The sequence below is a fragment of the Arthrobacter sp. YD4 genome (assembly GCF_030410515.1).
Lineage (GTDB): Bacteria > Actinomycetota > Actinomycetes > Actinomycetales > Micrococcaceae > Arthrobacter.
Genome location: NZ_JAUHHD010000002.1, coordinates 768132 through 824964, shown reverse-complemented (window position 1 = coordinate 824964; position 56833 = coordinate 768132). Strand labels below are relative to the sequence as shown.

Sequence of the window (56833 nt, the reverse complement as noted above, 5' to 3'; positions counted from 1 at the left end):
TGGCGCCCGAGTGGCAACACCAGGGGCGTCCCGGATACCGGATCCGGCATGACGCGGCATTCCAGGCCGAACACCTCCCGAATCAACTTCTCTGTGACCACCGCCGCGGGCACGCCCTCGGCCACGATCCGCCCCGCCTTGAGGGCGATGAGGTGGTCCGCGTACCGTGCGGCCAGGTTCAGGTCGTGCAGCACGACCACCACCGTGGTGCCGTGGCGTCGGTTCAGGTCGGTCAGCAGGTCCAGCACCTCCACCTGATGCGCGAGGTCCAGGTAGGTGGTGGGTTCGTCCAGCAGCAGCAGCCCGGTCTCCTGTGCCAGGGCCATGGCAATCCAGACCCGCTGCCGCTGGCCGCCGGAGAGTTCGTCGACGTCGCGTCCGGCAAGGTGCGCGGTGTCCGTGGCCGCCAGCGCCCGGTCTACGGCCTCTTCGTCGTCCCGGCTCCACCCGCCGAAGGCGCCGCGGTGGGGATAGCGGCCACGGCCGACGAGGTCCCGGACGAGGAGTCCGGCGGGGGCGGAGGGATGCTGCGGGAGCAGACCCATCTGCCGGGCGAGGTCCCGGGCCGGACGGGACCGGATGTTCTGGCCGTCGAGGGTGACCGCGCCGCCCGCGGGCTTAAGCAACCGGGACAGGCCGCGGAGCAGGGTGGACTTGCCGCAGGCGTTGGCGCCCACAATCATGGTCACCTTCCCGGGCGGAATCGTGCAGCTGAGGCCGGCCACCACCGGCGTGGTTCCGTAGTCGAGGGTGAGATCCTGTGCGGCGAGTTCTGCCATCTCAGGTGTCCTTTCGGTTGGCGGTGGCCAGCAGCCACAGCAGGAAGGGCGCGCCCAGCGCCCCGGTCACGACCCCCACGGGGAGGACGGTTCCGGCCAGGAGCAGCGGGGCGACGTTCGCGGCGAGGAAGTCGGCGGAGAGGACGATCAGCATCCCGGTCGGGGCCGCGGCGGGCAGGCTGGTCCGGCGGGTCAGGCGGCGGGAAATTGGGCCGGCGAGGAAGGCGACGAAGGCCACCGGGCCGGCCGCCGCCGTCGCGCAGGCCGCGAGGCCGACGCCAGCCGCCACGACGCCCAACCGGGTGGCGCCGACCCGCACGCCGAGCCCCGCGGCGGCGTCGTCGCCGAGTTCGACCATCCGCAGGGGCCGCGCCAGGGCGGCGGCCGCCGGGATCAGCACCAGCAGGGCCGCGGCCAGAACCCCCGCCCGTTCCCATCCCGCGGAGTTCAGCGAGCCGCTGAGCCAGACCAGGGCATCCGCGGCGGTCCGGATGTCGGAGCGGGTCATGAGGAAACTGACCACCGCCTGCAGCGCCGCGGCGATTCCGACGCCGGCCAGGATCAGCCGCCCGCCGGCCGCCCCGCTCCCGCCGGTACCGCGGCGGGAGATCGCGTAGATCAGGAGGGCGACGGCGAGGGCGCCCGCGAGCGCGGCCCCGGACACGGCGGCGCCGGAGGCCCCGAAGACCACGATGGCCGTGACCGCCGCGGCGCTCGCCCCGTAGCTGATGCCGATGATGTCCGGGCTGGCTAGCGGGTTCCGCAGCAAAGTCTGGAACAGCGCCCCCGAGAGGCCGAAGGCGGCGCCGACCATGGCGCCCGTGACCGCCCGCGGCAGCTTCAGCTCCATCACCATGAAACTCACCGTCGGGATCCTGGGGGCACCGCTGAAGTGCGCGGCCAAAACCCTCCACAGGTCCGGAACGGTGACGGTGTAGCTGCCCAGCAGGACCGCCGCCGTGAACATCCCGCCGGCGGCGAATGCCAGCAGCACCGCCGGGCGGGACGGCCGCAGGGGCAGCAGCCGGGCGCTCACAGCGCGGCCCCCTTGCTCCTGCGGACCAGCCAGACGAAGACGGGGGCGCCCACCAGGGCGGTCATGATCCCGGCGGGCACCTCACCCGGAAGCAGGACCACGCGGCCGGCCAGGTCCGCGAGCAGCAGCAGGCACGGACCCAGCACCAGGGACAGCGGCAGGATCCAACGGTAATCCGGGCCGGAGAGGAGCCGGACCGCGTGCGGCACCACCAGGCCCACGAAGCCGATCGGGCCGGCCAGCGCCGTCGCCGTCCCACAGAGCAGCACCACCCCGAACGCGGTGACCCCGCGGGAGAGCCCGACCCGCTGGCCAAGTCCGCGGGCCACGTCGTCCCCCAGGGCCAGGCCATTCAGGGCGCGCCCGGCACCCACCACCATCACGGCGCCCGCGGCCAGGAACGGCAGCCCGGCAAGCACCACGGACCAGTCCCGTCCGGCGAGTCCCCCCACCTGCCAGAACCGGAACCGGTCCAGGGTGTCCTGGCTGGAGATCAGGACCACGTTCATCAGCGAGAACAAGGCTGCGCTCAGGGCGGCACCGGCGAGGGCGAGCTTCACCGGGGTGGCGCCGCCCCGGCCCGCCGCGGCGATCAGGTAGACCACGACGGCGGCCGCCGCGGCCCCGGCGAACGCGAGCCAGAGGTACCCGGTCAGCGAGGTCACTCCCGCGAGGTGGATGCCGGCGACCACGGCCAGCGCCGCCCCCGCGTTGATGCCCAGGATGCCCGGGTCCGCCAGCGGGTTGCGGGCCACCCCCTGCATGGCGGCCCCGGCCAGGCCCAGCGCGCCGCCCGCCAGGAGTCCCAGCACCGTGCGCGGCACCCGGGCCTGCACCACGGCATGGTCCCCGTTGCCCGGGTCGAACCCGGTCAGGGCCGCGACGACGGTGCCCGGGCTGAGCTGCCGGGCCCCCACCGCCAGCGAGGCCGCGGACACCAGGACCAACGCGGCGACGGCGGCGAGCAGCCAGCCGGCGCGGACGCTCCGCCCCCGGGCCGAAGGCATGGGGCGCCCTACTTTGCCGCGGCGGCGTCCGCCGCGGCCGCGAGCTGGGGAAGGAAGCGGTCCAGCGCCCACGGCAGGCTCAGCGGGGAGGCCGCGGAGATGGAGAGCGTCAGGGTGTTGTCCGGGTCCGCGACCAGGGCACCTTTCCTGATCGCGGGGATCTGGCCGAGCAGGGGGTGCTGCTTGATCGAGTCCGCGGTCTTGGCGTCGGGGATCCAGGTGACGAAGAGGTCCGAGGCGAGCTCGTTGGCTTTTTCGGCGGACCAGGGGATGAAGAACTCCTTGGAATCCTTGGTGTTCGAGGCCACCACGGGGGCCAGGGTCATTCCCAGGCTGGAGAGGAACCGGGGACGGTTGTCGTTGGCGGTGTAGATGTTCACGCCGTCGCTCTTGGCCGGCTCCAGGTTGCCGTAGATGAAGGTCTTGCCGGCCAGCTGGGGGTAGGCGGCGGCCTTGTCCCTGACCGTGGCCTCGGTCTTCGCGACCAGGCTGGCGGCCTCGGCCTCCTTGCCCAAAGCCTTGCCGATCATGGCGGTGGAGTCCTGCCAGGCGGTTCCGTAGGCGACGCCGGGCTGCGCCACCACGGGGGCGATGTCGCTGAGCTTGCGGTAGTCCTCCTCGCTGAGGCCGGAGTAGGCGCCGAGGATCACGTCCGGGTTGAGCTTGGCGATTTCGGCGAAGTTGATGCCGTCAGCCTCCGAGTACTGCGTGGGGGCGGTGGCGGAGCCGGCTCCGGCGCCCAGCCGGTCCAGCGCGGCGTCCTTCCACGGCGTCGACGCCCGGCTGTTGCCGCCCCAGTCATTCTTCGGCAGGCCCACCGGCACGACGCCCAGGGCGAGGGCGACGTCGTCGTTGACCCAGGACACGGTGACCACGCGCCGCGGCTGGTGCTCCAGCGTCGTCTCACCGAAGGCGTGCTTGATGGTCACGGGGTACCCGGCGGTGGCGGTCGGGGCGGTCCCAGCCTCCTGCGCGCCGGCGGGGCCGGTGGAGCAGCCGGCCAGGCCTAGGCCGGCGACGACGGCGAGGGCGGCGGCGGCGAGTCCGCGCCGGGAGAAGGAGCGCGGGCTCAGGAGGGGGCCGGCGGAGCGGGTGGGAGGCGTAGCGAGCGGGGACGTCACGATGATCCTTAGGTAGGTGATGCAAACCTAAGTAAGGCTAACCTATCCTCATGCTGATTACGCAAGCTTTGAGTGACGTAATTGCCTCGGGCACCTCGCCTGCCCGCGAAGGGCGGACTGGACACCGGGTTCCGCGTTTGCGAGGATGGCGGGGCCGGGCATCGGAAACCGGCGCCGGAAGGTCAGAAACCACCTCCGGATGCGACGAGGGAAAGTGGGCGGACATCATGGCGATGACTCCAGCGGCAGTCAGCGGGGTGGCCGTTGCGGCCTGCATCGCGCCCGCGCCGTCGCCGGCCTTCTCCACCATGTACGGATCCGCAGCGGCCTAACGCCGCCGCGCCTCCCCACCGGAATCGCAGGCCGGCAGCTGCCTGCCCCCTCCCCCCGCGCGTCCAACGCGCCGGACGGAGCTCTCCGATCCCGAAAGACCTTCCCATGTACGAAATCACCGCTGCCCGCATCCGCTCCTCCTTCATCAACGCCAGCCGCTCCGAAGCCGCCAAGCTGACCCTGCCCAGGAACTTCGACAGCCTGGACTGGGATAGCCTCGACTTCCTCGGCTGGCGCGACGGGAAGATGCCGCTGCGCGGCTACCTAATGCTTCCCGGCGCCAACGGGCCCGTCGGCATCATGCTCCGCGCCCCCGAGGGCGGTGCCAAGAAAAACCGCGCGGTGCTGTGCGAACTGTGCCGCGACATCCATTCCAAGGACGACGTGCTGCTCTGGGTGGCCAAGCGGGCCGGCCAGTCGGGGCGCAACGGCAACACCGTGGGCACCTTGATCTGTGCGGACTTCGGCTGCTGTCGCAACGTGCGAGTGGCGCCGCCGGTCAACGACATCAACCCGGACCCGGAGGCGGCCGTCGCCCGCCAGGTCGAGGGCCTGATTGCCCGCACCGCGCAGTTCATGGACCGCGTCCGCGGAGCCTGACGGCCCCGTCGCGTCCTGCGCGCCCGGGCTCCTTGAGCTGCCCGGGCGCGCCGGCGTCAGCGCAGGATGATGTCCACCGGGTTCGCCTCGGACCGCCAGGCCCCGCCGTCGGCGGCGTCGGGGGCGATCACCGGGGCCGTCAGCACGCCGGAACGGTTGGTGCGCTTGTCCCGGAGGATCTCGGTCACCGAACCTAGGTGCCGGGACAGGTCGATCACATTCTCCGGGGCGGCCAGCAGCAGCTGGAACCCGAATTCGTGCAGCGCCTTGATGCCGGCGCCGGCGAATTCCTCGGAGGCCAGGACGAACGCCTCGTCCATCATGACCGTGCCGTAGGTGGTGAAGCCCTGCTCGGCGATGCCCAGCTGGTAGCTCAGCGCGGCCGCCATGATGAACGCGGTGAAGCGCTGCCGCTCGCCGCCGGACATGGAGCCGGTGTCCGCGTGCATGAAGACCTCGGTCTTCTTAGCGCCCTTCGCCGCGCCTGACTTCACCGCGCCGGACTTGTCAGCGCGGGCGGCCACCTCGCGGTGTTCCTTGCACTGGATGAACAGGTGCCCGCGGACGTCCAGCACCTCGGCGCGCCAGCGGCGGTCTTCCGGACTCTGCGAGCCGAGCCGCTTCACGAGGGTTTCCAGCGACTTGTACCGGGTGGTGAGTTCGACGTCGTCGTCCGCCGACGTGGGCGCACCAGCGGTCTTTCCGGGCCTGGCGTGCCGGACCTTGAGGGCGTTCTGGATGGCGTCCTTGAACTGCTTGGCCGTGGCCGGCAGGGTCTGCTTGATGTCCAGCTCCAGGTAACTGCCCTCGTGGAAGTTCACCTGGGACAGGATGCCGTTCAGTGGCAGGATCCGGCTGGTGATGGAGCGCCGTTCCTCGTCCAGCAGGTGCAGCAGCGTGGAGAAGGATTCGTGCGTGCGCTGGTTGAAGAACTGCCGGAATTCGGCCTCCTGGGCGGGCAGGCCGTCGCTGACGATCGCGTGGTAGCGGGCCTCGAACTCGCCCGCGGCGCCGATGGACGTGCCGTGGTCGGCGGAGATGGCCGTGCCCCACTCCCGGACGAAGCCCTCAAAGATGCGGGTGAGCCGCTCGGCGGTGGCCTGGCCGCGGGACTCTGCGGCGTGCAGTTCGGCCAGCAACCGGGTCCGCACCTGGTTGGCCAGCAGGTCCAGTTCGTGCATTTCCAGCACGTCGCCGAAGCCGCTGAAGTACTCCGCCAGGGCCGCGGCGGCCTCCGGGGAGGGCGGCTGTTCGGCGAGCCGGCGCCGGGCCGCGTCCAGCAGTGAGTCGGCGGTGGTCAGCTGCGCGTCCAGGGCCTTGTATTCGCTCTGCAGCACGGCGGCGGATTCGGTGCTGGATTGGTGCCGCTGGCGGGCCGTCTCCACCGTGGCCCGCAGCGGTTCCAGGTCCGCCTGGGCGGCGAGGGCGTCCTTGAGCCGCTGTTCGATCCGGGCCAGTTCCTCGGCGGCGACCGCCGCGGACACCTGTTCCCAGGGCCGGTGGTCCTCGGCGACGCGCCGCAGCGCCTCGAGCTGCCGGGTCATGCCCTGGTGCGATTCCTCGCGGTCCTGGGCAAGCTCCGCGGCCCGCGCCAGTTCCCGTTCCAGCTCCTCCACCTGGGCCGCCACCAGGTCCAGCTTGGCGGCGTTGTCGAACCCCAGGACGTAGTCCTGCCGTCCGGTGAACCGGTCATCCTTTTCGACGGTGTGGCGGTTGCGCTTGACCACGCCGCCCAGGCTGAGGCCCTTGTCCAGGCCGGCGAGCTCGTCCGGGTTCTCCACGCAGGGGTAGGCGAAGTCCAGGGCAATCCGCTCCCGGATCCACTGCCCGGCCTCGGCAATCGCGCTGCCCTCGGGCCCGGCGGAGAGGATGTCCAGCTTGCCCAGCAGGTCGCCGTCGGACGCCTCCGCCACGGCCAGCGCGCCGCCCGCGAGCGGCTTGGAGATGTCGACTGCCCGGAGCGCACCGCGGACCGTGTGGTCGTTGAGGTAGCGGGTGACGGCGGCGAAGTGCTCGCCCGGCACCAGGAGCGTCGTGGCGAGGCTCCGCAGGGCGCGTTCGGCGGCCGGGCGCCAGCGTTCCTGGCCCTCCGCGAGGTCGATCAGCTCCCCACCGAACGGCATTTGCTCCTCCGGGACCCCGGTGGCGGCGGCGATGGCGGTGCGGTTCTCGATGCTCGACGGCGGCAGGAGGGACTTGCGGGTCTTGAGTGAGACGAGTTCCTGCTGGGCCGCGGCGAGTTCACGCTTGCGCGCCGCGTGGCTGTCGAACGCCTCGAAGCGCAGTTCCTTCAGCGCCTCGGAGTCGTCCTTGAGTTCGGCCGAGCGCGCGGCGGCGTGCTCGTGGGCCTGCTCCCAGCCGGCGGCGGTCCAGTCGAGCTCCAGGCCGGCGTCGCTGAGGGCCTTCCGGGCGGAGGCCTCCACTTCCTCGCGGAGTTTCAGGCCCACCCGGGCGTTTTCCAGCGACTGTTCGATCGCGGAGATCGCGTTGCCGCCCTGGTTGTTGTACTCGGCCTCGAGCTGGCGCAGTTCCTTGGCCAGCCCGTCCCGGACGGTCCGCTCGGCGGCCAGGTCCTTGGCCTTCGCCTGGGCCAGGTCCTTGAACCGGGCCAGGGTCTTCTCGTGCACGGCGACGGCGAGCTGTTGCCGGTAGGCCTCGAATTCCTCGCCGGCCAGCTCCCGCAGCCGGTTCGCGTCCAGCAGCGACTGGGCGTACTCCTTGTTCAGGCCGGGGACCGGGGCCAGCTGGTCGCGCTGCTGCCGGACGTCCTCGAGCCGCTGCCGGATGGACATCAGGTTGCTGAACTCCTCGACGACGTCGTCCGCGGCGGCCAGGGTGGCCGGGGCGTCCAGCACCTGGTCGCGGAAGAACGTGTTCACGCTGCCGCCCAGGCCCTTGCCAGCCTGGATGACGCGCAGCAGCGGCAGCGCCTGGTCCGAGTTGATCCCCAGCAGGCGGCGGAACCGCTCCGCGAAGGCCTTGTGCACGTCGAAGATCTGGGCGTCCGGGAAGATGGCATCCAGCGTGGACTTGGTGAACCGCTTCTCCGCGATCCCCTCAACCTTGGCCAGGTCCAGCGGCTTGTTGTCGATCAGGTAGAACCGGCCCACACTGGATTCGGTGCCGTTCTTGGGCAGGTCGAAGAGCGCCGAGATGGTGACCCGGGTCCCGGCGGCGTTGTCGAACGTCAGCGCGACGGCGGACCAGGTGGCGCCGGGGCGTTGGTAGGCGCTGGCCGAGCCCTCGCCGACGGCCTTGTCCCCCACCTTGCCGCGCATGTACGTGAACGTGGTCCGCTTGTCCTCCACGGCCCCGCCGGCCCGCTGCGCCGCAGCCTCATTGGACCGCGGCCGGGCATCGAAGACGCGCAGCATCGCGTCGAACAGCGTGGACTTGCCGACGCCGGAGTTGCCCGTCAGCAGCGTGCCGTTGCGGTCCACGTGCATCGTATGCGCGCCATGGAATGTACCCCAATTGACCACCTGCACCAGGGCCAGGCGCATCTGCCCCGGGTTCGTCAGCTCGCCCATCGGCAGCATGGTTGCAATGCTCATTCGGCGGCCTCCGCTTCCATGGTGGAGCTGAGTGACGCCGACGGCGATGCCGCCCCCGCCCCTTCGCCGGACGGCTCTGCTGCAAGCAGCAGGCCGTCCGGCTCCGACAGGCCCGATGCCACTCCCGGGGCGGCATCGCCGTCGTCTATGGCGTCGTCACCATCCGGAGCAGCGTCCCCATCGAGTTCGAGGAGGGGTTCGGTGCCGGTGGGGTCGGTGCCGGCGGCGATCAGGGCTTCGATGTGCGCCGGGATGTCGCCGATGTTCTCGAAGGGCAGGGCCAGCGGGAGGGCGTTGGAGATGGTGTACACGTCGTCGAGGCCGGTGCCCAACAGCAACTGGCGGGCCAGGAGCTTGGCGATGGCGCGGTTGACGACGTCGGCGTCGCGCAGGGCGTCCTGCTGGCCGGCGGGCTGGTAGTGGGCCACGAGGTCGGCGATTTCCTCCCGCGTGATGGTCGGGTCCGTCTGGGCGGTGACGTGCCGGTCCAGCAGCAGCCGCAGCCGGAGCAGCACGATCGTCTCGACCCGGCTGAGGGCCCGCTGCTGGCGCAGGATGCTGGAGCGGGCGCTGCCGCCGATGGCCTCCGGGTCCACCGGACGCAGGACGGCGACCTTGCGCTCGTGGTCCAGCTGCAGGGTCAGGAACAGCTCGGAGAGCCGGCTGCGCAGGATCAGCTGGTTGTCCAGCAGCGTGGTCCAGAGTTTCTCGTCCCGGCCGCCGTCGATGTAGGGGCCCTTAAGCAGCTTCACCAGCGCCTGCCGCACCTTCATCGGCAGCACCCCGGTGTCGCCGGGGAAGAGGGCCGCGCCGTCGACGAAGGTGTCGCGGGGAGTCACCGTGAACGGGTCCGCGTGCGCCCGGGTTGCGGCCGTTTCGGCCCCGGCGTCGGGCATGTCCTGCGGCGATTCGGTCATCTTCAGTCCTCTTTAAGCGTGACGACGGGGAGGTAGGCGGTGCGGGTGGACCCGTCGATTTGTTCGAAGTCCAGCGGCTGCCAACCGCCGCGGTCGAATCCGGCGCCCTGGTGCAGCGCGTGGGAGAGCAGCGCCCGGATGGAGTTGATGTGGCGTTCGTCGGCGGGGAGCTGCTCCCAGGCTTCGGCGAGGGTGGCCGCCCCGGCGACGGCGCCGCGGATGGCGGCCGGGTTGGCCTTGCCGGTGCGCGGCGAGCGCGCCCGGTCCGAGTCGCTGAAGGCGATCGGGTCCGCCAGCTTGGGCGGGGCCGCGAACTCGTCCGGGTCGAAGAGCTTGATCATGGCCAGCGACTCGAAGCCCGCGTTGTAGAGCACCGGCCCGCGGACCAGGCCGGGCCGCTCGCGCTCGTACGGCAGCGAGCGGATCGCCTGCTCGGCCTCCCGCAGCACCTTCCGCAGCCGCACCGACTGGCGGTAGTCGTCGCTCTGCACGTAGGTGTTCAGGCTCTCGCTGAGCTTGCCGTAGATCCGCTGGATCTGGCTGTGCTGGCTGCGGAGCTCGGCGACGAGGTTCTTCAGCGTCTCCCGTTCCTCCTGGCTGAGGTCGTCGGCGAACTGGCGGCTGAGCACCTCGCCGATCGCGGAACGGAACCGCAGCTGCTGCTGGGGGTCCTCCAGGAAGGCGGTAAAGGACCGGAACGTCCTGCCCTCCGGACTCTGCCGGAGCCGCTTGTCCGCCTCCAGGACCTGGGCCATCGTGGCGCCCTTGCTGAGCGACTCCTCGATGATCTGGTTGCGGAGTTCGCCCACCAGTTCCTCGATCCGGTCACGCATCTTCTTGTAGTCGGCGGGCAGGCTCGCCGCGAGGTCCAGGATGTTGCCCGCGGCCTCGACGGCTTCCTCGTCGTCGAGCAGGCCGTCGAATTCCCCGGAGCTGATGACCTCGATCAGCTGACGCCGCTCGCCGATCTCTTCCTGAAGCGCCTCCAGCCGGGCGCTCTGGTCCGGGTTGGTTTCGTTGGCCAGCTTCTCGACGTCGCCCAGCAACGTGCCCAGGCGGGATCCGTTGAGGGTGGAGCGTTCGCTGGAGAGGCTGTCCAGGAACGCCAGCACGCGGGCCGCCGGTTCGGTGACCTCGTAGACAATCTGGCCCGACTGGTTGCGGCGGGTGAGGAAGTTCTTCCGAGTCCATTCGTCGCCGAAGGCCTTGCCGTTCGCCGACCCGCCGAGGCCCGGCTCCTGGCGGCGGAGCTGCTCGAGGAAGGCGTCGACGTCGGCGTGGAACTGTTCCAGCGGCAGCTGCGGCCGGGTGCGGGTGAAGGAGGCCTGCAGGACCGCGATCACCCAGGGGGCGGAGCGGGTCAGCGCCCACGCGGGTCCCTTGGTCAGCAGTTCCAGCTCGCGCAGCCGGGCGCTGATGGCGTCCGCGGAGGACAGGGCGGATCCGGGCACGCAACTCTCCTCTCGCTGCCGGGGGACGGCAGCGACGCAAAACTGCCAGCTACAAGGTTAACGCAGGCAACGCCGGCGCCGACCTCGCTGCTCCGCACCGAATACGCGACCCCCGTTGCTCATGTTTCTGGTGGGGCTCCTGCGATCTGTTCGTGACCTACCACCGGGTAGCGTCTCGATCCCGTATCAAGAGAGGCCGACGCACCCCGGGACTCTGGAACGGGCCCCCTCCCCCGCCCTACGCTCGGGCTACTGATTCAGCCGAAGCGCCGTTGCAGGAGGAAGAATGCAGTTCGATGCGAGCCTGTTTGATCTGACCACGGTGGAAACCGGGACCCTGGTGTTCGGCGGGACGCTGCTCTTCGCCGCACTCCTGGCCCTGTTCATCATGACGGCGGCGACGGTGGCCCTGGCACTGCTGGGGGTCGGCAAGCTGGCCTGGTTCCTCGTCATCCGGACCCTGGTGGGCATGGTCTCCGGCATCAATACGGCGTGGGAGCACCTGGTCCACCAGGCGGGCCAGGTGGAACTGCCCGGCGACTTCCCGGGCGAACTGATCGGGCACTCGTCCCCTAGCACCGGCACCTACCCGCGAGTAGTCTTGCGGGACAGCTGAAGGGTCCTCCACCCGCGGCGGATCCAGGGCTTGAGCCGGCCAGTCCGGTGAGGGGAGATGCCCAGTGAGCTCCGCCGTCGACAACCCAGCCGCCCCTGATCCGGGGCCGGACACCGGACACCCCGCCGTCGAGGCCCCGCCGGCCGACGAACTGGGGGCCGGCGCCACCGCGGACACCGCCCGCGCCGTCGCCGAGGCCGCCCGGGACACCAGCTGGGACCGGCCCAGCTTCGCGAAGGGCCTCTACCTTGGCAGCTTCGACCCGGGCCTGATCCATCCCTGGCCGCTGGCACCGGCTGACGACGTCGAACGCGGCGAGGCGTTCATGGAGCGGCTCACGGTCTACTGCCGCACCATGTCCGGCCGGGTGATCGAGCGGGAGGCGAAAATCCCGGACGAATACATCAAAGGCTTGGCGGACCTGGGCGCGTTCGGCATGAAGATCCCCCGCGAGTACGGCGGCCTGGGCCTCACGCTGGTCTACTACGGCCGCGCGCTGGCCCTGCTGGGCTCGGTGCATCCGAGCCTGGGGGCGCTGCTCTCCGCCCACCAGTCGATCGGCGTACCCGAACCGGTCAAGGTCTTCGGCACAGCGGAGCAGAAGCGCGAGTACCTGCCCCGGTGCGCGGCCGGCGCGATCACCGCGTTCCTGCTCACCGAGCCCGACGTCGGCAGCGACCCCGCGCGGATGGGCAGCACCGCCGTGCCCTCGGACGACGGCTCCTCCTACCTGCTGGACGGGGTGAAGCTGTGGACCACCAATGGGGTGATTGCCGAGCTGGTGGTGGTCATGGCCGTGGTGCCGCCGCGCACGGACCCGGACGGCACCGCGCACCGGGGCGGCATCAGCGCGTTCGTGGTGGAGATGGACTCTCCCGGCATCACGGTGGAGAACCGCAACGCGTTCATGGGCCTGCGGGGCATCGAGAACGGCGTCACCCGCTTCCACCGGGTTCGGGTGCCCGCCGCCAACCGGCTGGGACGGGAGGGCCAGGGCCTCAAGATCGCCCTGACCACGCTGAATACCGGCCGTTTGAGCATCCCGGCCCTCTGTGTGGCGTCGGGTCGCTGGAGCCTCAAGATCGCGCGGGAATGGTCCAACGCCCGCACCCAGTGGGGCCGCCCGGTGGGCCGGCACGAGGCGGTGGGAAAGAAGATCGCCTTCATCGCGGCGAGCGCCTTCGCCCTGGATGCGGTCTTCGAACTGTGCGCCGAGCTGGCCGACGCCGGGCAGAAAGACGTCCGGATCGAGGCGGCGCTGGCGAAGCTCTGGTCTACGGAGATCAGCTGCCGGATCGCGGACGAGCTGGTGCAGATCCGAGGCGGCCGCGGCTTCGAGACGGCGGACTCCCTGCAGGCACGCGGTGAGCGGGCGGTGCCGGCCGAGCAACAGCTGCGGGATATGCGGATCAACCGGATCTTCGAGGGATCCTCGGAAATCATGCGGCTGCTGATCGCGCGGGAGGCCGTGGACGCGCACCTGGCCGCCGCGGGCGCGCTGGCCACCGCGGACGCCAGCCTGCCGGACAAGGCCCGGGCCGCCGTCGGCGCCTCCGGGTTCTACGCCCGCTGGCTGCCGAAACTGCTCGCCGGCAACGGCATGGACCCGCGGTCCTACGGCGAATTCGGCCGGCTGGCACGGCACCTTCGGTACGTCGAGCGCGCCTCACGGAAGCTGGCGCGGCAGACCTTCTACGGGATGGGCCGCTGGCAGGCGGGGCTGGAGCACAAGCAGGCGTTCCTAGGCCGGATCGTGGACATCGGCGCCGAGCTGTTCGCCATCTCCGCCTGCTGCTCCCGGGCCGAGATGCTGCTGCGCACCGCGCCGGAGCGCGGGGCCTCCGCCTACGAACTGGCCGACGCCTACTGCGCGCAGGCCCGGGTGCGGGTCGAGGAATACTTCGACCAGCTCTGGCGGAACACCGACGACGGCGACCGCGGCCTGACGGCGAGGGTGCTGGCCGGCGACTACGAGTGGCTGGAGGCCGGGGTGCTGGATCAGTCGGAGGGCACCGGCCCCTGGATCGCCGACGCCTCCCCACGCGAGTCGAGGGCGGAAAACCTGCATCGGAGCTACCACTGACCTGCGGCGACGTCCGCGTTCCCTAATAATAAGCAACCTTGCTATTAGGTGTGTTTGCGTGGTTAGGTATGGCAAGACCTGATGACGGTCGAAGCATTGCCGTGCCCGGCCGGAACAGCCGGCACGGGTTCCCCAATGAAAGCGAGCAGCCATCATGAGCAGCACAGCAGGCCCCGAAGACCGCACCCCCCGCCGCGAGAGCACGGCGGACATCGAACCGGGCCACGACGCCCGGATCCACGACGCCCGGCAGGACACCGCCGAGCCCGTCCGCCCCGCCGGGACCGAGACCGTCCGGCCCGCCGAAGAGCACGCCGGCCACCACGCCGAGCACCGCGCGGAGACTCCCGCCGCGGCCGCAGCCGAGACGCGCGCCGAGAACCGTGAACTCCGGGCGGAAGACAGGGCTGGCCACTCCACCGAGACCCGCGCCATGCCCGCCGCCGCCGGCGCCGCAACGGGTGCCGCCGCCGCAACGGCCGCCCGGGACCACCACGACAACCGGCCCATCCACGGCTCGCGCGACCCCCGCCAGGACGGCCTGGACCGCCCCGACCGACTGGACCGGGAGACCGTCGTCGAGGAGGTCCCCACCCGCGAAACGGTCGTGGCCCGTGAAAAGGAACAGTTCGGCGGCATCAAGGTCGGCTCCGCCTTCTTCGGCTGGCTCGCCGCCACCGGCATGGCCGTGATCCTGACCGCACTGGTGGCCGCCGCCGGCACCGCCGTCGGCCTCGCCACCAACACCAACGTGAACGATGCCGTGAACCAGGCCTCCGGCAACCAGACCGTGGGCCTCGCCGGGATCATCACCCTTCTGGTGATCCTGTTCCTGTCGTACTACTGCGGCGGCTACGTGGCCGGCCGGATGGCGCGTTTCAACGGCGCGCGGCAGGGGCTCATGGTGTGGATCTGGGCGCTGATCGCCGCCGTCGTCGTCGCCATCCTGGCCATGACCGCCGGCCAGAAGTTCGACGTCCTGGCCAACCTGAACAGCTTCCCGCGCATCCCGGTCAACGAGGGCGACCTCACCACCACCAGCGTGATCGCCGCCGTCGTGGTGGCCGTCGTGGCCCTGGTCGGCGCCATGCTGGGCGGCCTCGCGGGCATGCGCTTCCACCGCAAGGTGGACCGCGCGGGCTTCACCCCGGTGGAAACGGTCGTGGAGCGCTAGCTCCAGCCCCCTTCGGGGAACGGCACCGCTAGCGGCCTTCGACGCCGTCGAGGTAGTACCAGCGCCGGTCCAGCCGGCGGAACCGGCTGGTCTCGCGCTGGACGCCGCGCTCCCCGCCCACCCGGTAATGGGCCGCGAACTCGACCGTTCCCTCGCTGTCCAGGGGACCGCCGCGGTGGGTTGCGAGGATGTCCAGCCGCCGCCACTGGATCTCCGGATCCAGGTCCAGCTCCGCCGGCCGGGTCTCCGGGTGCCAGGTGCGGAGCAGGTAGTCCGGATCCAGGACCACGAACGCGCTGTACCGGGACCGCATCAGCTGCTCGGCGGTCGGTGCCTCCGCTTCCCCGCGGTGGTACCGGCCGCAGCACTGCCCGTACTGCTCACCGGAGAGGCACGGGCACCGGCCCTCGAACCCTGACTGCTGCACGTGATTCCCTTTCCTCGCCCGATCCCTCGTGGTCCGGAGCTGACACCGACTATATGCCGCTGCCGCGCCACCGAGGGACCGAAAGTATCGGCTTGGACACATCCTGGGTCCGCCGACGTTTCCCGGCGCGTCGGCGGCCGATTCTCCGTAAGGTTAACGGTGGCCGGGAACGGCCCGCAGCAGGCTTGGAAGGGAGAGGCGACGTGGAAGACCCGACGACCACCGCCATGAATCTGACCTACGCCGGCACCCTCGTGATCGGCGTCGTCATGTTCGTCGGCGTCGCGGGGGCCTTCGTCATCACCCTCCTGCTCGCCGGCCTCGGCAGGCTCATCGCCACGCTGGGCATGGCCCTCTTCGGGCGCCGCGCAGGCGCGCCCGCTTTTCAGAAACCTGCAACGAAAATCAGCCCGAAACTGAAGCCGGCCCGCAAGGAACCACAGATTTCCCCGGAATGGGCGGCCGCCGTCGAACGCGCCGATGCCCGGGCCCGAGCACGGGCCGAGGCGGCCGCGGCACCCGAGGTCACCGTCTCCGTCCGCGAGCTCCCCGCCGCCGGCCACCCGGAGCGCAAGGCCAGCTGAGCCCTTACCGGGCCCGGGTATCTGGGCTACGTTGGGACCCATGGAATTCAGATACCTCGGCCACAGCGGCTTCAAGATCTCGGAAATCACCTTCGGCAACTGGCTCACCCACGGCTCGCAGGTGGAAAACGACGTCGCCACCCAGTGCGTGCGGGCGGCGCTCGACGCCGGAATCAGCACCTTCGACACGGCCGACGTCTACGCCAACACGGCCGCCGAGACCGTCCTCGGCGAGGCGCTCAAGGGCGAGCGGCGCGAATCCCTGGAGATCTTCACCAAGGTCTTCGGCCCCACAGGTCCCAAGGGCCACAACGACCTGGGGCTGTCCCGCAAGCACATCATGGAGTCCATCAACGGCTCCCTGTCCCGGCTGCAGACCGACTACGTCGACCTCTACCAGGCCCACCGGTACGACTTCGAGACCCCGCTGGAAGAGACCATGCAGGCCTTCGCCGACATCGTCCGGCAGGGCAAGGCGCTCTACATCGGCGTGAGCGAATGGACCGCGCAGCAGATCCGCGACGGTCACGCCCTCGCCAAGGAACTGGGCTTCCAGCTGATCTCCAACCAGCCGCAGTACTCCATGCTGTGGCGGGTCATCGAGGCCGAGGTCGTCCCCACGTCCGAGGAGCTCGGCCTGTCCCAGATCGTCTGGTCCCCCATGGCCCAGGGCGTGCTCAGCGGCAAGTACCACCCGGGCAAGCCCGCGCCGGAGGGCAGCCGCGCCACCGATTCCAAGGGTGGCGCGCGGATGATCGAGCGCTGGATGTCCGACGAGGTCCTCACCGGCGTGCAGCAACTCAAGCCCATCGCCGACGAGGCCGGGCTGACCATGGCGCAGCTGAGCATCGCCTGGGTGCTGCAGAACAAGAACGTCGCCTCCGCCATCATGGGCGCTTCCCGCCCCGAACAGATCGAGAAGAACGTCGCTGCGGCCGGCGTGAAGCTGGACCAGGGCATCATGGACAAGATCGATGCGGCCATCGGTTCGCTGGCCGAGCGCGATCCGGCGCAGACCAAGTCCCCGGCGTCGCGCGAGGCCTGACGCAGGACTGCACGAGCCCTTTCGGGGGTGGCGCGGCGGGGACGGCACGACCCGGGGCTGGCGCGCCGGGCCGCCTTGCGGTGGCGGGAGCGTGTTTCGGTTAGGCTCTGCACAACCGACACGATCCCGCCACGCAGGCGGCGGGCCACTCCTTGGGGGAGCCAATGAAAAACCTCTTCGATTTTTCCTTCACCCGGTTCGTCGCGCCGTCGATCGCCAGGATCGTCTACATCCTGATCATGATCGCCCTCGGCGTGATGTACCTCTTCTTCGTCATCTCGGCCTTCGCCAGCCGGAACCCCGTCCTCGGGGTGCTGGTGCTGTTGGTGATCGGCCCGCTGATCGTGATCATCTACCTGGCCCTGGCCCGGATCGGGCTCGAGTCCCTGGTGGCCGGCATCCGGACCGCGGAGAACACCGCGGAACTGATCCGGATGCAGGGCGGCACCCCTCCGGGCGCCCACCTGGGCCCGCAGCAGCACGGCCCGGTGGGTCCGCAGTCCTGGGAGACCCACGGCGGCCAGTACCCGGCACCGCAGCAACCCCAGCAGTACCCGGCACCGCAGCAGCCCCAGCAGTACCCGGGCTCCGGGCAGCCTCCCGCCCCGCCGGCACAGTAACCCGGCGGACGCGGCCCGGCGCGGCAGCCGCGCGGCAGTACAGGCCTAGCGGCCCCGGCGCAGGTGTTCGGCGTTGAGGGCTTCCAGTTCGCTGTCCGTCAGGTCGTCGAAGCTCCGCGCCTCGCGCTTGTCCGTGCGGGAGAACCGCATGAACATCAGGATGATCAGTGGCAGGTCCACGGCCTCGCAGATGAACCAGAGCGCGTCCCCGGCCAGTTGCTGGTCCCGGAGCGCGTCGGGGAACCAGCCGGGGCCGGCCTGCCGCGCCGTCATCAGGTCCAGAACCTGGCCGTTCAGCCGGAGCAGGATGCCGGGGACGGCGTCCACCAGCAACTCGATGAAGACGAAGACGAACTCCAGCGTGATGAAGGCACTGGAGCGGTGGAAGTCGGCCTCCTCGATGATGGGCAGCGCCATCAGCAGGCCCAACAGCGGGATGACCACGGTCAGCAGGGCCTCCGCCAGCGGGTTGGCCCGCAGCACATAGAACGCCGGGGTCAGGAACGTCGAGAAGAGCGCCAGGCCCAGCAGCGGGGCCACCAGGGAATTGCTGACGAAGCGGACCAGGCGGTGGCCCAGCACGAAGTCCAGGCGTCCGGCGCCGCGCTCAGACAAGGCGGCGCGAGCCAGTCCGATGGGTTTTCCGAGGCCGATCAGGAGTGGGACGACGAAGAGCAGCAGCGTGATCTTGACCGTAAACGCCCACCGCAGCCCGGCGCTGTAGACGCCCGTGAATCCGCAGGTCAGCAGCAGGAATGAGCCGAGGCCCAGGAGATAGAAGGCGATCGTGCGCCAGAGCGGCCAGCTGCCTCCCTTTGCCGCCGCGGCCCGAAGTCCCAGGCCGTAGAGGGTGCCGGCGATCAGCGCGAGGACCAGCGCGGTCCAGTCGACCTGCCAAGCGGAAATAACGACGTCGAGAGGTGGCACGCGCCCACCTTACGGGCGTTTCCTAGGAATTCCCCGGGATCGGCGGCGGCGCTATTCGGCCGGGCGGCCCGGCTGCGGGTTCTGTTCCGGCGCGGCGTGCTCGATCACGGCGGCGATGTGCTGGAGCAGGTATTCCTGTCCGGCCACGGTGGGGTGGTCGCCGTCGGGCCCGATCAGGTCCTCGACGTCGTCGCTGATCCAGCCCTCGGCGATGGGGTCCACAAACTCGGCGCCGGCACCCTGCGCGGCGCTCCTGAGCTGGGCCCGGATATCGAGAAGGCCGGGGTCGGGGTCCGTGGTGTACGACGGCGGGCCCACCACGATCAGCTTGGCCGAAGGGGCCACGACCTCCGCGTGGGCCAGCGCCGTCGAGGCCGCCTCGCCGACGTCATCGGGGGCGTAGCCAAGATCGTTCTCTGAACCAAAGAACACCACGACGCCGGTGTCCGGTGTGACGAACTGGTCCACCTGGCTCCCGAAGGTGCCGTCGGCATCGCCTGGGCGGACGTAGCCGCTGCCGTTTTCCGCGGCATTGATCACCTGGAACCCGGACAGGGCGGGATCCGTTCGGATCAGGGCCGGCCAAGCGTGATCGGGGGACGTGCCGTGGCCGGTGCTGAGCGAATCGCCGACTACCACCACACGCACCGCGGGTGCCGCTGTGACCGCCGGCTGCGAGGAACTGGCGAGGGCCGCCGCTACCAGGCAGGCCGCAATACCAACGGCGACGTGCCGTCCGTGACCGCCGCGCGAAAAGAAGGTGACTGCCATGATCGCCTCCTGCCTGGAACCTGCCGTGTCCGCCCCCGCAGGGACGCTGGATACAGCAACGTTGCCGACTGTTGCCAGTGTAGCCGCGCCCGCTGTGGACGCCACCCCCTGGGCAAACGGGTTCAGGAAGCCGGCGGCGGGACCGGACCGGGCGACGGCGGGACCGGGGCGGGTGGGACTGGTCCGGGCGGGATCGGCGTCGGCCAGGTCGGGCCGGGTGCCGGCGCCGGCTGCGCGTCGCCGGGGTCGGCGGGGCCGAGGTCCAGGTGGAACGGCGGATACTCGTCCCTGAGCAGGGCCACGTAGGCGATGACCCGGTAGACCCACCGGTTGAGCCCCATCAGCAGGTCGAAGAGGCCCGGCCAGTATCGGCCGGTGAACAGGAGCACCACCCCCGCGATGAGCACCAGCAGCCCGATCAGGGAGATCCCGGCGTTCTCCTGCACCCATTCGGTGCCGTCCCAGTAGCGCTCCCGGCCGCCCCAGCCGCGCACGGTGCCGGTCAGGATCCCCACGATCAGCAGATGCGGAATCGCCAGCAGCCAGGACTTCACCAGCACCAGGCCGCGGGAGAGCCGCTCCGGGTAGTCGACGTCGAAGTCGGCGGGATAGTCGGTCCGGGCCAGGGTGAAGGGCGGGTACCGGTCGGTGCCCAGCGCCGAGTAGGAATAGAACGCTACCCGCCAGTTCCACCGGATCACGCCCACGTTGAAGGCAAACAGCGAGCGCGGATACCGGCCGGTGAACAGGATGGCGAACCCCGCGATGATCGTGGTGACCACCAGCGCGAACCACAGGAAGAACAGCACGACGTAGTGCGGGATGGCCAGGAACCACTTCACCAGCCACAGCCACCGGGACAGCTGCGGGTCCAGGTGGCCGCTGAGCCGGGCGGGGTATATGCGCGACGGCGGCGGGTAACCATAGGGTGGCGGCGGCACGGGATACCCGGGCGGCGGCGGACCCCCGCCCGTACCGGCCCAGCCGGAACCGGGGCCGCCCGGCCCTGCGGCCCCCAGCCCCGCCGCGCCCAAAACAATCAGCAGCACCCCGACCCCCAGCAGCACCACTCCTGCGATCAGCAGGCCGATGAAGATCGGCAGCAGGAGCTCCGAACGGACCCCGCCGCTCAGGTCCACGGCCACCGGGCTCGCCGCGTCGGCGTTCATGATGACGACGGCCCAGTTGCCCGGCCGGATGTCCCAGCGCAGCTCCTGGCTGCCCGTCCCGGAGACGGAGGCGGCCCAGAAGGTCTGCTCCGCCGGCCGCCCGGGGGCCTTCGTTCCGGCGACGGTGCGGTAGTCGGCCTGGAAGGGCGAGAACCTGACGTCGGCGAGCTCGGCGTGCGGGACGCCGGCGAGGTAGCCCGCGACGTCGGCCTGGCGGGCGATTCCGATGAACACCGGCCGGGACGGATCCGCGGCCGAACCGCGCAGCAGGATGCTGCCCGGCGTCGCCTCCGTCCCGGGAAGTGTCCCGTTGGGGCGCATGCCGCCGTCGTCCAGGATGTTGATCCGGGGAAGCGTCAGCGCGTAGCCGTCCGCCGCGAACCGTTCCGTGGGGGTGGTGAAGTAGCCGCCGTCGCGCTGCTGGTAGTTGGCCCAGCCGGTCGCGGCGGAACCGGCGAGCAGGCCCAGGCCCAGCAGCGCGGCAAGCGAGCCGAGGACCAGCAGGACTACCCGCCCGGGCTTCATGGCCTTTCCGCCGCCTCCAGTAGCGACTGGCCCCAACGGGTCGCCTTTTCGATCTCTCCGGGCCGCAGCGGGCCCTCACTGCCGCGGACGTAGAAGGGCATGGGTTCGGAGATGATGTCCGCCCCATGGTCCTTCAATGACTGGGCCATTTTCTTGGCCGCATCGCCGTGGATGAACATCCTCACGCGGGTGTCGAACGCGGCGGCCTTTACGCCGGCCAGGTCGCCGTCGCCCAAGCCGGAGAGCAGCTCGGTGACCTTGGGCGTGGGGCGCCAGCCGTTGATCGGACTGCCCAGGACCAGCAGGTCTCCGGCCAGGAGGTCGGAGGGCCGGAAGTCGGTGACCGGGATGGGGTCCGCGTGGAAGACCTCGGCCACGGCTTCGGCCACCGACTTGGTGTTGCCGTAGGCGGAGTCGTAGACGACATGGGCCCTCATCCGCTGATCACCACCTTCAGCGCCTTGGTGTCGGCCGCCCGGGCGAAGGTGTCGTAGGCGTCCAGGAACTGGTCGAAGCGGAACCGGTGGGTGGCGAACTTGGCGGCGGGGATCTTGTGCCGGGCCACCAGCTTCAGCAGCATGGGCGTCGTGTTGGCGTTCACCAGGCCCATGCTGATGTTGATGTTCTGGATCCAGAGGTTCTCAACGTGCAGTTCCACGGGTTTGCCGTGCACGCCCACGTTGGCCACCGTGCCGCCGGGACGGACGATGTCCGTGCACATGCCGAAGGTCGCCGGGACACCCACCGCCTCGATCGCCACGTCCACGCCCAGCCCGTCGGTGCGGGCCAGGACCTGGTCCTTCCAGTCGGCGTCGCTGGAGAGGACGGCGTCAGTGGCCCCGAATTCCCGGGCCTTCTCCAGCCGGTTCGCATCCAGGTCGACGGCGATGATGGTGGCCGCCCCGTAGAGCCCGGCCGTGGCGATCGCCGCGAGGCCCACCGGCCCGGCCCCGATCACCGCAACGGTGTCCCCCGGCTTGACCCGGCCGTACTGCACGCCGATCTCGAAGCCCGTGGGCAGGATGTCGGAGAGCATCACGGCTTCCTCGTCGCTGACGCCCTCCGGCAGCAGGTGCAGCGAGTTCTCCGCGTACGGAACCCGGACGAACTCGGCCTGCGTACCGTCGATCAGGTGCCCGAAGACCCAGCCCGTCCCGGACTTCCCCTCCTCTCCGAGGCAGTGCGAGTACAGGCCGGTCTTGCAATTGGCGCAATGCCCGCAGGACTTGATGCAGGAGATGATCACCCGGTCCCCCACCTTGAGGCTGGTTACCGAGGATCCCACCTCGGTGATGGTGCCGACGCCCTCGTGGCCCAGGATCCGCCCCTCGGTCACGGCGGGCACGTCGCCCTTGAGGATGTGCAGGTCCGTGCCGCAGATGGTGGTGGTATCCACCCGGACGATCGCGTCGCTCGGGTTGGTGATCACCGGATCCGGGACGTCGGTCCAGGATTTCTTGCCGGGGCCGCCATAGACGAGGGCCTTCATGCAGACTCCTTGACTCGAAGGACCACCGGCGGATCGACAATCCGCAGGCGGCAGGGCGTGACGGAGGCATCGATCCCCGAGGAGACGATCGACTGGCGGGCGTGTTCGCGGAGTTCGTCGAAGGCGGCCGCGGTTACCCGGGCATGGCCGAGGTCCACGACGATTTCGAAGCCCACGAACTTGGCGACCACCCGCCGGCAGACGACATAGAGCGCGCGGATGTTCGTCGTCGTCACGACGCCGCGCACGTCCACCCGGACTGTCTCGGACGCCGGGTCAGCGTGCAGCACCACCTTGATGCGCGGGTCCCCGTGGGACGGATGCGCCAAAAAGGACCTCGCGCGGCTGCTGTGATGAGCGTGTCCCAAGGGGCTCATGGCGCCTCAGCGCTCCCCGCGAAGCCCGGCGTCGCCGGTCCCCGCTGCCGTGCCTCCTGCTGCCGGTCATTCACCATGGCGGATCTCCTGCCTTTCCTGCCCAAGCTGGAAAGTGCAACTGCCATTTCCTTACCCCAGGGTCATAGCGAGACCGAAATTTCCTCGCAGGCGCTTCCCCAATTCCCCAAAATTGCCGTGCTGGATTCGCCTCATACCCAGAGTGAGGGTGCCGTTCTGCCCGGGCAAGGGGACAAAGGTCCCTTGGACTGCCGCCGCCGGCGGGTGCTGATACGGGTGTGCGCTGTGTGGCTGTTGCTACGTGGATTGCCGCCGTCCGGGGACCCCTTTAGCCTTGCTGCTATGCGTAAAACAGCCCCCGACGGCGGTGCGCCGGACCTTCTTCTCACCGGCGTCCACCAGCCGGACGATATGACGCCGTGTGACATCCTCCTGAGCGGCGGGCGGGTCGCGGCCATCGCCCCCGCGGGGTCCCACGCAACGGTTCCGCCCGGGACACGGCGGGTGGAGTTCGACGGCCGCTTCGTGATTCCCGGGCTTTGGGACGAGCACGTGCACATGAACCAGTGGGCGCTGACGCTGGGGCGGGTGGACCTCTCTGGGGCCGCGTCGGCGCGGGAGGCCGCCGCCGTCGTCGGGGCTCACGTTGGCGGCGTGCGCGGTGGCGGCGTGCGCGACGGCGGCGCATCCTCCGGCGGCCGGACGCTGGTCGGCGTCGGCTTCCGGGACGCCGTCTGGGCCGACGCCCCCAGCTTGGAGCTGCTGGACGGGACGACCGGCTGTGTCCCCGTGGCGCTGATCAGCCACGACCTGCACTGCGTCTGGCTGAATTCCGCCGCGGCTGTGCGCTACGGGGTGAACCCGGGCCCAGACGGACTGCTGCGGGAGGAGCCGGCGTTCGCGCTGACCCGCGAGCTGGGCCGCCTACCGGATTCCGACGTCGACGCATTGGTCCGCTCCGCGGGTGCGGCGGCCGCGGCACGGGGCATCGTGGGGATCGTGGACCTCGAGATGGTGTGGAATCGGGATCCCTGGCTGCGCCGGATCGCCGACGGGTTCGACTCGTTCCGGGTGGAGGCGGGCGTGTACCCGCAGGACCTGGACCGGGCCGTGGCGGAGCGGATGCGCACCGGCCAGCAGGTTCCGGGCGGCGCCGGCCTGCTCAGCGTCGGGCCGCTAAAGGTGCTGATCGACGGATCGCTTAACACCCGCACGGCGTACTGCGTGGACCCCTATCCGCACGGCGGCCGCGGGTTGCTGACGGTGAGCGAGTCCGAGCTGCTGGGGTTGCTGGGGCGGGCCCGCGACACCGGGTTTGTGCCAGCGGTCCATGCGATCGGCGATGGCGCCAACGAGGTCGCGCTGAACGCCTTCGCCGCCGCGGGCGTGAAGGGACGCATCGAACACGCCCAGTTCGTCCGGCGGCAGGACTTTGCGCGCTTCGGCGAGCTGGGGCTGACCGCCAGTGTCCAGCCGGCGCACGCGCTGGATGACCGCGACGCCGCCGATGCCAACTGGGCGGGGCGGACGGACCGGGCCTTCCCGCTGCGGTCCCTGCTCGACGCCGGGGCCACCCTGGCGCTCGGCTCGGACGCGCCGGTGGCCCCGCTGGAGCCGTGGACGGCGATGTCCGCCGCGACCACCCGGGCGCGTGGCGACGGGCGGGAGCCGTGGCATCCGGAGCAGGCGTTGACGCGGCGGGAGGCACTGGCGGCCTCCGCCCGCGGGCGTTGCCGCATCCGCGCCGGCGACCCGGCCGACGTCGTCGTCCTGGAGGGCGATCCGCTCACCGTGGACGACGCCGCATTCGCCGCGATGCCGGTGGCCGCGACGCTGGTGGCGGGCCGGTTCAGCTTCGGCGGCTAGGTGCCTGGACCAGGTTTGCGAACGGCAGCCGGCCAAACTCTTCGACGAAGGCCGCCTGGTAGGACGCCAGGGCCGGGGATAACTCGTCGACCGGGAGTTCGCGCCAGGCGATGATGAGCCGGTCCGCGGCGGCCAACTGCCAGATGAGGCGGCCGTCCCAGTGCCCCGGCGGCCTGCCCCGGCCGAAGTCGACGAATTCCTGGATCTGCCGCCGGAGCCCGCGGTTACCCTTGCTGCCGGGGCCGGCCTTGCCCAGATAGAGGATGTCGGCGCCTTCCACCCACTCGGCCTTCAGTGTTTCCTGCGGGAGGCCGGGGTTCTTTTTCTTGAAGACTCCAGCGGTGCTCTTGGCGAGGAACTGCGGCTCGGCTAGCTCCTGGCCGCCCGCGGGTAGCAGGACGGCGAAGATACCGGGCTTCTGCGGGATGCGGTTGATCTCAAGCTCGCCCGGGGGCCGAAATCCGGTGAAGCCGTCACGCTTCAATGACGCTCTGTTCAGGGGCATGGATTCCTCGGGGATGGCTTGGATACGGCAAGTTCCAGTATGGACGGTGGGGGTTGACTGGGGTGCAGTCGGGGTTGAGACTGACGGCGGGCACGGGCCGTGCATGCTCTCCCGGAGCACCGGCCGGGACCCCCATTCCGTGCAGATGACGAGAGGCGCTGGGGCGGTTGGTCTTCGGGCCCCGCGGCCAGCGGGCGCCTGAACGGACGACGGCGATACGCGCGCCCGTCCTGCGCCTCGGACCGGAAGTGCTCCACCGACGCCATTCGCGTAGTTCCCTTCGCCGCTAGGGATCTCTCCGCGTTCTGCCTTAAATGTCAGACCCCTCCGATTGAATTAGTTCATGGAAGGCAGTCGGAAGCTTTTCGAGGATTCAGTCGCAGCGGCGATCCCGGTTGGAGACGCGGCGGCGATCATCGATGAGCTCCGTGCGCTGGAGGACCGGAAATCGGCGATCGCGGCCCGGCAGGCCAGGTTGGCCGTGGCACTGGACCTGGTCCGGCGACGGGAACAAGCCGCCCTGGGCTTGCCCGCGGACCAGCTCGGCGCCGGCGTCGGGTCGGAGATCGCGTTGGCGCGGCGGGAATCCCCGGTCAAAGGCTCACGGTTACTGGGCCTGGCCCGGGCGCTGGTGACCGAGATGCCGCGCACCCTGGCCGCCCTCGAATCCGGGCGCCTGAACGAGTGGCGTGCCACGCTGCTGGTCCGTGAAACCGCCGGCCTGGACGCCACCGACCGGGCCGCGGTGGATGAGGAACTCGCCGCCGACACCGGCACCTACGACGGCGCCGGAGACCGGACCATCATCTCCGCCGCCAAAGCCGCCGCCTACCGGCACGACCCACGCTCCGTCACCCAACGCGCAGCCCACGCCGAAACCGAACGGACGGTCAGTCTCCGCCCGGCGCCCGACACCATGTGCTACCTCACCGCCCTGCTCCCCGTCGCCGCCGGAGTCGCCACCTACGCGGCCTTGACCCGCCACGCTGACACCGCCCGCGCCACCGGAGACACCCGCTCCCGAGGCCAGCTGATGGCGGATGCTTTGGTCGAACGGGTCACCGGGACCTCTGGCGGGATCACCGGCATCGAAGTCCAACTCGTTATGACCGACCGGACCCTCCTGGCCGGAGACAACGAACCGGCCCGGCTCGCCGGCTAGGGGATCGTCCCGGCCGGGTGGGCTAGGAAGCTCCTGGCGTCGGGAGGGAAGATCGCCGGAGTAGGCGGAAAGTCTCGACCAGAAAATCTCTCCGGGAAATCGTCTGGCGGCGCAACTGGGGCCGAGGACTTGTCCGTCTGGATCCGGCGGCTCTACACCGCTCCCACCACCGGGGAACTGCTCGGCATGGACTCCCGGGCCCGGCTCTTCCCCGCCGGACTGCGCCGGTTCATCGAAACCCGCGACAACACCTGCCGCACCCCGTACTGCGACGCACCCATCCGGCACTTGGACCACATCGTCCCCTGGCACCGCGGCGGAGAAACCACAGCGGCCAACGGCGCCGGACTCTGCGAAGCCTGCAACCACACCAAAGAAACCCCCGGCTGGACCGCCCGGCCCAGCGATAGGACAGAATCGGTCACCCGAGCTGGACCAAGGAACCGGACCGCGACATTAACCAGAGCTCTACCAGCCGCCGGACGCGGAGCGAACCAGAGAGGCAAGCTCGACGACACTCCCCCTCCGGTTACGCGCCACACCCTCGAACTCACCACCCCCACAGGTCACACCTACACCGCAGTTGCGCCTCGTCTTCCCGGCAGCGCAACGAGGAGTGGAACGTGGGACCAATCGGAACAAGCAACGGAGATAGAACCGGACTATGCCTACGGATTGCGGTCTCCGGCAGCACCGGAGGTGAGGGCGGAGCGTCACCGAATGAGGACACGACGGCTCGGGCGGAAGAAAAAGGTGCCGGCTTGAGCTGCAACGAGCCTGGCGCAGGCTGCCTCGCGGGCTCGGCCAAAGTCGGGTGGGCGGCGGAACCTGGTGCGGGTGCCCGGCGGAGTCGAGCGCGCGGTGCCTGACCGGACACCGGCAACCGGCAGCCGCGTGAGGTACCCCGGCCCGGGGAAAGCACCCCTTAAACGCAGAACCTGCAGGTACCTTCGCGATCTCGCTATGAGCTGGCCCGGGAATCGAAATGCCCTGAACGGCCCGTGAAAATCAGATGGTTACCTGCAGGCACTTAAAGCGTACGCCGCCGTCGAACCCGGGGCCAAGGGGTCCGTGGACTCTTGCCCGGCCCCGTGAAATGACTCCCAGCCTAGCGGCGTAGAGTGGACAGAGACGCCTGATTCTGGACGCCAAGTGCTGAGGGAGAAATCGTGACGATTGACTGGGACGAGAAGAAGACCCTGCTGCAGGAACCAAACATCGCCGCCGTCACCCAGCTCTGTGACGAGCTCAGGGAGAAGAAGCCGGGCTCGGTGGTCCCCTATATCGATCCCGTCCATGACGAGGACGAATGCCGGATCGTCAGCCTCCATATCTCGCCCGGCAAGGGCTGCGAATCGGGCTTCCTCTCCCACTTCAACGACGATGAGGCCGCCCAGCGCGCCACGTCCATCTACGAGGCCGTGGAACTCGACCCCCGCTACGTCATGCCCTGGAACGCCTACCCCTGGGTCCGCGACCCCGGCCTTCCCACGGCGCTCAACGTCCAGGAAAAGACCGACGGCCTCCGCCCGTTCCGCCAGTTCATGAAGATCAACAAGCGCGCCTCCGCCGTCATTGCCCACGGCGCCGACGCCCACTCCTTCCTCACCCTCTTCGAGAAGACGTACCACTCCTCGCTGAAGAACCGCGGCATCAAGATCTACAAGGCCACCGCCCTCGGCGGCCGCGCCTTCGCCGTCTCACCGGCCAAGCAAGAGGAACTGCTCGCCAAGAACGTCGCGGTCTACAAGGACGCGATGCAGCGGGCGGGCATCCAGCACCTCTAATCCCCCGGGCACAACGGCCCTCCCCCGTCCCGCCCCCGGCGGGCATGCTGGGAGGGCCGGCCGCGCGGCCGGTCCACAGTGGCGGCCGGACGGCGCCGGAAGGGCGGGTGCGCGATGGGACGGTTGGACGGCAAGGTGGCCCTGATCAGCGGTGGCGCCCGCGGCATCGGCGCGGCCATGGCCCGGCGCTTCCTCGAGGAGGGCGCCAGCGCCGTCGTCGGGGATGTCCTTGACGACGACGGCGCCGCGCTGGCAGCCGAACTCGGCGAGCGCCTTCGGTACATCCACCTCGACGTGACCCGCCCCGAAGACTGGGACGCCGCCGTAAATCAGGCCGTCACCGCTTTCGGCGGCCTCAGCATCCTGGTCAACAATGCCGGCATCGTGAACTTCGGCCGCATCGACGAATACCCGCACGAGCAGTGGGCCCGCATCATCGACGTCAACCTCACCGGCGTCTTCAACGGCGTCAAGGCCGCCGCCCCCGCCCTCGCCCGCTCCGGCCGCTCCTCGATCATCAACGTCTCCTCGATAGCGGGCATCCGCGGCTACGAGAACCTTCCCGGCTACACCGCCGCCAAGTTCGGCGTCCGCGGCCTGACCAAGGCCGCGGCCCTGGACCTCGGCCGCGACGGCACCCGGGTCAACTCGATCCATCCGGGCGTCGTCCGGACCCCCATGACCGACGGCATGACCTTCGACACCGGGCACGTCGCCCTGCACCGGATCGGCGAGCCCGTGGAGGTGGCGGACCTGGCCGTCTATTTGGCCGGCGACGAGTCCTCCTACGTCACCGGCGCCGAGTTCGTCATCGACGGCGGCGAGACCGCCGGCACCGTCGTCACCCCGGCAGGCTGACCGCCCATGGCAACGCCCCCGGCAGCAATCTCCGGCACAGCGCGCTCCGGCACCAAACTCGCCGTCGTCGGCGCCGGCAGCGTCGGCACCTCGCTGGCCTATGCCGCCCTGATCCGGGGCTCGGCCAGCCACGTCGCGCTTTACGACGTCAACGCCGCGAAGGCCGAGGCGGAGGTCCTGGACCTGGCCCACGGCACCCAGTTTTCGGCCGCGGCCGTCACGGTCGACGGCGGCGGGGACATCGCCGCGGTGGCCGGCGCCGACGTCGTGGTCATCACCGCCGGGGCGAAGCAGTCGCCGGGCCAGACCCGGCTGGACCTCGCCGAAACCAACGTCCGGATCCTCGAGCGGCTCATGCCCCGGCTCATTGACCACGCCCCGGACGCCGTCTACGTCCTGGTGACCAATCCCTGCGACGTGCTCACGGTCGCGGCCCGGAAGATCACGGGCCTGCCGTCGTCGCGCATTTTCTCCTCCGGCACCGTGCTGGACACCTCCCGGCTGCGGTGGCTGCTGGCGCACCGGGCGGGCGTCTCCGTCAGCAGCGTCCACGCCAGCATGGTGGGCGAACACGGGGACACCGAGTTCCCGGTCTGGTCCGGCGCCACAATCGGGCCGGTTCCCATCCGGGAGTGGACGGTCGACGGCGCCCGCGTCTTCACCGACGCTTCCCTCGCCGACACCGCACGCGAGGTGACCCAAGCGGCCTACAAGGTGATCGCCGGGAAGGGCGCCACGAACTACGCGATCGGGCTTTCCGGCGCCCGGATCGTCGAGGCCCTGCTCCGCTCCGAGAACGCGGTCCTGCCCGTCTCCACGGTGCTGGACGGCCAGCACGGCATCACCGGCGTCGCCCTCTCCCTGCCCAGCGTCGTGGGCCGCGGCGGCGTGCGGACGGTGTTGGAAACGCCCATGGACGACGGCGAGATCGCCTCGCTGCACCACAGCGCCGAAACCCTCCGGCAAAGCCTGGCCTCCCTGGGGATCTAGGGAATCCCGCCGCAGATCACCGTCATACGGCCCCGCATATTGACAGCCCGATGTGACCCCTGCCATATTTGAAGCGTGAACCTGTCAGACAGCCGGACAGCTGGACAGCCTCTCGCCCGCCTCAGTGCCGCCGAAGCCGTCTTCAACGTCCTCCGCTCGGATATCGAATCCAGGAAACTCCCCGTCGGCGCGAAACTCAGCTCCGAGGCCACCCTCGCCCAGCAGTACGGCGTCAGCCGTTCCGTGGTCCGGGAGGCCCTGCGCTCCTGCACCGCCCTGGGCCTGACCGTGACCCGCACCGGGCGCGGCACCTTCGTGGTCGCGGACCGCGTGGCCACGGACCTGGTCCTCGGCCAGTACTCGGCCCTGGACCTGACCGAGGCCCGGCCCCACATCGAGGTCCCCGCCGCCGGCCTGGCCGCGGAACGGCGCTCCGCCGAAGAGCTGGAAACCATGCGGGACATCGTCGCCGAGATGGCCGGCGAGGACGATCCCGAGGTATGGGTGGGGCTGGACTCGAACTTCCACGCCCTGATCGCCAAGGCCAGCCGGAACAAGGTCTTCGAGAACGTCGTCGCGGAGATCCGCGAGGCCCTTGCCTCCCAGTCGGAAACCCTGAACATGGTGGCCGACCGCCAGCACGCCTCCAACGATGAACACCGGAAAATCCTCGCCGCCATCGAGGCCGGCGACGCCGCGACCGCCCGGTTGGCCATGAGCCAGCACCTGCACGCCGTCGGCGAGGCCCTCGCCTCCATCCTGCACCCCACCAGCGCCGCCTAAGCGGCCACCACCGGGCACCACCCACGCCCACCCGATCCAAAGGACACCATGACTTTGCCTTCCCCCGCCCTCGCCCCGGACCGCCTGGACCCGGCCGGCCTGCCGCAGCACGCCGCCCTGGCGGCCCAGACCCGCGACGGGCTGGTGGAAAGCATCCACTACGGCTCGGCGGCGGCCACCGCGGCCGACGGTTCCCTGGTGCTCTCCGCCGGCGACCCGCAGGCCCCGTTCTACCCCCGCTCGGCCCTGAAGCCGCTCCAGGCGGTGGCCATGGTCCGCGCCGGCCTCGAACTCCCGGCCGACCTCCTGGCCCTCGCCGCGGCCAGCCACTCCGGCGGCCCCGAGCACCGCGACGGCGCCCTGCGCATCCTGGAACTGCACGGACTCGGCCCGGACGCGCTGGAAAACAGCACCGACCTGCCCTACGGCGTCCGCGAGCGCGAGGAATGGCTCCGCGCCGGCGGCACCACCACCCAGCTGGCCCAGAACTGCTCCGGCAAGCACGCCGCGATGGCCGCCACCTGCGTCATCAACGGCTGGCCGGTGGCCGGCTACCTGGACCCGGGCCACCCGCTACAGCAGCAGGTAGCCCGGACCGTGGTGGAACTGACCGGCGAGGAACCGGAACGCACCTCCACCGACGGCTGTGGCACCCCGCTGTTCGCCCTGACTCTCGGCGGCATGGCCCGCGCTTTCGGCCGGATCGCTGCCGGGACCGGAACCGCTGAAAGCGACACAGCCGAGGCCGCCGTGGCCGACGCGATGCGCCTCCACCCGGAGATGGTGGCGGGCCGGGACCGGGACGTCACCGCCCTGATGCGCCTGGTTCCCGGGCTGGTGGCCAAGGACGGCTTCGAGGGCGTCCAGCTCGTTGGCCTGCCGGACGGCCGCGGCGTCGCCGTGAAGATCTCCGACGGCGGCGACCGCGCCCGGATGCCCGTCACCGTCGGGATCCTGACGGCCCTGGGCCTCGACGCGGAGACCCTGTCCGGCCTCGCCACGGCACCCGTCCTCGGCGGCGGCCACCCCGTGGGGCTGCTCCAGGCCACCGACTTCCTCTCCTCCATCACCCCCAGCACCGACGCACGCTAAGGAACGCCATGACCACCCCTGCCACCGCAGACTTCCGCTCGGAACACGACCTCCTGGGCGACCGGGACGTCCCCGCCGACGCCTACTGGGGCGTCCACACCCTGCGCGCCGTCGAGAACTTTCCCATCACGGGCCAGCCGCTGTCCTCGAACATGTACCTGGTCCGGGGACTCGCCGCCGTGAAACTGGCCGCCGCCCGCGCCAACCACGAGCTGGGCCTGCTGGACGCCCGCCGCGCGGACGCCATCGAGGAGGCCTGCACCGACGTCATGAGCGGCAAGCTCAGCGAGCAGTTCGTCGTCGACGTCATCCAGGGCGGCGCCGGAACGTCGTCGAACATGAACGCCAACGAGGTGATCGCCAACCGGGCGCTGGAAATCCTGGGCTACCCTAAGGGCGACTACGGGCAGCTTCACCCCAACGACCACGTCAACCTCAGCCAGTCCACCAATGACGTGTACCCCACCGCGGTGAAGCTCGGCACCATCTTCGCCGCCCGGGAACTGCTTGAGGCCCTCACCGAACTCGAGGACGCGTTCGCCGCGAAGGCCATGGAGTTCCGCACGGTCGTCAAGATGGGCCGCACCCAGCTTCAGGACGCCGTCCCGATGACCCTGGGCCAGGAGTTCGGCACCTACGCCGTCACCATCGGCGAGGACCGGCTCCGGCTGGCCGAGGCGGACCTGCTGATCCACGAGATCAACCTCGGCGCCACCGCCATCGGCACCGGGCTGAACGCCCCGGCCGGCTACGCCGAGGCCGCCTGCCGGCACCTCGCCCGGATCACCGGCCTGCCGCTGGTCACCGCCGTCGACCTGATCGAGGCCACCCAGGACGTGGGCGCGTTCGTGCACCTCTCCGGCGTGCTCAAGCGGGTGGCCGTGAAGCTGTCCAAGATCTGCAACGACCTCCGCCTGCTCTCCTCCGGCCCCCGCGCAGGCCTGGGCGAGATCAATCTCCCCGCCGTGCAGTCCGGCTCCTCGATCATGCCCGGCAAGATCAACCCGGTCATCCCCGAGGTGGTCAGCCAGGTCGCCTACGAGGTGATCGGCAACGACGTCACCATCACCATGGCCGCCGAGGCCGGCCAGCTGCAGCTGAACGCCTTCGAACCGATCATCGTCCACAGCCTCCACAAGAGCATCTCCCACCTGGAAGCCGCCTGCCGCACCCTCACGGCACGCTGCGTCCGGGGCATCACCGCCAACACCGAACGGCTCCGCCTCACCGTGGAGCAGTCAATCGGCCTGGTCACCGCACTGAACCCGCACCTGGGGTATGCGACCGCCACGGCCATCGCCCAGGAAGCCCTCGCCACCGGCAAGGGAGTCGCGGAACTGGTCCTCGAACACGGACTGCTCACCGCCGAGCAGCTCGCCGACCTCCTCAGCCCGCAGCGCCTGGCCAACCTGAGCAAATAGCGTCCCCCGAATCCCCATAAGGACCCCCATGTCATCTCCCGGAACAGCACGCTCCCCCCAGCCCACGGTCACGGACCACACCATCCCGCTGCACGCCCACGCCACCGAGGCGGCCCTGCATGCCGAGGACCAGGGCTACCACAAGAGCCTCAAACCCCGTCAGGTCCAGATGATCGCGATCGGCGGCGCGATCGGCACCGGCCTGTTCATGGGCGCCGGCGGCCGACTCGCCGCGGCCGGACCCGCCCTGATCATCAGCTACGCCGTCTGCGGCTTCTTCGCCTTCATGATCCTGCGCGCCCTCGGCGAACTGGTCATGCACCGGCCCTCCTCGGGATCCTTCGTCTCCTACGCCCGCGAATTCTTCGGCGAGAAGGCCGCCTTCGTCACCGGCTGGCTGTACTGGCTGAACTGGGCGATGACCGCCATCGTGGACATCACCGCCGTCGCGCTCTACATGAACTTCTTCAAGAAGTACTGGGCGCCGATCGCCGACGTGCCGCAGTGGACCTGGGCCCTGGCGGCTCTGATCCTGGTCCTGGGCCTGAACCTGATCAGCGTCAAGGTCTTCGGTGAGATGGAGTTCTGGTTCGCACTGATCAAGGTGGTGGCCCTGGTCTCCTTCCTGCTGGTCGGGATCTACTTCGTCATCTTCGGCACCCCGGTCCCCGGCCACGAGGTGGGCTTCACCCTGATCGCGGACAACGGCGGATTCTTCCCGAATGGGCTGCTGCCCGCCGTCGTGGTGATGCAGGGCGTCGTGTTCGCCTATGCCTCCATCGAGCTGATCGGCACCGCCGCCGGCGAGACCGAGAACCCGGAGAAGATCATGCCCCGGGCCATCAACACGGTGATCGTGCGGATCGCGGTGTTCTACGTCGGCTCGCTGATCCTGCTCTCCCTGCTGCTGCCCTTCAACGCCTACAAGGCCGGCGAGAGCCCCTTCGTGACCTTCTTCGGCTCCATCGGCGTCGACGGCGTGGACGCCATCATGAACCTGGTCGTCCTCACCGCCGCGCTCTCCTCCCTCAATGCCGGCCTCTACTCGACCGGCCGGATCATGCGGTCCATGTCCGTGTCCGGCTCCGCGCCGAAGTTCGCCGCCCGGATGAACAAGGCGGGCGTGCCGTACGGCGGCATCGCCCTGACCGCCGGCGTGGCCGTCCTGGGCGTCATCCTGAACGCCGTGGTCCCGGCCGAGGCCTTCGAAATCGTCCTGAACGTCGCGTCGCTGGGCATCATCAGCACGTGGGCCATGATCGTGCTGTGCCAGATGCAGCTTGCCCGGCTCGCCGCCCGCGGAGAACTGCTCCGGCCCTCCTTCCGGATGCCGGGCGCACCGGTCACCGGCTGGATCACGCTGGCTTTCCTGCTGGCGGTGCTGGTCCTGATGGCCTTCGACTCACCCGTCGGAACGTGGACCATCGCGTCGCTGGCGGTCATCATCCCGCTCCTGATGCTCGGCTGGCGCCTCTGCAAGCACCGCATCCTGGAGATCGCCGCGGTGCGTGACGGCTTCACCGGCCCCGCCCCGGTGGTGGCGAACCGGCCGGGTCCGGGCGCCGGCGGCGGGAGCGTCTAGGCCGGATCGCCTAAGCTCGGACCAGGCATTCCTTCGGGCTCAACGACGATCCACCGGGAGAGACACATGACCAGCTGGCGCATCCGGGACTTCCACTCCGCGGACCTGGACGGGATCCTGCACCTGTGGGAGACCCTGAAGGCCTCGAACGTCGAGCCGGTCTACGCCCTCTCCGAGGTCCTCGCCTCCTGCGAGAAGGATCACGCGGTGGTGGCGGTGCAGGGCGAGCAGGTGGTGGGCGCCGCCGTCGGCCGCGCCGCCCACGACCAGGGCTGGATCGTCTTCCTGGCCACCCTGCCCGAGTACCGCGGCCGCGGCATCGGCACCTCGCTGCTGGCCGCGGTGGAAAACCGGATGGCCCCGCACGGGCTGAACAAGCTCTCCGCGCTCATGCCGGAGTCCGAGACCCGGGTGGAGGCGTTCCTGGGCCGCGGGTTCGTGCTGAAGAAGAACCTCCGGTACTTCGAGCGCCGGATCCCGGTCCAGCGCCAGGAGCTGGAGCCGCTGAGCCAGCTGGGCGGCCGGATCCTGGCGCGGGACCTCTGGGAGAACGTCGCCGGGATGCGCAACGAGAAGGAACTCCTGGAGCGGCGGCTGGTGCTGCCGCTGGCGGAGGCCGAGCTGGCCGACGAGTTCGGGGTGGTCCCGCCGCGGGCCGTCGTCCTCTTCGGCCCGCCCGGCACCGGCAAGACCACCTTCGCCAAGGCGATCGCGTCCCGGCTGGAGTGGCCCTTCGTGGAGGTCTTCCCGTCCCGGCTGGCCGCGGACCCGCTGGGCCTGGCCGGGGCGCTGCGGGAGACGTTCCTGGAGATCGCGGAGCTGGAACACGCCGTGGTCTTCATCGACGAGGTGGAGGAAATCGCCTCCCAGCGCGCGGGGGATCCGCCGTCGCCGCTGCAGGGCGTGACCAACGAGCTGCTGAAGATCATCCCGGCCTTCCGCGAGCAGCCGGGCCGCCTGCTGGTCTGTGCCACCAACTTCATCCGCGCCCTGGATTCGGCGTTCCTGCGCCACGGCCGGTTCGACTACGTCATCCCCATCGGCCTCCCGGACCGGCAGGCCCGCGAGGCGATGTGGCAGCGCTTCATTCCCGCAGCGGTGGTGGACGACGTCGACATCGAGCTGCTGGTGGAGCGCACGGAGGGCTTCTCCCCCGCGGACATCGAATACGCCGCCCGGAGCGCCTCGCAGCGTGCCCTGGAGAACGCGGTGTACGGGGAGGGCGACGGCGGAGCGCCCGGTTCCGGCGCCCCGGCGGGAAGCGCGGTGCGGCGGGGGCCGGCCACCCAGGACTATCTCGACGCGATCGCGGACACCCGGACCACCGTCAGCGCCGAGGTGCAGCAGGAGTTCCTGGAGGATATCGACCTGCTGGGCCGGGTCTAGGCGTCCCCTTCGAGTTCCGCCAGCAGCCAGGGATTGATCCGCGCCAGGATCTTGCGGGTCTCCTCAACGGGAACGGCGGCGTAGAGGACGGGACGCGCCTCGGCGTACCGGGTCACCGGCGGCTTGTCCGGCCACTTCTCGGCCAGGGCCTGCACCCGTTCCGGCAGCGAGTTGTGGGCGTTGTCCGCGATCTTGACCAGCGTGGCGTCGTGGTGTTCCGCGATCGCGCGGATGCCTGACTGGTAGTCGTCCGGGTTGTCCTGCAGCCGCTTCGTGACCCGCTCGATGATGTCCACGGCCCGCTCGGAGACGCCCATCTCCAGCAGCGCCTGCCGGGTGATCGGGGTGTCCTCCGCGATGTCATGCAGGTAGCCGGCGATCTGGATGTCCTCGTCGAAGTCGGCCAGCGCGTCGCCGACCGCCAGCACATGCTCGCGGTAGGGCCGTTTCAGTTTGTCCTTTTGCCGGTTGTGGGCCACTTCGGCGAGGACCCTGGCCGTCTCGACGGTGAAGCGCGGGGCGGAAGGCTCTGTTTCGGGCATGGGTTCAGCCTACGCGTCCGTCATCCCGGTCCATACCCAGGGCTCCCGCGGCAGCGAGGCCGGGTCGAAGGCCGCCAGGGCATTCCCGAGCGGGCCGGGCGGCAGCCCGAGCGAGGCCAGGAGCAGGTCCCGGACCCGGTCCGCGGTCACGCCGGCGGCGGCGAGGTCCGACAAGGTGACGGCGCCGTCGCGCTTGGCCAGCCGGGCGCCGTCGGCGTTCAGCACCAGCGCCACATGCGCATATTCCGGCACGGGAATATTCAGCAGACCTGCAAGGTAAGCCTGGCGCGGGGTAGAGGGCAGCAGGTCATCTCCCCGGACCACCTGGTCGATGCCCTGTTCGCCGTCGTCCACCACGACGGCGAGGTTGTAGGCGGTGACCCCGTCGGCGCGGCGGAGCACGAAGTCGTCCACGACGCCGGTGAAACTCCCCAGCAACCGGTCCCGGATGGTGCCCTCGGTGACGGCGGCCCTCAGCCGGATCGCGGCGGGCCGGAGTGCGCGCCTGGCCTCACGTTCGGCCTCATCCAGGTTCCGGCAGGTCCCCGGGTAGGCGCCCTGCGGCGCGTGCGGGGCCGACGGCGCCTCCTGGATTTCGCGCCGGGTGCAGAAACACTCGTAGGTCAGGCCCGCAGCGGTCAGCCGGTCGATCGCGGCGGCGTAGAGCGGCTCCCGGTCGGTCTGGCGGACGACGGGGCCGTCCCAGGTCAGGCCGATCGCGGCCAGGTCGCGCAACTGCGCGTCCTCGGCGCCGGAGCGCGCCCGGTCCAGGTCCTCCACGCGCAGCAGGAACCGGCGGCCGGAGGAGCGGGCGAAGAGCCAGGCGAGGAGGGCGGTGCGGAGGTTGCCGGCGTGCAGCTCTCCCGAGGGGCTGGGGGCGAAGCGGCCGGCGGGATCCATGGGTCAAGCCTATGCCGGACAGCACAAGAGCCCCTCAGCCACCGATGACTTCGGGGAACCGACGTCGGGGGCTCAGGGGCTCTTGCCAGGGTGTGCGGAATGACCAGGGTGTGAACAAGAGTCAATCAGCGGCAGGCTCCTTGCGGGAGCCGGATCCAGAGTCCGGGAGGTGTGCCGGGAGATCTGCAGCCATTGGGTGCCGGCGGTGGCCGGCGTTCCTTTGTTGCCACCATTTGAGCAGAAGCCCTACAGTTGATGCAACGGACGCCGTTGGCATTGATCAGACTGACCAAGGCGGACCCAAACATCTAGCAGGGAGTGGTCAGATTGCAGCAGCTCGACGGAACGGACCGGCGGATCCTCCTGGCCCTCGACGAGGAACCCCGGATGCCAATCATGCTGCTGGCGCAGAATCTGGGCCTGGCCCGCGGGACCGTGCAGTCGCGGCTGGAGCGGATGACCGCCTCGGGCGCCCTGCGCGCCAACAGCAGCCGGGTCCTCCCCGCCGCCCTGGGCCGCGGCGTGGCGGCGGCGGTGAGCGCCGAACTGGACCAGAGCCACCTGAACGAGGCGATCGCCGCGCTGCGGAACATCCCCGAGGTCCTCGAATGCCACGCCCCCGCCGGGGACACCGACCTGCTGATCCGGGTGGTCGCCACCAGCCCGGACGACCTCTACCGGGTCTCCGAGGAGATCCGGCTCTGCCCCGGCATCGTCCGGACCTCCACCAGCATGTTCCTGCGCGAGGTCATCCCCTACCGGACCACCGGACTGCTCGCCGACTAGGACCCCGGACCTACCGCCGGGCCGCTAGGCGACCGCGGCCGTCCAGACGCCGATCACCCAGGTGCTGGCGGCCAGGCACGCGAGGCCGAACTCGGCCAGCATGCCCAGGCCCGTGGCCTTCAGGGCCGCCCTGCTGGACGCCGCGGCGGTTCGCCAGGCGCGGGTGCGGTGCAGTTCGCTCAACAGCAGGCCCGCGGCGAACCCGACGAAGAGTCCCACCACGGGGATCAGGAACATGCCCACGACGCCGAACACCAGCCCGGTAACCACCGAGCGGCCGGGGATGCTGTGCTGCTTGAGCTTCCGGCCCGTAAGCACCGCGCCGGCGGCCATGCCGGCCAGCACGAACACCCCGCCGACGGCCAGGACCACCCAGCCCGTGGTGCCCGCCCCGCCCCAGAGGGCCCAGGCGAGCAGGCTGAGGGCAATCAGGATGCTGCCCGGCAGGACCGGGATGACGATGCCCGCCACCCCGGTCAGGATGGCCAGGCCGCACAGGACGGTGACGAGCGTTTCGGCGAACACCTGCCCAGTCTAGGGCCGGCCCTCCTACCCCTCGGAGACCGCGGCGGCGACGGCGGCGGCCACCGCCGGGGCGACGCGCGGGTCCAGCGGACTGGGCACGATGTAGTCGGCCGAGAGGTCCTCCTCGGCCAGCGCGGCGATGGCCCGCGCGGCGGCCAGCTTCATGGCCGGGGTGATCCGGCGCGCACCGGCGTCGAGCGCGCCGCGGAAGATGCCGGGGAAGGCCAGGACGTTGTTGATCTGGTTCGGGAAGTCGCTGCGGCCGGTGGCGACGACGGCCGCGTACTTCGCGGCGACCTCGGGCAGCACCTCCGGGTCCGGGTTGGAGAGGGCGAAGACAATCGCTCCGTCGTTCATCCGGCCCAGGTGCGCCTCGTCCAGCCGGGACGAGGAGACGCCGATGAAGACGTCTGCCGCCTCCAGCGCCTCGCCCGGGCCGCCGCTGACGCCGCGGGGGTTGCTGCGGGCCGCGAGCCGGGCCTTTTTGCTGGCCGGATCCGCGGCGATGTCCGCCCGCTCCCGGTTGATCACGCCGCGGGAATCCAGCAGGACGACGTCGTCGATCCCGGCGGTCAGCAGGATCTCGGCGACGGCGATTCCGGCGGCGCCGGCGCCGGAGACCACCACGCGCAGGCCCTCCAGGTCGCGGCCGGCGACCTTCGCGGCACCGGTGAGGGCGGCGAGGACCACGACGGCGGTGCCGTGCTGGTCATCGTGCATGACGGGGCAGTCGAGGGCCTCGATCAGCTTCTCCTCGAGCTCGAAGCAGCGCGGAGCCGAGACGTCTTCGAGGTTGACGGCGCCGAAGCTGGGCCGCAGGCGGACCAGGGTATCCACGATCTCGTCGACATCTGTGGTGTTGAGCACCAGCGGGATGGAGTCGAGGTCGCCGAAGGCCTTGAACAGGGCCGACTTGCCCTCCATCACCGGGAGGGAGGCGCTGGGGCCGATGTCGCCGAGTCCGAGGACGGCGGTGCCGTCGCTGACCACCACCACGAGGCGTTCGGCCCAGGTGAGGGTCTTGGCGAGTTCCGGTTCCGCGGCGATCGCCCGGCTGACCTGGGCGACGCCCGGGGTGTAGGCGATGGAAAGGTCGCGCTTGCTCTCCAGCGGGACGGTGCTGGCAATGGAGAGTTTTCCGCCCTGGTGGGAGGCGAAGATTTCCTGGTCGTCGATCGGGGCGGCTGCTGCCCCGGCTGCGTCGTCGGCGGAAGTGGGCAGGATGGTTTCAATGGACACGTCGTTGTCTCCTGGGGCTGACCGTGGGCATACGGCACTTGGCTGCCTGGGCGCGGACGCGCCCAGGGTGGTCGTGGGGAACTCCGGCGGCGGCCCCGGGGTGGCGGGCCTGCGGTGGAGATTCCGGAAAGTGCTGGCATGGCGCCGCTCCGGTGTTGCCATGGTAGCCAGAATCGGGGGCCGGGCCGGAGTCGGCCGGACACAAAGGAGTAACCGGTCTAGACCGGCTTGGCCGCCTGGGATCCGCGCTCGAAGAGGGAGCAGGCCCGCTTCAGGTCTTCCTCGGCCTCGAAGAGCGAGAGCCTGCGGCACCGCACGGACTGGACCAGCCCGGACACGGTCAGCAGCAGGACCCGGGACACCACGGGGTCGCCGCTGACGGCGGTGACGGCCTTCTCCGCCGTCGCGTCGATGTCGCGCAGCAGGCGGGTGGTGTCCGTGTCCTTGGCGTACACCACCCGGTTCAGGCACTGTTCCACCGCCGGCTGCATCAGGCGCATGTGGAAGATCTCCATCACGACGCCCACCAGAACGTGCACCGGCGCGCGGGTCCCCGCGGGCCGGTCCCCCACGTGCAGCTCGCCCAGCTGCTTGCGGTAGAGGGCCAGCATCAGCTGGGTGGAGGAGGGGAAGTACCGGTAGAGGGTACCCAGCGGCACGTCGGCCTTGGCGGCCACTTCGGAGAGCACGACGGCGTCGAGGCCGGTGCGGGCGAAGCCGGCGGCGACGTCGAGGATGCGGGCATAGCGCTGCCGTTGCCGGGGCAGCGTGGGCGGCGGCGCCATCGGGGGAAGATCGGAAAGAGACTCAGGCATCGGCAAGGTTCCGGGGTCGTTTTCTCGGCACTGCGGAGGCGTGCTCCGCCGGGGTGCCGCGGGAATCCCGTCCACTATACGGCACCGGGCTGGGCGCCCGGCCAGTCACAGGGGGAGCCTGCGGCTCAGTCCACGCCCTTGATTTTCACGACGAGCACCGCACCCAGCAGCCCGATCACGGCGGCCGCCACGTAGAGCGAGACGTACCCGCCCCAGAGGGCGACGAACGGGTAGGCGATCAGCGGCGCGAACACCTGCGGGAGCGAGTTGGCGATGTTGATGACGCCCAGATCCTTGCCGCGGCTCAACGCCGTCGGCAGCACCTGGGTGATCAGCGCGAAGTCGACGGCGAGGTAGGCGCCGAAGCCGATGCCGAGCACCGACGCGCCCACCAGGGCCCCGGGCCAGGTGGGGTCGAAGGCCAGGACCAGGGCGGCCGCGGCGATTACGGCGGAGGAGATGATGACCAGGGGTTTGCGCCGCCCCATCCGGTCGCTGAGCCGGCCGCCGATCACGCTGGTGATGATCACCATCACCGCGTACAGGCCGGTCAGGATGAGCACGCCGAATTCGGCCTCGATGCCCTGGGTTTCGCGGAGCCGGACCGCGTCCGTGAGGAAGAACAGGAGGTAGAGGGTGATCATGTGGTTGCCGATGTTCACCAGCAGCCGGGTCAGCCAGGCCCAGGCGAAGTCGGGGTACCGGGCCGGGGAGACCCAGAAGCTGCGGAGGAAGGCCGCCAGCGCGAGCGGCGGCCGCTCCCCCGGCGGGAGGGCGACGTCGTCGTTGCGCCGGTAATACAGCACGACGCCGGCGAGCAGGACGGCCGCGCAGAGGACATAGCCCAGGCCAAAGTGCCCGGCGACGACGGCGGCGATCACGGCTCCCAGCAGGATGCCGAGGGTCTGGCCCATAGCGGCGAGGCCCCCAACGGTGCCGCGCTGGGCGACGGGGACCCGGTCCGGGATCGCCGCGGTGATGGCGGCGTAGGCGGCGTTGCAGCCGGCTTGGACCAGGCACCACAGCAGCGCCATGACGGCCACGTTCGGCGCCCCGGCGAGCGCCACCAGGGCGGCGGCGCCAAGCACCGCGCCGAAGACCACCCACGGGACCCGCCGGCCCCGCCGCGCCGCGGTGCGGTCGCTCAGGGCCCCGCTCAGCGGGTTCGCCACCAAGGACACCGCCGCACCCGCCCCGGTGACCAGGGCCAGGATGGCTTCCTTCTGCCCCTCGTCGAACACCGCTGCCTGCTGGCCGAGGAGGACCTGGAGCGGGCCGAAGAAGGCGGCGTTGATGCCCACGTTGACCAGGACGACGCCGGTGGTCCACACCGGCCGGACGGGCCGGACCGGTTCGGCGGTGGCGGCCGAGGCGCTCCCGGCGGCCGGCAGATCGGACAGGCTCATGCGGTTCCCCCCGGAACGGATGTCTGGCGCGGTGGACCAGGCTGGGGCCAGACTATCGTGGGCTGCAAGAGCCACACCCGCCGCCAGAGGAGACGCCATGACCCAGACGCCCGTCAACACCGCCGACCTGTACGACGAGCGCGGGGAGGAGTTGGACTCCGTGGCCCTGCAGTTCCAGTCGCTGGGCGGGCGGAGCCACTTCGCCGGCCCGGTCCGGACCATCCGCTGCCTCGAGGACAACGGCCTGGTCAAGAGCGTGCTGGCGACCCCGGGCAACGGCGCGGTCCTGGTGGTCGACGGCGGGGGCTCGCTGCGCACCGCCCTGATGGGGGACATGATCGCCGCGAGCGCCGTGGAGAACGGCTGGGCCGGCGTCGTCATCAACGGCGCCATCCGGGACCGCGTGGCCATCGCCGGGCTCCCGCTGGGCGTCAAGGCCCTGGGCAGCAACCCGCGCAAGAGCGCCAAGAACGGCGCCGGTGAACAGGACGTGGAGCTGGTGATTGACGGCGTCAGCATCCGGCCCGGGCAGTGGATCTGGTGCGACCCGGACGGCATCCTGCTGGAGCGTTGAGACCGCCAGGAAAATTGGCCGGAAAATCAGGAACAAAGCTGGCACTAAGATAGTTACTGAAAGCAACCTTTGTGCTTAAATCCTGAATCTTTCCCCTTGGAGCAGTCATGTCCACCACCACCTCCGCCCGCCTGCCCGGCGAGGTCCTGACGCACCGTCAGACCATCACCGTCATGGTGGGCCTCATGCTCGGCATGTTCCTCTCGTCGCTGGACCAGACGATCGTCTCGACGTCCATCTACACGATCGCCAACGACCTCGACGGCCTCTCGCTGCAGGCCTGGGCGACGACGGCCTACCTGATTACCTCCACGGTGAGCACCCCCCTCTACGGCAAGCTCAGCGACATCTTCGGCCGCCGACCCCTGTACCTCGCAGCCATCCTCATCTTCCTGGCCGGGTCCCTCTACGCCGGGTCCGTCCACTCCATGACCGAGCTGGCGATTGCCCGCGGCATCCAGGGCATGGGCGCCGGCGGCCTGCTGGCCCTGGCGCTGACCATCATCGGCGACATCGTCGCCCTCAAGGACCGCGCCAAGTTCCAGGGCTACTTCATGTCCGTCTTCGGCGTCTCCTCCGTGCTGGGCCCGGTCATCGGCGGCGCGTTCGCCGGTTCCGCGAACATCCTCGGCTTCGACGGCTGGCGCTGGGTCTTCTTCATCAACATCCCGATCGGCCTGGCCGCCCTCGCCGTCGTCTTCCTCTATCTGCACCTGCCCGCTAAACACCTCAAGCAGAAGATCGACTACTGGGGCGCCGCCGCCATCACCCTGGCGATCGTGCCGCTGCTGCTGGTCGCCGAACAGGGCCGCACCTGGGGCTGGGCCTCCACGGGGGCCTTCCTCTGCTACGGGCTCGGCGTCGTCGGCATCGCCGCGTTCTTGCTGGCCGAAAAGCGCGCCGGTGACTACGCCCTGATCCCGCTTCGCCTCTTCCGCAACACCACGTTCGGGCTGTCCTCGCTGCTGAACTTCATCATCGGCATCGGCATGTTCGGCGCCATCGCGATGCTGCCCATGTACCTCCAGCTGGTCAAGGGACTCACCCCCACCGAGGCCGGCCTGATGATGATCACCTTCACGGTGGGCATCCTTACCGGCTCCATCACCGCGGGCCGGACCATCTCCGCCTCGGGCACCTACCGGATCTTCCCGATCCTGGGCACCGCGGTCCTGACCGGCGCCGCCGTCGTCATGGGCCTGTCCCTGGGTGTGGACACCCCGCTGTGGGTCCCCGGCGCGATCGCCGTGTTCTTCGGCCTGGGCCTGGGCTTCTGCATGCAGCCGCTGACCCTGGCCATGCAGGTCTCAGTCCCGCCCAAGGACATGGGCGTGGGCACCTCCTCGGCCGCGTTCTTCCGCTCCATGGGCGGCGCCGTCGGCACGGCCGTGTTCATCTCCATGCTGTTCAGCCTCGCGGCGGACAAGGTGGGCAACGGCATGAAGGCCGCCGTCCAGAACGCCGACTACCTGAAGGTGCTCAAGGACCCGGCGGTGGCGACTGATCCGGCGAACGCCAAGCTGTACGCCTTCTTCAAGGACGGCGCCAGCAACGATTCGCTGAACGACACGAGCTGGCTGCACACCGCCAACCCCGAGTTGACCCGCCCGATCACCGAGGGCTTCGCCCAATCGATCGACGCCGTCATGCTCACCGCGGCCATCCTCACCGGCATCGCGTTCCTGATCACCTTCGCGCTGCCGAACAAGAAGCTCACCGACCCGAAGGCCGCCGCCCGGGAAGGCGCCGCTGCCGCGGCGCACTGACCCGGGCGCAGGGTGACACCCTCCGGCGGGAGCGGCTTCGGCCGTCCCCGCCGGAGGCGCCTAACCGCCCGGTTCCGCTATGTTTCGGCTCACTTTCGCGGTCCCCGTGACGTGCACCATGCGGGGACCGGTGTAAAACTGGATAGTTGCGGCGCAAGCCGCTGACCACGATTTGCCGAGGGAGCCATATGACCACCACCCAGGACCAGACCGCCGCGAAGATTCCGAAGCGGGTCATCTGGCTAGCCGTGGCGGGCGCCGTCGGCGGCTTCCTCTTCGGCTTCGACTCCTCCGTCGTCAACGGCGCCGTCGATGCCATCAAGGAACAGTTCGCCCTCAGCGAGGCCGTGACCGGCTTCGCCGTCGCCGTCGCCCTGCTGGGCTGCGCGGCCGGCGCCTACCTCGCCGGGAAGGTCGCGGACCGCTATGGCCGCATCCCGGCGATGAAACTGGGCGCCCTGCTGTTCCTGGTCAGCGCCTTCGGCACCGGTTTCGCCTTCGGCGTCTGGGACCTGATCTTCTGGCGCCTGATCGGCGGCCTGGGCATCGGCCTCGCCTCGGTGATCGCCCCCGCCTACATCTCCGAGATCTCCCCGCGGCACGTCCGAGGCCGGCTGGCCTCGCTGCAGCAGCTCGCCATCACCACCGGTATCTTCGCGGCCCTGCTCTCTGACGCCCTGTTCGCCAACACCGCCGGCGGCGCCGACCAGAACCTTTGGTTCGGCATCGAGGCCTGGCGCTGGATGTTCATTGCAGGCGCCGTCCCCGCCGTGATCTACGGCTGGATCGCGTTCACCCTGCCGGAATCCCCGCGGTTCCTGGTGGTCAAGGGCAAGGACGAGGAGGCCCGCAAGGTCTTCAAGTCAATTGCCCCGAACGAGGAAACGGACCGTCACCTGCGCGACATCAAGGACGCCATCGAAGAGGACAAGATCGCCGGCAAGAAGGGTTCGCTGCGCGGCAAGGCCCTGGGCCTGCAGCCGGTGGTCTGGATCGGCATCATCCTCTCCGTGCTGCAGCAGTTCGTCGGCATCAACGTGATCTTCTACTACTCCACCACCCTGTGGAAGGCCGTCGGGTTCCAGGAAAAGGACTCGCTGACCATCTCGGTAGCCACGGCCATCACCAACATCCTGGTCACCCTCGTGGCGATCGCCCTGGTGGACCGGGTGGGCCGCCGCCCCATCATGCTGGCCGGTTCGATCGGCATGGCCGCCTCGCTGGCCACCATGGCCGTGGCCTTCGGCTCCGCGACCGGCTCGGGTGAGAACATCACGCTCCCCGGCGGCTGGGGCCCTGCGGCGCTGGTGGCCGCCAACGTCTTCGTCATCAGCTTCGGCGCCTCCTGGGGTCCGCTGGTGTGGGTGCTGCTGGGCGAGATCTTCCCGTCCCGCATCCGCGCCCGCGCGCTCGGCCTGGCCGCGGCCGCCCAGTGGATCGCCAACTTCGCCATCACGCTGAGCTTCCCCGTCATGGCCGCCGCATCGCTGCCGCTGACCTACGCCATGTACGCCCTGTTCGCGGCGGCGTCGTTCTTCTTCGTGATGTTCAAGGTCCCGGAGACCAACGGCATGGCCCTGGAGCACGCCGAGACGCTGTTCGTCCCGAAGGGTTCCGCCAAGAAGTAAGCAGCCCAGCGGGCAGCCCAGTCGGCGGTTCAGCCGGCAAAAGCACAAAGGTCAGGCCCATGTTTCCGCGGAAACATGGGCCTGACCTTTTGTTGCTACCGGACGGCTAGACCAGGTGCGGCTCGTGCGAGCTGAGGAACCGTCGTCCGCCGAGGACCACCGCGATGGCCACGGCCATGGCGACGGCGGCCGCGAAGAACGGCACCTGCGGGCCGAAGTGCTCGCCCAGCTGGGCGGCGGCGAACGGCGCCAGCGCGCCGCCCATCCAGCGCACGAAGTTGTAGCCGGCGGAGGCCACCGGACGCGGGGAGTCGGAGACGCCCATGGCCAGTTCGGTGTAGATCGTGTTGTTCACGCCCAGCAGGGCGCCGGAGACCACCACGAGGGTGACGACGGCGGGCACGGAGTGGCCCGCGGACAGGCCCAGGCCCACCAGGTCCAGCAGCAGCAGGGCCAGGGTGCCGGAGAGGACCCGGACGGCGCCGAAGCGGCGCTGCAGGGCGGGCGCCACGAAGACGGAGAACACGGCGACGGCGACGCCCCAGCCGAAGAAGACCGCGCCGATGCCGTAGGCGTCCATCCCGAGGATGAACGGGGTGAAGGCAAGGATGGTGAAGAAGCCGTAGTTGTAGAACAGGCCGCTTGCGGCGGTGGTGCGCAGGCCCTTGTGGCCCAGGGCCAGCAGCGGGTCGCGGAGCCGGACCTTGCGTTCGGGCAGCGGCGTCTTGGGCAGCAGGGCAATCAGGGCGATGAAGGCGGCGGCCATCAGCACGGCGGTGCCGAAGAACGGGGCGCGCCACTGCCAGCCGCCCAGCAGGGCGCCAAGCAACGGGCCGAGCGAGATGCCCAGGCCGAGGGCGGCCTCATAGAGGATGATCGCAATGCCGGCGCCGCCGCTGGCCACGCCGACGATCACGGCGAGGGCGGTGGCCACGAAGAGGGCGTTGCCCAGACCCCAGCCGGCACGGAAGCCCACGAGCTCACCGACGGATCCGGAGAAGCCGGAGAGGGACGCGAAGACCACGATGATCGCCAGGCCGGTCAGCAGCGTGCGCTTGCCGCCGATCCGGGAGGAGACGAAGCCCGTGATGAGCATGGCGATGGCCGTGACCATGAAGTAGCTGGTGAACAGCAGCGAAACCTGGCTGGGGGTGGCCTCCAGGTTCTTGGCGATGGCCGGGAGGATGGGATCCACCAGGCCGATGCCCATGAAGGCGAAGACGGCCGCGAGGGCCGTGGCCCACACCGCCTTCGGCTGCTTGAGGAACGAGGCCTTTTCGGCTTCGAGGGTTGATGATGCTTCCGGCGCTGGGGCCGTGAGCTGGCCGTCCATGGAGGGCGCTCCTAGGGTCGTGGATGTACGGGGTGGTCTGTGTGGCGCCGGGCGGGGCCGGCGCGGTGGCCGCGGGTCAGGTCTGGACGGATTCGTTGATCCGGCCGATCACCGGCATGGCGGCGGCCAGGGCCCGCCGGTCTTCCTCCGGGAGGCCGCCGAGGATCTGCGCCATGACGGCGTTGCGGCGGGCGTTCGCGGATTCGACGGCGGTGTGTCCCGCGGCGGTGAGCCGGACGCGGACGGCCCGGGAATCGGCGGGGTCCGCCTCCCGCAGGACCAGGCCCGCGCGCTCGAGCTTGATGATCTGCTCCGTGGCGCTGGGAACCTTGACGCCCTGATTGCGGGCGATCTCGCCCACCCGGACGCCGCCGTCGGACTCCGCCTCCAGCAGCATCTTGAGCGTGCTGATCTGGGCGGCGCTCAGCTCGCCGTCGGCGTCGAGGCGGCGCACCAGGTAGATGCTGTGCCGCAACGCCTCGCGGAAGTCCTGGGCCAGGGCGAGCAGGTCCTCGCCGGGGGTCTCATCGTTCATACTTAGGAAGCCTAACAGTTAGGGTGCCTAAGAGTCAAGGATGACGCCGGGACGACCCATAACGCGCGCCCAGGGCTAACCCTGTACTTTGGAAGGGCTGATTTGTAACCGCCGTCACCCCTTCGGCGGACCATTCGAAGGATCTTTGATATGCCCGAACAGACCACCGCGGGGCAAAGAACTGCCTCCAGCCGGGACACCGAGCCCCACCTCGCCCGCTCGCTGAGCAACCGCCACATCCAGCTGCTCGCCATCGGCGGGGCCATCGGCACCGGGCTCTTCATGGGCTCCGGCAAGACCATCTCGGTGGCCGGCCCGTCCGTGATCTTTGTGTACATGATCATCGGCTTCATGCTCTTCTTCGTGATGCGCGCCATGGGCCAACTGCTGCTCTCCAACCTGAACTACAAGTCCTTCAGCGACTTCGCCGGCGACCTGCTGGGCCCGTGGGCCGGCTTCTTCACCGGCTGGACCTACTGGTTCTGCTGGGTGGTCACCGGCGTCGCCGACGTGATCGCGATCGCCGGTTACGCCGAGGAGCTCTGGCCCGGCATCCAGCTCTGGGTCCCCGGCATCGCCACGATCGTCATCCTGCTGCTGCTGAACCTGCCCACGGTCAAGGCCTTCGGCGAGACCGAGTTCTGGTTCGCGCTGATCAAGATCGTGGCGATCGTCGCGCTGATCGTGGTGGGCCTGGTCATGATCTTCACCGGCTTCCAGTCCAACGCCGGCACCGCCTCCTTCAGCAACCTCTGGAGCCACGGCGGCTTCTTCCCCAAGGAGTTCATGGGCTTCGTGGCGGGCTTCCAGATCGCCGTCTTCGCCTTCGTCGGCATCGAACTCGTGGGCACCGCCGCGGCCGAAACCAAGAACCCGGAGCACAACCTGCCCCGCGCCATCAACGCGATCCCGCTGCGCGTCATGCTGTTCTACGTGGGCGCCCTCATCATCCTGATGTCCGTCACCCCGTGGACCGGCTTCAAGGCCGGCCAGAGCCCCTTCATCGCCATGTTCTCCCTGGCCGGCCTCGGTATGGCCGCCACGGTGGTGAACCTGGTGGTCCTGACCTCCGCGATGTCCTCGGCCAACTCCGGCATCTACTCCACCTCCCGGATGGTCTACGGCCTGGCGAACGACGGCGACGCCCCCAAGGTCTTCGGCCGGCTCTCCAGCCGCAAAGTCCCGCAGAACGCCCTGTTCCTCTCCTGCGTGCTGCTGCTCGCCGGGGTCGTGCTGCTCTACGCGGGCAAGGACGTGGGCACCGCGTTCGACATGGTCACCACCGTCTCGGCGGTCTGCTTCATGTTCGTCTGGAGCATCATCCTGGCCAGCTACCTGGTCTTCCGGAAGCGCCGGCCGCAGCTGCACGACGCCTCCACCTTCAAGATGCCCGGCGGCATCCCGATGGTGTGGGTGGTGTTCGCGTTCTTCGCGTTCCTGGTCTGGGCGCTGACCACCCAGCCGGACACCCTGGTGGCCCTGCTGGTCACCCCGCTGTGGTTCGCCATCCTGGGCGTCGCGTTCGCCGTCGTCCGGCGGTCCCCGCTGCACCAGGCCCGGGTGGCCGAGTGGAAGTCCATGGCCGACGCCGAAACCGCCGCCGCCCGCCCCTGACGCTCCCGCAGGTCCTGTAGCAAAACGACGGGCCCTCCCTCACATGATGTGAGGGAGGGCCCGTTGTTTGTTGGTGCAGCAGAACGCCGTCAGAGCGCGGCCTTGGCCTCCGTGACCAGGGCGCAGACGGCGGGGAACAACGGATGGGTCGGCTCCAGGCCGGTGATCCGGGCGGTGGCGTCCTCCGGGCTGGAGGACGCCAGGATCTGGCCCAGCTCCACGGCCTCGGCATCGGCCGGGTCGTTGAAGCGCAGCGCGGCGGCCATCGCCCCGAGGAGCGCCTCCGGGACGATGCCCCGCTCGGCCAGCTCGGCGGCCGGTCCGATGAAGCGCTCGTGCCGGCTGAGCTTGCGCAGCGGTGCCCGGCCCACCCGGTTCACGGTGTCCGGCAGGTACGGGTTGGTGAAGCGGCCCAGGATCTTCTGCACGTAGGCTTCCTGCTCGTCACGGTTGAAGCCGTGCTTGGCCACCAGCAGTTCCTTGGTCTCGTCCAGGACGGCCCGCACGTCCGCGGCCACGTCCTGGTCCGCCATGGCGTCCGAGATCTTCTCCAGCCCGGCGTCGAAGCCGAAGTACGCCGCGGAGGCGTGCCCGGTGTTGACGGTGAACAGCTTCCGCTCGATGTAGGGGCCCAGGTCGTCGACGAACGTGGCGCCCGGGATGACCGGCTGGTGGTCCCCGAACGGTGTCCGGTCGATGACCCACTCGTAGAAGGTCTCGACGGTGACGTCCAGGCCCTGGCCGGCCTCCTGGTTGGGCACGATCCGGTCCACGGCGGTGTTGGCGAACACCGCGGCTGCCGCCAGGTCGCCGGCGGCCGGATCCCACTGGGCGGTGATTTCGGATTTCAGGATGTCCGTCGCGTTGATGGCGTTCTCGCACGCCATCACCTGCAGCGGAGCCAGCCCCGCCGCGCGGGCCGCGATCCCCTTGGCGATCACGGGCGCCACGAACTTGAGGATGTGCGGCCCGACGGCGGTGGTGACGACGTCCGCCGTCGCGATCTCCGCGACGACGGCGTCCTCCTGGCTGCCGGAATTCAGCGCGCGGAAGTTGTCCACCGTGCGCACGGCCGGGGTCTCCCCCACCTCGTGCACCCGGTAGCTGTCCGCCGCGGCGAGCTGGGAGATCAGCGCGTCCGCGACGTCCGCGAACACCACCTCATAGCCCGCTTCGTGCAGCAGCAGCCCGACAAACCCTCGGCCGATGTTCCCGGCTCCGAAATGAACAGCCTTCACTAGTCATTGACCTTTCCCAGCAGGTCCAGCACTTCGTCGACGGTGGTGGCCGCCTCCAGTTGTGCGACCTGCGCCTTGTTGGTGAACACCTTCGCGATCGAGGAGAGGATCTGCAGGTGCTCGTTGTTCACGCCGGCGACGCCGACGACGAACTTGACCTCTTTGCCGTTCCAGTCGATGCCCTCCGGGTACCTGACCACGGACACCGCGGACTTCATGATGTGGTCCTTGGCGGCGTTGGTGCCGTGCGGGATGGCGAGGTAGCTGCCCATGTAGGTGGAGACAGATTCCTCGCGTTCGTGCATGGCGTCCAGGTAGCCGGAATCGACGGCGCCACGGTCCAGCAGGAGCCGGCCGGCCTCGTCGATCGCGCCGTCACGGGTGGTGGCGGAGCCTTGCAGGACCACGCTGCCGGCCACCAGGATGTCCGACGGTGCGGCCGTCCCGGCTTCCGCGGGAGCGGTTGCGGTTCCGGCAGGCGCGGCGGTTCCCGCGGCAACGGCGCCGGAGGCGTCCGCCGGGGCGTTGCTGCTGCGGACCAGCTCCACGACCTCGTCATAGCGCGGCGAGTTCATGAAGTTGTCCACGGAGACGTGCACGGCGCTGGCGGTGACGGGCCTGGCCCGTTCGGTCAGGTCCTGGTGGGTGATGACGACGTCGTAGCTGTCGCTGAGGTTCGCGATGGCGGAGTTGGTGACCTTGACGTCCGGGTAGCCGGCCGCCTTGATCTTATTCCGCAGTACCGAGGCGCCCATCGCGGAGGAGCCCATGCCGGCGTCGCAGGCGAAGACAATGTTCTTCACCGGTCCGGCCAGCACGGCGACGCCGCCGGCACCCGCACCGGCGCCCGTGAGCGCGGAGGAGACGGAGCTCTTCTTGCCCTTCATGGCTTCCATCCGGCTGGTGGCGGCGCCGAGTTCGTCGCCCTCGACGTCCTTGCTGGACTTGAGGATGACGGACGCGATCAGGAAGGACACCGTGGCCGCCAGCACCACGGACAGTCCCACGCCCAACAGGCTGTCCGCCGGGGTGGCGGCGAAGACGGCGATGATGCTGCCCGGCGCGGCCGGGGAGCGCAGGCCGGCGCCGGTGAGGACCAGGGTGAAGATGCCGGTCATGCCGCCGCCGATCGCGGCGAGGATGATGATCGGCTTCATCAGCACGTAGGGGAAGTAGATCTCGTGGATGCCGCCGACGAACTGGATCAGCGCGGCGCCGGGGGCCGAGGCCTTGGCCATTCCCTTGCCGAAGAGCATGTAGGCGAGCAGGATGCCGACGCCGGGGCCGGGGTTGGCCTCGAGCAGGAACAGGATGGACTTGCCCTGGGCGAGGGCCTGTTCGGTGCCCAGCGGGGTGAGGATGCCGTGGTTGACGGCGTTGTTCAGGAACAGCACCTTGGCGGGTTCGATGAAGATGCTGGTCAAGGGCAGCAGGCCGTTGTTGACCAGGAATTCGACGACGGCGCTGGCGCCGTTGCTGAAGGCCTTGACCACCGGGCCGATGACCAGCATGCCGAAGATGGCCATGATGGCGGCGACGATGCCGGCGGTGAAGTTGTCGATCAGCATCTCGAAGCCGGGCTTGACCTTGTTCTCCCAGAGGCTTTCGAGCTTCTTCATGATCCAGGCCGTGAGCGGGCCCATGATCATGGCGCCGATGAACATCGGGATGTCCGTGCCGACGATCACGCCCATGGTCGCCGCCGCGCCGACGACGCCGCCGCGGACGCCGTAGACCATCCGGCCGCCGGTGTAGCCGATTAGCAGCGGCAGCAGGTAGGTGATCATCGGGCCGACCAGCTTGGCCAGTTCGGTATTGGGGGTAAAGCCCGCCGGGATGAAGAAGGCGGTGATGATGCCCCAGGCGATGAAGGCGCCGATGTTCGGCATGATCATGCCCGAGAGGAAGGTGCCAAATTTCTGGACGCCGACCCGCACGCTGCTACGGGGTTTCGCAACTGTCTCTGTTGCCATGTGATTTCCTAACCGTGTTTTCCTGCTGCACCGCAGGAGTGTCCGATATTTCGACGAGCTAGCTGGTGGAACTGATAGAGATCCGGTGGAGCCATTCGAGGAAGAGCTTGAGTTCAGAGCTGGAGAGCTGGTCCGAGTGCGAGGACTGCAGGGCCGCGTTCAGGGCGATCGCGGCCACCACCACCGGCGACTTGCCGGGGTCTTCCGGGTCGGCCTCGCGGGCCAGATCAGTGGAGACGGCGAAGATCATGGCGTCCCGGGTCATGGCCGAGAGCTCCAGGTTCCGTTCGGGGGCCTTCTCCGTGATGAGCATCAGGGTCACACCCACGTTTGCGGCCAGGATGCTGCGCGCCGCTTCCTTGGGCGGGACGGCCAGGTGGCCGGCCACGGCGGCCTTGTTCAGCATGCCTTCAAGCAGCGCCTCGGCGTCGGCGACGACGGCGGGGCGGCTTTCGGGGCGGATGTTACCGAACATGACCAGGTACAGCTCGGGCTGCTTCAGGCCGAACTGCACGTGCTTGTCCCACATCCGCCGGATGTTCTCCAGCGGACGTCCGGAGGGTTCGAAGTCCCGCTCCCCCGCCACGTACTCCTCGAAGCCGGCCGCTACGACGGCGTCGAACAGGCCTTCCTTGTCCCCGAAGTGGTGGTAGAGCGTGGGTGCCGTGACTCCGGCCAGCTGCGTGATCTGGCGGGTGGAGACGGCGGCGCCTCCGGATTTGGCCAGCAGTCCGGCGGCTGCGCGGAGCAGCCGGATTTTGGGCGGTAGCTGGCCATCGATACTCATAGCCGCTACCCTAGCACCTATAGCAACGCTATATGAAGTGCATCACAACACTTTTTTCATCGACTTTTTCAGGTGCTCCAGGTTCCGGGTTGACGTAGTGGACGGCCACGGGAAATCTAGGGTCTAGCGGCTCAGCAGCGGCATCTGAACCGTCTTACTGGCTCACGGCAGAGAATGAGGACTTTCAGTGCAGAACTTCCAAGGTGTAGGCGTCAGCCCCGGCCGGATCATCGGCACCATCCGTCAGATGCCCAAACCGGTCAGCGAGCCGCCCGCCGGAGAGCAGCTGCCCGCCGGCGTCTCCGCCGAGGATGCGACGGCCGCGCTGAAAGCCGCCGCGAAGGCCGTGCACGACCAGCTCAAGAACCGCGCCCAGACCGTCAGCGGTGACGGCAAGGCCGTGCTGGAAGCCACCGCCCTGATGGCCACGGACACCATGCTGCTGAAGACCGCCGGGAAGCTGATCGCCCGCGGCACCTCCAACCAGCGGGCCATCTGGGAGGCCGGCGCCTCCGTCTCGGAGATGCTGCACAACCTCGGCGGCTACATGGCCGAACGTGCCACCGACGTCCTGGACGTCCGCGCCCGGATCGTCGCCGAACTGCGAGGCGTGCCCGCCCCCGGTATTCCCAGCGCCGAGACTCCCTTCATCCTCATCGCCGAGGACCTGGCCCCGGCCGACACCGCCACCCTGGACCCGGAAAAGGTCCTGGCCCTGCTCACCGCCGGCGGCGGGCCGCAGTCGCACACCGCGATCATCGCCCGCTCGCTCGGCCTGCCCGCCGTCGTCGCGGCCGCGGGCGTGGACGCCCTGGCCGACGGCACCGAGGTCTACGTCGACGGCGCCGCCGGCACCATCACCGCCGAGCCCGGCGACGAACAGCGCCACGCGGCCGAACAGTGGGCAGCTACCGCGTCGCTGCTGGCCGACTTCGACGGCACCGGAACGACGGCGGACGGGCACCAGGTGCCGCTGCTGGCGAACGTCGGCGGCGGCAAGGACGCGGCGGCCGCCGCCCGGCTCAACGCCCAGGGCGTGGGCCTGTTCCGCACCGAGTTCTGCTTCCTCGAACGCGACAATGAGCCGAGCGTGGACGAGCAGGCGGCCGCCTACAAGGAGGTGTTCGACGCCTTCCCCGGCAAGAAGGTGGTGCTGCGCACCCTGGACGCCGGCGCTGATAAGCCGCTGCCGTTCCTGACCGACGCCACCGAACCCAACCCGGCGCTCGGCGTCCGCGGCTACCGCACCGATCTGACCACCCCCGGCGTCCTGGAGCGCCAGCTGCAGGCGATCGCCCGCGCCGCGGCCGAGTCCGACGCCGACGTCTGGGTGATGGCCCCGATGATCTCCACCGCCGAGGAGGCGGCCCGCTTCGCCACCATGTGCGCGGAGGCCGGCCTCAGGACCCCCGGCGTCATGGTCGAGGTCCCGTCCGCCGCCCTCACCGCCGAAGCGATCCTGCGCGAGGTCTCCTTCGCCAGCCTCGGCACCAACGACCTGACCCAGTACGCCATGGCCGCGGACCGGCAACTCGGCCCGCTGGCCGGCCTGAACACCCCGTGGCAGCCCGCCGTGCTCCGCCTGGTGGGACTGACCGTGGAGGGCTCAATCGCCGAGGGCCACGGCAAGTCTGTGGGCGTCTGCGGCGAGGCCGCCGCGGACCCGGCCCTGGCCGTGGTCCTCACCGGCCTGGGCGTGACCACCCTGTCCATGACCGCCCGCTCCATCGCCGCCGTGGCCGCGGTCCTGAAGACCGTGTCCCTGGCCGAGGCGCAGGAACTGGCGAAGCTGGCCCTCTCCGCCCCGAGCGCCACGGACGCGCGCGCCTGGGTCCGGGCCAAGCTTCCGGTCCTGGAGGAACTGGGCCTCTGAGCCGGACCTCCAAAGCAGCCGCCGCGGCGGGCGCGGGACGCTAGGATGCAGTCCATGACACTCATCGCGCCCCGGGTCACCGCCGCGCTCCCCGCCGAGGACGCCCAGGCCCTCCGCTACGCCCTCGACGGCAGCACCGACGTCACCGTTTTCGTCGACGGGACGGTCCACCGGCTGCCCGCCTCCGCCCGGGACGCCGTCGTGGATCTGCTGCAGCGCTTCAGCCGCGGCGAATCCGTCACGGTCAGCAGCGTCGAGGAGATGCTGACCACCTCACGGGCGGCCGAACTGGCCGGGATCTCGCACACCTACCTGCGCAACATGACGGACCGCGGGGAGATCCCGGTCCAGTACCGCGGGACGCACCGGCGGATCCGACTGGCGGACATCATGGCGTGGCTGGAGACGCAGAAGAAGAGCGGGGCCGCGGCCGGGGAGCCCGCCGAATCCCCCGTTTCCGCCGAAGAATCCTGACGGCGTGATAAGGATCAAGCAACAATCCGGCCCCGGGGCGAAAGTGCGGCGGACCCCGGGGTTACGCTGGAATTGTGGGTAAGTTCAGAGGGTGGCACATCCTGGCCGGCATCGCCGCCATGGTGATCACCGGCATCCTCGGAAACCTGATGGGGCTGAACAACACCGCCTCCTTCATGGCCAGCTGCGTGGTCTTCGTCGCCGTCGCCCTCTGGACCGAAAGCCGGCTCACGCGCCGCCGGCGGGAAACCGCCCGGCAGGCCCCGCGCGACTCGGTGCACGATCGCCCGGAGCCGGACGAGCGGTAGATTCCCGCAGGGTCCCTGGCCGTTCGCACCCGGCCGCTAGATCCTTGGCCGCTCGGCCCAGCGCCGCGCCTTGAGCGCCGCGTGCAGTTCCAGCCGGACCAGGCCCTTGAGCGGGTCGACGCCCAACAGCTGCCGGATCCGTCCCAGCCGGTTGTAGATGCTGCTGCGGTGCAGGTGCAGCTTCGCCGCGACGTCCTGGACCGAGCCGTCGTTGTCGTAGAACAGCTCCAGCACCGGCAAGAGCTCCCCGTTCCGGTCATGGTCGGCCAGGGTGCGGAAGTGCACCGACCCCGCATCGGCCCACGCCCCGGCGCCGCCGCCCGCGGAGGCCAGCAGCTGATAGATCCCGGTGGCCCGGCAGTCCACCAGCTCCCCCAGCTGCGGATCGACGGCGGCCGCCTGCGCCGCCTGGCGCGACTGCTGGTACGCCTCCACGAGACCCCGGGGCCGGGAAAATCCCTC

General features: G+C 69.9%; 51 protein-coding genes and 1 pseudogene (2 of these 52 only partly in view). 25 read left to right on the top strand and 27 right to left on the bottom strand.

Going from position 1 to position 56833, the window contains the following annotated elements; all coding sequences use genetic code 11:
* The 4 genes from QWJ39_RS08340 to QWJ39_RS08325 form a co-directional block, all read right to left on the bottom strand.
* Positions 1-779, bottom strand: the 5' portion of a protein-coding gene (locus QWJ39_RS08340; RefSeq protein ID WP_290257275.1) for an ABC transporter ATP-binding protein. Its footprint begins 52 nt before the window's first position; 779 of the gene's 831 nt are visible here — the first part of the coding sequence; it begins with the start codon at positions 777-779; its stop codon lies beyond the left edge, outside the window.
* Between the two features lies 1 nt (position 780).
* Positions 781-1746, bottom strand: a complete 966-nt coding sequence (locus tag QWJ39_RS08335) for an iron chelate uptake ABC transporter family permease subunit (protein WP_290257323.1) — start codon at positions 1744-1746, stop codon at positions 781-783.
* Between the two features lie 65 nt (positions 1747-1811).
* Positions 1812-2822, bottom strand: a complete 1011-nt coding sequence (locus QWJ39_RS08330; RefSeq protein WP_290257274.1) for an iron ABC transporter permease — start codon at positions 2820-2822, stop codon at positions 1812-1814.
* An 8-nt stretch (positions 2823-2830) separates the two neighbouring features.
* Positions 2831-3895, bottom strand: a complete 1065-nt coding sequence (locus QWJ39_RS08325) for an iron-siderophore ABC transporter substrate-binding protein (protein WP_290257322.1) — start codon at positions 3893-3895, stop codon at positions 2831-2833.
* A gap of 486 nt (positions 3896-4381) precedes the next feature.
* On the opposite strand from QWJ39_RS08325, the gene QWJ39_RS08320 reads away from it, so the two are divergent.
* Positions 4382-4876, top strand: coding sequence for an FBP domain-containing protein (locus QWJ39_RS08320; protein ID WP_290257273.1), 495 nt, complete (start codon positions 4382-4384; stop codon positions 4874-4876).
* 56 nt (positions 4877-4932) lie between these two features.
* On the opposite strand, the gene QWJ39_RS08315 is transcribed toward QWJ39_RS08320, so the two are convergent.
* From QWJ39_RS08315 to QWJ39_RS08305, 3 genes are read right to left on the bottom strand one after another with little or no spacing between them, the layout of a single operon-like run.
* Positions 4933-8430, bottom strand: coding sequence for an ATP-binding protein (locus tag QWJ39_RS08315; protein WP_290257272.1), 3498 nt, complete (start codon positions 8428-8430; stop codon positions 4933-4935).
* On the bottom strand, positions 8427-9326 hold the full coding sequence (locus QWJ39_RS08310; RefSeq protein WP_290257321.1) for a DUF4194 domain-containing protein: 900 nt from the start codon (positions 9324-9326) through the stop codon (positions 8427-8429). The genes QWJ39_RS08315 and QWJ39_RS08310 overlap by 4 nt, the downstream gene beginning before the upstream one ends.
* Positions 9327-9349: 23 nt before the next feature.
* Positions 9350-10798, bottom strand: coding sequence for a DUF3375 family protein (locus QWJ39_RS08305; protein WP_290257271.1), 1449 nt, complete (start codon positions 10796-10798; stop codon positions 9350-9352).
* Between the two features lie 286 nt (positions 10799-11084).
* Between QWJ39_RS08305 and QWJ39_RS08300 the strand changes: the two genes are divergently transcribed.
* The 3 genes from QWJ39_RS08300 (at position 11085) to QWJ39_RS08290 (ending at position 14671) form a co-directional block, all read left to right on the top strand.
* The gene (locus QWJ39_RS08300) at positions 11085-11414 is read left to right on the top strand and encodes a hypothetical protein (RefSeq protein WP_290257270.1); all 330 of its coding nucleotides are present in this window, start codon (positions 11085-11087) and stop codon (positions 11412-11414) included.
* Between the two features lie 151 nt (positions 11415-11565).
* Positions 11566-13497 (top strand): acyl-CoA dehydrogenase family protein, encoded by a 1932-nt coding sequence (locus tag QWJ39_RS08295; protein WP_290257320.1) that lies wholly within the window; start codon positions 11566-11568, stop codon positions 13495-13497.
* Between the two features lie 433 nt (positions 13498-13930).
* A complete protein-coding gene (locus tag QWJ39_RS08290) occupies positions 13931-14671 on the top strand; it encodes a hypothetical protein (protein WP_290257319.1) in 741 nt (246 codons plus the stop codon).
* Between the two features lie 28 nt (positions 14672-14699).
* Here the strand turns inward: QWJ39_RS08290 and QWJ39_RS08285 are convergent, their stop codons facing one another.
* The gene (locus QWJ39_RS08285) at positions 14700-15098 is read right to left on the bottom strand and encodes a YchJ family protein (protein ID WP_290257269.1); all 399 of its coding nucleotides are present in this window, start codon (positions 15096-15098) and stop codon (positions 14700-14702) included.
* A gap of 203 nt (positions 15099-15301) precedes the next feature.
* On the opposite strand from QWJ39_RS08285, the gene QWJ39_RS08280 reads away from it, so the two are divergent.
* The 3 genes from QWJ39_RS08280 to QWJ39_RS08270 all read left to right on the top strand — a co-directional run bounded on the left by QWJ39_RS08280 (position 15302) and on the right by QWJ39_RS08270 (position 17347).
* On the top strand, positions 15302-15682 hold the full coding sequence (locus QWJ39_RS08280) for a hypothetical protein (RefSeq protein WP_290257268.1): 381 nt from the start codon (positions 15302-15304) through the stop codon (positions 15680-15682).
* Between the two features lie 40 nt (positions 15683-15722).
* The gene (locus tag QWJ39_RS08275; RefSeq protein ID WP_290257267.1) at positions 15723-16727 is read left to right on the top strand and encodes an aldo/keto reductase family protein; all 1005 of its coding nucleotides are present in this window, start codon (positions 15723-15725) and stop codon (positions 16725-16727) included.
* A gap of 164 nt (positions 16728-16891) precedes the next feature.
* Entirely contained in the window at positions 16892-17347 is a 456-nt protein-coding gene (locus QWJ39_RS08270; RefSeq protein WP_290257266.1) for a DUF4282 domain-containing protein, read from the top strand.
* 45 nt (positions 17348-17392) lie between these two features.
* Here QWJ39_RS08270 and QWJ39_RS08265 read toward each other — a convergent pair whose 3' ends face one another.
* From QWJ39_RS08265 to QWJ39_RS08240, 6 genes are all read right to left on the bottom strand, one after another.
* Positions 17393-18274: a cytochrome c oxidase assembly protein gene (locus QWJ39_RS08265; RefSeq protein ID WP_290257265.1), complete on the bottom strand. Its 882-nt coding sequence runs from the start codon at positions 18272-18274 to the stop codon at positions 17393-17395.
* A gap of 51 nt (positions 18275-18325) precedes the next feature.
* The gene (locus QWJ39_RS08260) at positions 18326-19045 is read right to left on the bottom strand and encodes an SGNH/GDSL hydrolase family protein (RefSeq protein ID WP_290257264.1); all 720 of its coding nucleotides are present in this window, start codon (positions 19043-19045) and stop codon (positions 18326-18328) included.
* A 122-nt stretch (positions 19046-19167) separates the two neighbouring features.
* Positions 19168-20739, bottom strand: coding sequence for a DUF4389 domain-containing protein (locus QWJ39_RS08255; RefSeq protein WP_290257263.1), 1572 nt, complete (start codon positions 20737-20739; stop codon positions 19168-19170).
* Positions 20736-21176, bottom strand: coding sequence for a flavodoxin domain-containing protein (locus QWJ39_RS08250; protein ID WP_290257262.1), 441 nt, complete (start codon positions 21174-21176; stop codon positions 20736-20738). The genes QWJ39_RS08255 and QWJ39_RS08250 overlap by 4 nt, the downstream gene beginning before the upstream one ends.
* A complete protein-coding gene (locus QWJ39_RS08245; RefSeq protein WP_290257261.1) occupies positions 21173-22228 on the bottom strand; it encodes a zinc-dependent alcohol dehydrogenase family protein in 1056 nt (351 codons plus the stop codon). The genes QWJ39_RS08250 and QWJ39_RS08245 overlap by 4 nt, the downstream gene beginning before the upstream one ends.
* The gene (locus QWJ39_RS08240; protein WP_290257260.1) at positions 22225-22557 is read right to left on the bottom strand and encodes a hypothetical protein; all 333 of its coding nucleotides are present in this window, start codon (positions 22555-22557) and stop codon (positions 22225-22227) included. The genes QWJ39_RS08245 and QWJ39_RS08240 overlap by 4 nt, the downstream gene beginning before the upstream one ends.
* A gap of 408 nt (positions 22558-22965) precedes the next feature.
* Between QWJ39_RS08240 and QWJ39_RS08235 the strand changes: the two genes are divergently transcribed.
* Positions 22966-24489, top strand: coding sequence for an amidohydrolase family protein (locus QWJ39_RS08235; protein ID WP_290257259.1), 1524 nt, complete (start codon positions 22966-22968; stop codon positions 24487-24489).
* On the opposite strand, the gene QWJ39_RS08230 is transcribed toward QWJ39_RS08235, so the two are convergent.
* A complete protein-coding gene (locus QWJ39_RS08230; RefSeq protein ID WP_290257257.1) occupies positions 24473-24994 on the bottom strand; it encodes a hypothetical protein in 522 nt (173 codons plus the stop codon). The two genes, QWJ39_RS08235 and QWJ39_RS08230, sit on opposite strands and share 17 nt — an antisense overlap.
* A gap of 343 nt (positions 24995-25337) precedes the next feature.
* On the opposite strand from QWJ39_RS08230, the pseudogene QWJ39_RS08225 reads away from it, so the two are divergent.
* The 9 genes and pseudogenes from QWJ39_RS08225 to QWJ39_RS08185 form a co-directional block, all read left to right on the top strand.
* A pseudogene (locus tag QWJ39_RS08225) lies at positions 25338-26555 on the top strand (DUF222 domain-containing protein); the annotation flags it as partial.
* A gap of 770 nt (positions 26556-27325) precedes the next feature.
* Entirely contained in the window at positions 27326-27943 is a 618-nt protein-coding gene (locus QWJ39_RS08220) for a uracil-DNA glycosylase (protein ID WP_290257256.1), read from the top strand.
* A gap of 114 nt (positions 27944-28057) precedes the next feature.
* Positions 28058-28801 (top strand): SDR family oxidoreductase, encoded by a 744-nt coding sequence (locus QWJ39_RS08215; RefSeq protein ID WP_290257255.1) that lies wholly within the window; start codon positions 28058-28060, stop codon positions 28799-28801.
* Between the two features lie 6 nt (positions 28802-28807).
* Positions 28808-29791 (top strand): L-lactate dehydrogenase, encoded by a 984-nt coding sequence (locus QWJ39_RS08210; RefSeq protein ID WP_290257254.1) that lies wholly within the window; start codon positions 28808-28810, stop codon positions 29789-29791.
* A gap of 75 nt (positions 29792-29866) precedes the next feature.
* Positions 29867-30574 carry a FadR/GntR family transcriptional regulator gene (locus QWJ39_RS08205; protein WP_290257253.1) on the top strand — a complete coding sequence of 236 codons (708 nt, stop codon included), beginning with the start codon at positions 29867-29869 and terminating at the stop codon, positions 30572-30574.
* Between the two features lie 48 nt (positions 30575-30622).
* Positions 30623-31666: an asparaginase gene (locus QWJ39_RS08200; RefSeq protein WP_290257252.1), complete on the top strand. Its 1044-nt coding sequence runs from the start codon at positions 30623-30625 to the stop codon at positions 31664-31666.
* Between the two features lie 8 nt (positions 31667-31674).
* The gene (locus QWJ39_RS08195) at positions 31675-33087 is read left to right on the top strand and encodes an aspartate ammonia-lyase (protein ID WP_290257251.1); all 1413 of its coding nucleotides are present in this window, start codon (positions 31675-31677) and stop codon (positions 33085-33087) included.
* Between the two features lie 28 nt (positions 33088-33115).
* Positions 33116-34669, top strand: coding sequence for an amino acid permease (locus QWJ39_RS08190; RefSeq protein WP_290257250.1), 1554 nt, complete (start codon positions 33116-33118; stop codon positions 34667-34669).
* 66 nt (positions 34670-34735) lie between these two features.
* Entirely contained in the window at positions 34736-36055 is a 1320-nt protein-coding gene (locus tag QWJ39_RS08185) for a GNAT family N-acetyltransferase (RefSeq protein ID WP_290257249.1), read from the top strand.
* On the opposite strand, the gene QWJ39_RS08180 is transcribed toward QWJ39_RS08185, so the two are convergent.
* Both QWJ39_RS08180 and gluQRS read right to left on the bottom strand, forming a co-directional pair.
* Positions 36052-36597: an HD domain-containing protein gene (locus QWJ39_RS08180; protein ID WP_290257248.1), complete on the bottom strand. Its 546-nt coding sequence runs from the start codon at positions 36595-36597 to the stop codon at positions 36052-36054. The genes QWJ39_RS08185 and QWJ39_RS08180 overlap by 4 nt on opposite strands.
* Before the next feature lie 9 nt (positions 36598-36606).
* Positions 36607-37497: a tRNA glutamyl-Q(34) synthetase GluQRS gene (gene gluQRS / locus QWJ39_RS08175; RefSeq protein WP_290257247.1), complete on the bottom strand. Its 891-nt coding sequence runs from the start codon at positions 37495-37497 to the stop codon at positions 36607-36609.
* A gap of 327 nt (positions 37498-37824) precedes the next feature.
* Here gluQRS and QWJ39_RS08170 point away from each other — a divergent pair, with 327 nt between their 5' ends.
* Positions 37825-38283, top strand: coding sequence for an Lrp/AsnC family transcriptional regulator (locus QWJ39_RS08170; protein WP_290257318.1), 459 nt, complete (start codon positions 37825-37827; stop codon positions 38281-38283).
* Between the two features lie 24 nt (positions 38284-38307).
* On the opposite strand, the gene QWJ39_RS08165 is transcribed toward QWJ39_RS08170, so the two are convergent.
* The 4 genes from QWJ39_RS08165 to QWJ39_RS08150 form a co-directional block, all read right to left on the bottom strand.
* Positions 38308-38808, bottom strand: a complete 501-nt coding sequence (locus QWJ39_RS08165; RefSeq protein ID WP_290257246.1) for a DUF456 domain-containing protein — start codon at positions 38806-38808, stop codon at positions 38308-38310.
* Between the two features lie 24 nt (positions 38809-38832).
* The gene (locus QWJ39_RS08160) at positions 38833-40047 is read right to left on the bottom strand and encodes a malic enzyme-like NAD(P)-binding protein (RefSeq protein ID WP_290257245.1); all 1215 of its coding nucleotides are present in this window, start codon (positions 40045-40047) and stop codon (positions 38833-38835) included.
* A 218-nt stretch (positions 40048-40265) separates the two neighbouring features.
* Entirely contained in the window at positions 40266-40862 is a 597-nt protein-coding gene (locus QWJ39_RS08155) for a TetR/AcrR family transcriptional regulator (RefSeq protein ID WP_290257244.1), read from the bottom strand.
* A 125-nt stretch (positions 40863-40987) separates the two neighbouring features.
* A complete protein-coding gene (locus tag QWJ39_RS08150; protein ID WP_290257243.1) occupies positions 40988-42268 on the bottom strand; it encodes an MFS transporter in 1281 nt (426 codons plus the stop codon).
* Between the two features lie 97 nt (positions 42269-42365).
* Here QWJ39_RS08150 and rraA point away from each other — a divergent pair, with 97 nt between their 5' ends.
* The 3 genes from rraA (at position 42366) to QWJ39_RS08135 (ending at position 46236) form a co-directional block, all read left to right on the top strand.
* Complete coding sequence (rraA, locus tag QWJ39_RS08145) at positions 42366-42842, top strand: ribonuclease E activity regulator RraA (protein ID WP_290257242.1); 477 nt, start codon at positions 42366-42368, stop codon at positions 42840-42842.
* A 107-nt stretch (positions 42843-42949) separates the two neighbouring features.
* Complete coding sequence (locus QWJ39_RS08140) at positions 42950-44608, top strand: MDR family MFS transporter (protein WP_290257241.1); 1659 nt, start codon at positions 42950-42952, stop codon at positions 44606-44608.
* 188 nt (positions 44609-44796) lie between these two features.
* Positions 44797-46236, top strand: a complete 1440-nt coding sequence (locus QWJ39_RS08135; protein WP_290257240.1) for a sugar porter family MFS transporter — start codon at positions 44797-44799, stop codon at positions 46234-46236.
* 106 nt (positions 46237-46342) lie between these two features.
* Here QWJ39_RS08135 and QWJ39_RS08130 read toward each other — a convergent pair whose 3' ends face one another.
* Both QWJ39_RS08130 and QWJ39_RS08125 read right to left on the bottom strand, forming a co-directional pair.
* Entirely contained in the window at positions 46343-47569 is a 1227-nt protein-coding gene (locus tag QWJ39_RS08130) for an MFS transporter (RefSeq protein ID WP_290257238.1), read from the bottom strand.
* Between the two features lie 76 nt (positions 47570-47645).
* Positions 47646-48104: a MarR family transcriptional regulator gene (locus tag QWJ39_RS08125; protein ID WP_290257237.1), complete on the bottom strand. Its 459-nt coding sequence runs from the start codon at positions 48102-48104 to the stop codon at positions 47646-47648.
* 150 nt (positions 48105-48254) lie between these two features.
* Here QWJ39_RS08125 and cycA point away from each other — a divergent pair, with 150 nt between their 5' ends.
* Positions 48255-49718: a D-serine/D-alanine/glycine transporter gene (gene cycA / locus QWJ39_RS08120; protein WP_290257236.1), complete on the top strand. Its 1464-nt coding sequence runs from the start codon at positions 48255-48257 to the stop codon at positions 49716-49718.
* Between the two features lie 89 nt (positions 49719-49807).
* Here cycA and QWJ39_RS08115 read toward each other — a convergent pair whose 3' ends face one another.
* The 3 genes from QWJ39_RS08115 to QWJ39_RS08105 are packed head-to-tail and all read right to left on the bottom strand — an operon-like array spanning position 49808 to position 53716.
* Positions 49808-50956: a mannitol-1-phosphate 5-dehydrogenase gene (locus QWJ39_RS08115; RefSeq protein WP_290257235.1), complete on the bottom strand. Its 1149-nt coding sequence runs from the start codon at positions 50954-50956 to the stop codon at positions 49808-49810.
* Positions 50956-52929: a PTS mannitol transporter subunit IICBA gene (locus QWJ39_RS08110; RefSeq protein ID WP_290257234.1), complete on the bottom strand. Its 1974-nt coding sequence runs from the start codon at positions 52927-52929 to the stop codon at positions 50956-50958. Before QWJ39_RS08110 ends, QWJ39_RS08115 begins: the two co-directional genes overlap by 1 nt.
* Before the next feature lie 58 nt (positions 52930-52987).
* Positions 52988-53716, bottom strand: coding sequence for a TetR/AcrR family transcriptional regulator (locus QWJ39_RS08105; protein WP_290257232.1), 729 nt, complete (start codon positions 53714-53716; stop codon positions 52988-52990).
* A 187-nt stretch (positions 53717-53903) separates the two neighbouring features.
* Between QWJ39_RS08105 and ptsP the strand changes: the two genes are divergently transcribed.
* From ptsP to QWJ39_RS08090, 3 genes are all read left to right on the top strand, one after another.
* Positions 53904-55589 (top strand): phosphoenolpyruvate--protein phosphotransferase, encoded by a 1686-nt coding sequence (gene ptsP / locus QWJ39_RS08100; RefSeq protein ID WP_290257231.1) that lies wholly within the window; start codon positions 53904-53906, stop codon positions 55587-55589.
* Positions 55590-55643: 54 nt separating this feature from the next.
* Entirely contained in the window at positions 55644-56063 is a 420-nt protein-coding gene (locus QWJ39_RS08095) for a helix-turn-helix domain-containing protein (RefSeq protein WP_290257230.1), read from the top strand.
* Positions 56064-56137: 74 nt separating this feature from the next.
* Positions 56138-56371, top strand: a complete 234-nt coding sequence (locus tag QWJ39_RS08090) for a hypothetical protein (protein ID WP_290257229.1) — start codon at positions 56138-56140, stop codon at positions 56369-56371.
* A 36-nt stretch (positions 56372-56407) separates the two neighbouring features.
* On the opposite strand, the gene QWJ39_RS08085 is transcribed toward QWJ39_RS08090, so the two are convergent.
* Positions 56408-56833: the 3' portion of a helix-turn-helix domain-containing protein gene (locus tag QWJ39_RS08085; RefSeq protein ID WP_290257228.1), read on the bottom strand. It continues 795 nt past the right edge of the window; the window shows 426 of its 1221 coding nt (coding positions 796-1221); its start codon lies beyond the right edge, outside the window — the gene reads right to left on this strand; its stop codon occupies positions 56408-56410.

What these genes read in the sequence shown, in the direction of transcription:
- QWJ39_RS08335 (WP_290257323.1), bottom strand. Translation starts at nt 1,746, where the DNA reads ATGTTCACGGCGGCGGTCCTGCTGGGCAGCTACACCGTCACCGTTCCG.
- QWJ39_RS08330 (WP_290257274.1), bottom strand. Translation starts at nt 2,822, where the DNA reads ATGCCTTCGGCCCGGGGGCGGAGCGTCCGCGCCGGCTGGCTGCTCGCC.
- QWJ39_RS08320 (WP_290257273.1), top strand. Translation starts at nt 4,382, where the DNA reads ATGTACGAAATCACCGCTGCCCGCATCCGCTCCTCCTTCATCAACGCC.
- QWJ39_RS08315 (WP_290257272.1), bottom strand. Translation starts at nt 8,430, where the DNA reads ATGAGCATTGCAACCATGCTGCCGATGGGCGAGCTGACGAACCCGGGG.
- QWJ39_RS08310 (WP_290257321.1), bottom strand. Translation starts at nt 9,326, where the DNA reads ATGCCCGACGCCGGGGCCGAAACGGCCGCAACCCGGGCGCACGCGGAC.
- QWJ39_RS08300 (WP_290257270.1), top strand. Translation starts at nt 11,085, where the DNA reads ATGCAGTTCGATGCGAGCCTGTTTGATCTGACCACGGTGGAAACCGGG.
- QWJ39_RS08290 (WP_290257319.1), top strand. Translation starts at nt 13,931, where the DNA reads ATGCCCGCCGCCGCCGGCGCCGCAACGGGTGCCGCCGCCGCAACGGCC.
- QWJ39_RS08275 (WP_290257267.1), top strand. Translation starts at nt 15,723, where the DNA reads ATGGAATTCAGATACCTCGGCCACAGCGGCTTCAAGATCTCGGAAATC.
- QWJ39_RS08270 (WP_290257266.1), top strand. Translation starts at nt 16,892, where the DNA reads ATGAAAAACCTCTTCGATTTTTCCTTCACCCGGTTCGTCGCGCCGTCG.
- QWJ39_RS08260 (WP_290257264.1), bottom strand. Translation starts at nt 19,045, where the DNA reads ATGGCAGTCACCTTCTTTTCGCGCGGCGGTCACGGACGGCACGTCGCC.
- QWJ39_RS08255 (WP_290257263.1), bottom strand. Translation starts at nt 20,739, where the DNA reads ATGAAGCCCGGGCGGGTAGTCCTGCTGGTCCTCGGCTCGCTTGCCGCG.
- QWJ39_RS08250 (WP_290257262.1), bottom strand. Translation starts at nt 21,176, where the DNA reads ATGAGGGCCCATGTCGTCTACGACTCCGCCTACGGCAACACCAAGTCG.
- QWJ39_RS08245 (WP_290257261.1), bottom strand. Translation starts at nt 22,228, where the DNA reads ATGAAGGCCCTCGTCTATGGCGGCCCCGGCAAGAAATCCTGGACCGAC.
- QWJ39_RS08235 (WP_290257259.1), top strand. Translation starts at nt 22,966, where the DNA reads ATGCGTAAAACAGCCCCCGACGGCGGTGCGCCGGACCTTCTTCTCACC.
- QWJ39_RS08230 (WP_290257257.1), bottom strand. Translation starts at nt 24,994, where the DNA reads ATGCCCCTGAACAGAGCGTCATTGAAGCGTGACGGCTTCACCGGATTT.
- QWJ39_RS08215 (WP_290257255.1), top strand. Translation starts at nt 28,058, where the DNA reads ATGGGACGGTTGGACGGCAAGGTGGCCCTGATCAGCGGTGGCGCCCGC.
- QWJ39_RS08210 (WP_290257254.1), top strand. Translation starts at nt 28,808, where the DNA reads ATGGCAACGCCCCCGGCAGCAATCTCCGGCACAGCGCGCTCCGGCACC.
- QWJ39_RS08200 (WP_290257252.1), top strand. Translation starts at nt 30,623, where the DNA reads ATGACTTTGCCTTCCCCCGCCCTCGCCCCGGACCGCCTGGACCCGGCC.
- QWJ39_RS08195 (WP_290257251.1), top strand. Translation starts at nt 31,675, where the DNA reads ATGACCACCCCTGCCACCGCAGACTTCCGCTCGGAACACGACCTCCTG.
- QWJ39_RS08190 (WP_290257250.1), top strand. Translation starts at nt 33,116, where the DNA reads ATGTCATCTCCCGGAACAGCACGCTCCCCCCAGCCCACGGTCACGGAC.
- QWJ39_RS08185 (WP_290257249.1), top strand. Translation starts at nt 34,736, where the DNA reads ATGACCAGCTGGCGCATCCGGGACTTCCACTCCGCGGACCTGGACGGG.
- QWJ39_RS08180 (WP_290257248.1), bottom strand. Translation starts at nt 36,597, where the DNA reads ATGCCCGAAACAGAGCCTTCCGCCCCGCGCTTCACCGTCGAGACGGCC.
- gluQRS (WP_290257247.1), bottom strand. Translation starts at nt 37,497, where the DNA reads ATGGATCCCGCCGGCCGCTTCGCCCCCAGCCCCTCGGGAGAGCTGCAC.
- QWJ39_RS08155 (WP_290257244.1), bottom strand. Translation starts at nt 40,862, where the DNA reads ATGCCTGAGTCTCTTTCCGATCTTCCCCCGATGGCGCCGCCGCCCACG.
- QWJ39_RS08150 (WP_290257243.1), bottom strand. Translation starts at nt 42,268, where the DNA reads ATGAGCCTGTCCGATCTGCCGGCCGCCGGGAGCGCCTCGGCCGCCACC.
- rraA (WP_290257242.1), top strand. Translation starts at nt 42,366, where the DNA reads ATGACCCAGACGCCCGTCAACACCGCCGACCTGTACGACGAGCGCGGG.
- QWJ39_RS08140 (WP_290257241.1), top strand. Translation starts at nt 42,950, where the DNA reads ATGTCCACCACCACCTCCGCCCGCCTGCCCGGCGAGGTCCTGACGCAC.
- QWJ39_RS08135 (WP_290257240.1), top strand. Translation starts at nt 44,797, where the DNA reads ATGACCACCACCCAGGACCAGACCGCCGCGAAGATTCCGAAGCGGGTC.
- QWJ39_RS08130 (WP_290257238.1), bottom strand. Translation starts at nt 47,569, where the DNA reads ATGGACGGCCAGCTCACGGCCCCAGCGCCGGAAGCATCATCAACCCTC.
- QWJ39_RS08125 (WP_290257237.1), bottom strand. Translation starts at nt 48,104, where the DNA reads ATGAACGATGAGACCCCCGGCGAGGACCTGCTCGCCCTGGCCCAGGAC.
- cycA (WP_290257236.1), top strand. Translation starts at nt 48,255, where the DNA reads ATGCCCGAACAGACCACCGCGGGGCAAAGAACTGCCTCCAGCCGGGAC.
- QWJ39_RS08110 (WP_290257234.1), bottom strand. Translation starts at nt 52,929, where the DNA reads ATGGCAACAGAGACAGTTGCGAAACCCCGTAGCAGCGTGCGGGTCGGC.
- QWJ39_RS08105 (WP_290257232.1), bottom strand. Translation starts at nt 53,716, where the DNA reads ATGAGTATCGATGGCCAGCTACCGCCCAAAATCCGGCTGCTCCGCGCA.
- QWJ39_RS08095 (WP_290257230.1), top strand. Translation starts at nt 55,644, where the DNA reads ATGACACTCATCGCGCCCCGGGTCACCGCCGCGCTCCCCGCCGAGGAC.